The organism is Gemmatimonas sp. UBA7669, from assembly GCF_002483225.1.
Taxonomy (GTDB): Bacteria; Gemmatimonadota; Gemmatimonadetes; order Gemmatimonadales; family Gemmatimonadaceae; genus Gemmatimonas.
This window is the reverse complement of record NZ_DLHL01000016.1, coordinates 1-57,671: the sequence shown is the minus strand read 5'-3', so window position 1 is coordinate 57,671 and position 57,671 is coordinate 1. Positions and strand designations below refer to the sequence as shown.

At 65.9% G+C, this 57,671-nt stretch carries 49 protein-coding genes (1 of these 49 running past the window's edge); 32 read left to right on the top strand and 17 right to left on the bottom strand.

The features are described from left to right. Positions 1 to 1,209: the 3' portion of a hypothetical protein gene (locus tag B2747_RS05880; RefSeq protein ID WP_291157823.1), read on the top strand. It extends 153 nt beyond the left edge of the window; 1,209 of the gene's 1,362 nt are visible here — the last part of the coding sequence; the start codon falls outside the window, past its left edge; the stop codon is at positions 1,207 to 1,209. Between the two features lie 88 nt (positions 1,210 to 1,297). Further along, a complete protein-coding gene (locus tag B2747_RS05875) occupies positions 1,298 to 1,786 on the top strand; it encodes a ferritin (RefSeq protein ID WP_291157821.1) in 489 nt (162 codons plus the stop codon). An 8-nt stretch (positions 1,787 to 1,794) separates the two neighbouring features. Here the strand turns inward: B2747_RS05875 and B2747_RS05870 are convergent, their stop codons facing one another. Then, positions 1,795 to 3,546 carry a hybrid sensor histidine kinase/response regulator gene (locus B2747_RS05870; RefSeq protein ID WP_291157818.1) on the bottom strand — a complete coding sequence of 584 codons (1,752 nt, stop codon included), beginning with the start codon at positions 3,544 to 3,546 and terminating at the stop codon, positions 1,795 to 1,797. A gap of 252 nt (positions 3,547 to 3,798) precedes the next feature. On the opposite strand from B2747_RS05870, the gene B2747_RS05865 reads away from it, so the two are divergent. Both B2747_RS05865 and B2747_RS05860 read left to right on the top strand, forming a co-directional pair. Further along, on the top strand, positions 3,799 to 4,536 hold the full coding sequence (locus B2747_RS05865; RefSeq protein WP_291157814.1) for a DUF305 domain-containing protein: 738 nt from the start codon (positions 3,799 to 3,801) through the stop codon (positions 4,534 to 4,536). Between the two features lie 85 nt (positions 4,537 to 4,621). Continuing rightward, positions 4,622 to 6,589 carry an LVIVD repeat-containing protein gene (locus B2747_RS05860; RefSeq protein WP_291157812.1) on the top strand — a complete coding sequence of 656 codons (1,968 nt, stop codon included), beginning with the start codon at positions 4,622 to 4,624 and terminating at the stop codon, positions 6,587 to 6,589. 77 nt (positions 6,590 to 6,666) lie between these two features. Here B2747_RS05860 and B2747_RS05855 read toward each other — a convergent pair whose 3' ends face one another. Beyond that, positions 6,667 to 9,294: a BTAD domain-containing putative transcriptional regulator gene (locus B2747_RS05855; RefSeq protein ID WP_291157809.1), complete on the bottom strand. Its 2,628-nt coding sequence runs from the start codon at positions 9,292 to 9,294 to the stop codon at positions 6,667 to 6,669. A gap of 154 nt (positions 9,295 to 9,448) precedes the next feature. Between B2747_RS05855 and B2747_RS05850 the strand changes: the two genes are divergently transcribed. Then, positions 9,449 to 9,976 carry a hypothetical protein gene (locus B2747_RS05850; RefSeq protein ID WP_291157806.1) on the top strand — a complete coding sequence of 176 codons (528 nt, stop codon included), beginning with the start codon at positions 9,449 to 9,451 and terminating at the stop codon, positions 9,974 to 9,976. A gap of 63 nt (positions 9,977 to 10,039) precedes the next feature. On the opposite strand, the gene B2747_RS05845 is transcribed toward B2747_RS05850, so the two are convergent. Further along, positions 10,040 to 10,978 (bottom strand): M23 family metallopeptidase, encoded by a 939-nt coding sequence (locus B2747_RS05845; protein ID WP_291157803.1) that lies wholly within the window; start codon positions 10,976 to 10,978, stop codon positions 10,040 to 10,042. Between the two features lie 286 nt (positions 10,979 to 11,264). Here B2747_RS05845 and B2747_RS20135 point away from each other — a divergent pair, with 286 nt between their 5' ends. After that, complete coding sequence (locus B2747_RS20135) at positions 11,265 to 11,471, top strand: DUF1289 domain-containing protein (RefSeq protein WP_343125869.1); 207 nt, start codon at positions 11,265 to 11,267, stop codon at positions 11,469 to 11,471. Between the two features lie 26 nt (positions 11,472 to 11,497). On the opposite strand, the gene B2747_RS05840 is transcribed toward B2747_RS20135, so the two are convergent. Beyond that, entirely contained in the window at positions 11,498 to 12,139 is a 642-nt protein-coding gene (locus B2747_RS05840) for a TetR/AcrR family transcriptional regulator (protein WP_291157800.1), read from the bottom strand. Between the two features lie 300 nt (positions 12,140 to 12,439). On the opposite strand from B2747_RS05840, the gene B2747_RS05835 reads away from it, so the two are divergent. Then, positions 12,440 to 12,664 (top strand): hypothetical protein, encoded by a 225-nt coding sequence (locus B2747_RS05835; RefSeq protein ID WP_291157797.1) that lies wholly within the window; start codon positions 12,440 to 12,442, stop codon positions 12,662 to 12,664. Positions 12,665 to 12,782: 118 nt separating this feature from the next. Next, on the top strand, positions 12,783 to 15,059 hold the full coding sequence (locus B2747_RS05830) for a PAS domain-containing hybrid sensor histidine kinase/response regulator (RefSeq protein ID WP_291157794.1): 2,277 nt from the start codon (positions 12,783 to 12,785) through the stop codon (positions 15,057 to 15,059). A 37-nt stretch (positions 15,060 to 15,096) separates the two neighbouring features. Here B2747_RS05830 and B2747_RS05825 read toward each other — a convergent pair whose 3' ends face one another. Together B2747_RS05825 and B2747_RS05820 are read right to left on the bottom strand one after the other, a co-directional pair. Further along, entirely contained in the window at positions 15,097 to 15,498 is a 402-nt protein-coding gene (locus tag B2747_RS05825) for a VOC family protein (RefSeq protein WP_291157791.1), read from the bottom strand. Between the two features lie 80 nt (positions 15,499 to 15,578). Next, positions 15,579 to 16,583, bottom strand: coding sequence for a sigma-70 family RNA polymerase sigma factor (locus B2747_RS05820; RefSeq protein ID WP_291157788.1), 1,005 nt, complete (start codon positions 16,581 to 16,583; stop codon positions 15,579 to 15,581). A 91-nt stretch (positions 16,584 to 16,674) separates the two neighbouring features. Here B2747_RS05820 and B2747_RS05815 point away from each other — a divergent pair, with 91 nt between their 5' ends. The 3 genes from B2747_RS05815 to B2747_RS05805 all read left to right on the top strand — a co-directional run bounded on the left by B2747_RS05815 (position 16,675) and on the right by B2747_RS05805 (position 20,028). Continuing rightward, positions 16,675 to 17,958 (top strand): metal-dependent hydrolase, encoded by a 1,284-nt coding sequence (locus B2747_RS05815; protein WP_291157785.1) that lies wholly within the window; start codon positions 16,675 to 16,677, stop codon positions 17,956 to 17,958. A 30-nt stretch (positions 17,959 to 17,988) separates the two neighbouring features. Next, the gene (locus B2747_RS05810; protein WP_291157782.1) at positions 17,989 to 19,230 is read left to right on the top strand and encodes an MFS transporter; all 1,242 of its coding nucleotides are present in this window, start codon (positions 17,989 to 17,991) and stop codon (positions 19,228 to 19,230) included. Positions 19,231 to 19,728: 498 nt separating this feature from the next. Further along, positions 19,729 to 20,028, top strand: a complete 300-nt coding sequence (locus B2747_RS05805; protein ID WP_291157779.1) for a putative quinol monooxygenase — start codon at positions 19,729 to 19,731, stop codon at positions 20,026 to 20,028. Between the two features lie 16 nt (positions 20,029 to 20,044). On the opposite strand, the gene B2747_RS05800 is transcribed toward B2747_RS05805, so the two are convergent. After that, a complete protein-coding gene (locus B2747_RS05800) occupies positions 20,045 to 21,661 on the bottom strand; it encodes a serine hydrolase domain-containing protein (RefSeq protein WP_291157776.1) in 1,617 nt (538 codons plus the stop codon). Between the two features lie 109 nt (positions 21,662 to 21,770). Here B2747_RS05800 and B2747_RS05795 point away from each other — a divergent pair, with 109 nt between their 5' ends. Beyond that, the gene (locus tag B2747_RS05795; RefSeq protein WP_291157774.1) at positions 21,771 to 22,649 is read left to right on the top strand and encodes a bifunctional transcriptional activator/DNA repair enzyme AdaA; all 879 of its coding nucleotides are present in this window, start codon (positions 21,771 to 21,773) and stop codon (positions 22,647 to 22,649) included. Between the two features lie 59 nt (positions 22,650 to 22,708). Here B2747_RS05795 and B2747_RS05790 read toward each other — a convergent pair whose 3' ends face one another. Further along, the gene (locus B2747_RS05790; protein WP_291157772.1) at positions 22,709 to 24,076 is read right to left on the bottom strand and encodes a c-type cytochrome; all 1,368 of its coding nucleotides are present in this window, start codon (positions 24,074 to 24,076) and stop codon (positions 22,709 to 22,711) included. A gap of 146 nt (positions 24,077 to 24,222) precedes the next feature. Between B2747_RS05790 and B2747_RS05785 the strand changes: the two genes are divergently transcribed. The 7 genes from B2747_RS05785 to B2747_RS05755 all read left to right on the top strand — a co-directional run bounded on the left by B2747_RS05785 (position 24,223) and on the right by B2747_RS05755 (position 31,007). Further along, complete coding sequence (locus B2747_RS05785) at positions 24,223 to 24,804, top strand: histidine phosphatase family protein (RefSeq protein WP_291157769.1); 582 nt, start codon at positions 24,223 to 24,225, stop codon at positions 24,802 to 24,804. A gap of 164 nt (positions 24,805 to 24,968) precedes the next feature. Continuing rightward, the gene (locus B2747_RS05780; protein ID WP_291157766.1) at positions 24,969 to 28,232 is read left to right on the top strand and encodes a serine/threonine-protein kinase; all 3,264 of its coding nucleotides are present in this window, start codon (positions 24,969 to 24,971) and stop codon (positions 28,230 to 28,232) included. Between the two features lie 60 nt (positions 28,233 to 28,292). Further along, on the top strand, positions 28,293 to 28,829 hold the full coding sequence (mog, locus tag B2747_RS05775) for a molybdopterin adenylyltransferase (protein WP_291157763.1): 537 nt from the start codon (positions 28,293 to 28,295) through the stop codon (positions 28,827 to 28,829). A gap of 85 nt (positions 28,830 to 28,914) precedes the next feature. Further along, entirely contained in the window at positions 28,915 to 29,115 is a 201-nt protein-coding gene (locus tag B2747_RS05770) for a Trm112 family protein (protein ID WP_291157760.1), read from the top strand. Beyond that, entirely contained in the window at positions 29,112 to 30,275 is a 1,164-nt protein-coding gene (locus B2747_RS05765; protein ID WP_291157758.1) for a cystathionine gamma-lyase, read from the top strand. The genes B2747_RS05770 and B2747_RS05765 overlap by 4 nt, the downstream gene beginning before the upstream one ends. Further along, complete coding sequence (locus B2747_RS05760; protein WP_291157755.1) at positions 30,272 to 30,640, top strand: hypothetical protein; 369 nt, start codon at positions 30,272 to 30,274, stop codon at positions 30,638 to 30,640. Before B2747_RS05765 ends, B2747_RS05760 begins: the two co-directional genes overlap by 4 nt. Positions 30,641 to 30,671: 31 nt before the next feature. After that, positions 30,672 to 31,007, top strand: coding sequence for a multidrug efflux SMR transporter (locus tag B2747_RS05755; protein ID WP_343125870.1), 336 nt, complete (start codon positions 30,672 to 30,674; stop codon positions 31,005 to 31,007). Here B2747_RS05755 and B2747_RS05750 read toward each other — a convergent pair. The 3 genes from B2747_RS05750 to B2747_RS05740 are packed head-to-tail and all read right to left on the bottom strand — an operon-like array spanning position 30,985 to position 35,373. Then, entirely contained in the window at positions 30,985 to 32,529 is a 1,545-nt protein-coding gene (locus B2747_RS05750) for a glycoside hydrolase family 1 protein (protein ID WP_291157749.1), read from the bottom strand. The two genes, B2747_RS05755 and B2747_RS05750, sit on opposite strands and share 23 nt — an antisense overlap. Further along, positions 32,522 to 34,183, bottom strand: coding sequence for a sodium:solute symporter family protein (locus B2747_RS05745; RefSeq protein ID WP_291157746.1), 1,662 nt, complete (start codon positions 34,181 to 34,183; stop codon positions 32,522 to 32,524). Before B2747_RS05745 ends, B2747_RS05750 begins: the two co-directional genes overlap by 8 nt. After that, complete coding sequence (locus B2747_RS05740) at positions 34,180 to 35,373, bottom strand: amidohydrolase (RefSeq protein WP_291157744.1); 1,194 nt, start codon at positions 35,371 to 35,373, stop codon at positions 34,180 to 34,182. Before B2747_RS05740 ends, B2747_RS05745 begins: the two co-directional genes overlap by 4 nt. A gap of 144 nt (positions 35,374 to 35,517) precedes the next feature. Between B2747_RS05740 and B2747_RS05735 the strand changes: the two genes are divergently transcribed. Further along, entirely contained in the window at positions 35,518 to 36,123 is a 606-nt protein-coding gene (locus B2747_RS05735) for a hypothetical protein (RefSeq protein ID WP_291157741.1), read from the top strand. A gap of 11 nt (positions 36,124 to 36,134) precedes the next feature. Here B2747_RS05735 and B2747_RS05730 read toward each other — a convergent pair whose 3' ends face one another. Beyond that, entirely contained in the window at positions 36,135 to 36,533 is a 399-nt protein-coding gene (locus tag B2747_RS05730; protein WP_291157738.1) for a luciferase family protein, read from the bottom strand. A gap of 254 nt (positions 36,534 to 36,787) precedes the next feature. On the opposite strand from B2747_RS05730, the gene B2747_RS05725 reads away from it, so the two are divergent. From B2747_RS05725 to B2747_RS05705, 5 genes are all read left to right on the top strand, one after another. After that, complete coding sequence (locus B2747_RS05725; RefSeq protein WP_291157736.1) at positions 36,788 to 37,399, top strand: sigma-70 family RNA polymerase sigma factor; 612 nt, start codon at positions 36,788 to 36,790, stop codon at positions 37,397 to 37,399. Beyond that, positions 37,396 to 38,271 carry an anti-sigma factor gene (locus B2747_RS05720; protein WP_291157735.1) on the top strand — a complete coding sequence of 292 codons (876 nt, stop codon included), beginning with the start codon at positions 37,396 to 37,398 and terminating at the stop codon, positions 38,269 to 38,271. The genes B2747_RS05725 and B2747_RS05720 overlap by 4 nt, the downstream gene beginning before the upstream one ends. Positions 38,272 to 38,452: 181 nt before the next feature. Further along, positions 38,453 to 39,019: a fasciclin domain-containing protein gene (locus B2747_RS05715; RefSeq protein WP_291157732.1), complete on the top strand. Its 567-nt coding sequence runs from the start codon at positions 38,453 to 38,455 to the stop codon at positions 39,017 to 39,019. A gap of 27 nt (positions 39,020 to 39,046) precedes the next feature. Beyond that, on the top strand, positions 39,047 to 40,132 hold the full coding sequence (locus B2747_RS05710; RefSeq protein ID WP_291157729.1) for a sensor histidine kinase: 1,086 nt from the start codon (positions 39,047 to 39,049) through the stop codon (positions 40,130 to 40,132). After that, positions 40,129 to 40,896, top strand: coding sequence for a LytR/AlgR family response regulator transcription factor (locus tag B2747_RS05705; RefSeq protein ID WP_291157726.1), 768 nt, complete (start codon positions 40,129 to 40,131; stop codon positions 40,894 to 40,896). Before B2747_RS05710 ends, B2747_RS05705 begins: the two co-directional genes overlap by 4 nt. Before the next feature lie 142 nt (positions 40,897 to 41,038). Here B2747_RS05705 and B2747_RS05700 read toward each other — a convergent pair whose 3' ends face one another. Both B2747_RS05700 and B2747_RS05695 read right to left on the bottom strand, forming a co-directional pair. Then, positions 41,039 to 43,261 (bottom strand): glutamine synthetase III, encoded by a 2,223-nt coding sequence (locus B2747_RS05700; RefSeq protein WP_291157725.1) that lies wholly within the window; start codon positions 43,259 to 43,261, stop codon positions 41,039 to 41,041. Between the two features lie 221 nt (positions 43,262 to 43,482). Beyond that, a complete protein-coding gene (locus B2747_RS05695) occupies positions 43,483 to 44,079 on the bottom strand; it encodes a TetR/AcrR family transcriptional regulator (protein WP_291157722.1) in 597 nt (198 codons plus the stop codon). Between the two features lie 66 nt (positions 44,080 to 44,145). Here B2747_RS05695 and B2747_RS05690 point away from each other — a divergent pair, with 66 nt between their 5' ends. From B2747_RS05690 to B2747_RS05680, 3 genes are all read left to right on the top strand, one after another. Continuing rightward, a complete protein-coding gene (locus B2747_RS05690; protein WP_291157719.1) occupies positions 44,146 to 44,922 on the top strand; it encodes a hypothetical protein in 777 nt (258 codons plus the stop codon). 17 nt (positions 44,923 to 44,939) lie between these two features. After that, positions 44,940 to 45,545 (top strand): hypothetical protein, encoded by a 606-nt coding sequence (locus tag B2747_RS05685; protein WP_291157717.1) that lies wholly within the window; start codon positions 44,940 to 44,942, stop codon positions 45,543 to 45,545. 167 nt (positions 45,546 to 45,712) lie between these two features. Then, the gene (locus B2747_RS05680; RefSeq protein WP_291157714.1) at positions 45,713 to 46,243 is read left to right on the top strand and encodes a hypothetical protein; all 531 of its coding nucleotides are present in this window, start codon (positions 45,713 to 45,715) and stop codon (positions 46,241 to 46,243) included. Between the two features lie 111 nt (positions 46,244 to 46,354). Here the strand turns inward: B2747_RS05680 and B2747_RS05675 are convergent, their stop codons facing one another. Both B2747_RS05675 and B2747_RS05670 read right to left on the bottom strand, forming a co-directional pair. Then, on the bottom strand, positions 46,355 to 50,023 hold the full coding sequence (locus B2747_RS05675; RefSeq protein WP_291157711.1) for a hypothetical protein: 3,669 nt from the start codon (positions 50,021 to 50,023) through the stop codon (positions 46,355 to 46,357). Next, positions 50,020 to 50,934: an ABC transporter ATP-binding protein gene (locus B2747_RS05670; protein ID WP_291157708.1), complete on the bottom strand. Its 915-nt coding sequence runs from the start codon at positions 50,932 to 50,934 to the stop codon at positions 50,020 to 50,022. The genes B2747_RS05675 and B2747_RS05670 overlap by 4 nt, the downstream gene beginning before the upstream one ends. A 114-nt stretch (positions 50,935 to 51,048) precedes the next feature. On the opposite strand from B2747_RS05670, the gene B2747_RS05665 reads away from it, so the two are divergent. Together B2747_RS05665 and B2747_RS05660 are read left to right on the top strand one after the other, a co-directional pair. Then, positions 51,049 to 51,945, top strand: coding sequence for a LysR family transcriptional regulator (locus B2747_RS05665; protein ID WP_291157705.1), 897 nt, complete (start codon positions 51,049 to 51,051; stop codon positions 51,943 to 51,945). A gap of 97 nt (positions 51,946 to 52,042) precedes the next feature. Next, positions 52,043 to 54,340: a TonB-dependent receptor family protein gene (locus B2747_RS05660; RefSeq protein ID WP_291157703.1), complete on the top strand. Its 2,298-nt coding sequence runs from the start codon at positions 52,043 to 52,045 to the stop codon at positions 54,338 to 54,340. Between the two features lie 175 nt (positions 54,341 to 54,515). Here the strand turns inward: B2747_RS05660 and B2747_RS05655 are convergent, their stop codons facing one another. Beyond that, positions 54,516 to 55,751, bottom strand: coding sequence for an EAL and HDOD domain-containing protein (locus B2747_RS05655; RefSeq protein WP_291157701.1), 1,236 nt, complete (start codon positions 55,749 to 55,751; stop codon positions 54,516 to 54,518). A 152-nt stretch (positions 55,752 to 55,903) separates the two neighbouring features. Here B2747_RS05655 and B2747_RS05650 point away from each other — a divergent pair, with 152 nt between their 5' ends. Together B2747_RS05650 and B2747_RS20225 are read left to right on the top strand one after the other, a co-directional pair. Then, positions 55,904 to 56,437, top strand: a complete 534-nt coding sequence (locus B2747_RS05650) for a hypothetical protein (RefSeq protein WP_291157698.1) — start codon at positions 55,904 to 55,906, stop codon at positions 56,435 to 56,437. 294 nt (positions 56,438 to 56,731) lie between these two features. Beyond that, positions 56,732 to 57,622, top strand: a complete 891-nt coding sequence (locus B2747_RS20225) for a S1 family peptidase (RefSeq protein ID WP_414652181.1) — start codon at positions 56,732 to 56,734, stop codon at positions 57,620 to 57,622. Positions 57,623 to 57,671: the final 49 nt, after the last annotated feature.

Below are 57,671 nucleotides of genomic sequence, written 5' to 3'. Positions count from 1 at the left end.
ACGGAGAACGACGGCCCGGGTTCGCTTCGCGCGGCCATCGGGCGCGCCAATGCGTCGGCCGATGTGCGCGTCATTCAGTTCGTCGAAGGTCTGGGCACCATTCGCATCACGAGCCCGCTGGTGTACACCGGCACGCAGCCGCTGGCCATTCATGGTGTGGATGCCGTGCTCGATGCGGCCGGCAGCGGTGATGATGGACTGCGCGCCACGGCGACGTCGAGCCTGACCATCACGCAGCTCACGGTGCAGAACGCGGCGCAGGAAGGTATTGAGTTGGCGGTGCCGGCTACGGCCAGCGGCGTGGTGCAGCTCGTCCTCGATGGTGTGACCGTGCGTGGCAACAAGGGCCACGGCGTGCTGGTCAACGATCAATTGGTGCCGGATGTGGTGGATGACATGCCCGATCCGCGCGGGTCGGATGCGAGTGTGGTGGTGCGGGTGCGACGCACGCGCTTTCTCGACAACGGCTACAGTGTGTCCGACCGCGACGGCCTGCGTGTGAACGAAGGCGGCAACGGCTATCTGCAGTTCATCGCCGATGACATGGCGGCCAATGACAACGCGGCCGACGGCATCGAGCTGGATGAGCGCGGCCCGGGCAGTGTCCTGCTGCAGGTGACCAACTCGCAGATTCTCCGCAACGGCAAGTTCGATCCCGAGGATCTCGACGACGGCTTCGACATCGATGAGCTCAACGAAGGGGATATCGTGGGCCAGCTGCGTGGCGTGGTCGCCAGTGACAACTATGAAGAAGGCCTCGACTTCAACGAGAACGACGCGGGCGACCTTCGCGTGGATCTCTTCGGCGTGGTGGCCAACAACAACCGTGAGGAAGGCATCGACTACGAAGAGGACGATGACTTTGCCGGCGGCGGTGATCTGATCGCGGTGATAGTGGATGTCACGGCCAACGGCAATGGCGTGGATGGCGGCGACGGCGGGCTCAAGATCCGCGAGAAGGGTGTGGGCTCCCTGTCGGTGGACCTCACGCGGGTGCGGGCCGACAACAACAAGGTGAGTGGCGTGGACATTCGTGAGACGGAGGCCGGCAACCTGGTGGCGCGGCTCGAGACCTTCTTCGTGCCGGGCAATGCCGGCCGCGGTGTGCGCGTCCGTCAGGAGAGCACGGGCTTCGGTCAGGTGAGCTCGGTCAACATCTTCGGCACGGGCAATACCGGCAATCTCTTCGACACCACCGGCGTGAACTGACCACGCGGCGGGTTGAATCCTGAGGGGGACCACGTAGACTGCATGATTCGGCAGTTCACGTGTCCCCCTCGCTTCGTTCGGAGTGTCCATGCTGATCAGTGCCACGCTGGCCCAGGCTCTCAATGCCCAGGTGGGCAACGAATTCGGTGCCAGTCTCCAGTATTACGCCATCGGCGCGCACTTCCATCGCCAACATCTCGCGCAGCTGGCCAAGCTGTTCTTCAAGCAGGCCGACGAGGAGCGCGAACACGCGCAGAAGATCCTGCACTACATCGTGGAAACGGGTGGTGAACTGCGCTTGCCCGCCGTGAAGGAACCGGTGCACACGTTTGCCACGGCCGAAGATGCGCTGCAGGCCGCGCTCAATTGGGAAGTGGAAGTCACTGGACAGATCAAACGCCTCATGGATCTGGCGGCGAGCGAAAGCGACTACCTCGCCCAGAACTTCCTGCAGTGGTTCGTGGACGAGCAGCTCGAGGAAGTCACCAAGATGCAGCGTCTGCTCGGTGTGGTGCGCATGGCCGGTGAACGCAACCTGCTGTCCGTTGAGGCCTACCTCGTGCACGGCGGCGACTGATCGTCGCTTCAGGGTTCGCCCTGCCGAAGATGTTGGCGCACCACCCGATCCAGTTCGGCGCTGGTGAAGGGCTTGGGCAGGAGCGCACTGACGCCGGCATGCTGGCGCAGATCTTCCACATGCGTGTCCATGTGGCCCGTCATGACAATGACGGGCACACCGGGCGCCATCCGGTCCACGGTCGCCGCCACCTGCCAGCCGTTGAGGTCCGGCATGGCGAGGTCGGTCAGCACCAGCGCCGGCCGCGCGGCAACGAGTGCCGGCTCCACGTCGGTCGGTGAACCGAACGCCCGCACGTCGAATCCTGAACGTTCGAGCAGGCGCGCGGTGCCGCGCAACACCGCCGGTTCATCGTCCACCACAAAGACGAGGCGGGGCACGGCCTGATGGTCGCGGCCCATGCCGGTCGCCTCGAGGAAGCTGGATACGACGCCATGGGCTGCGCGTTCATCTGGTGCAGGCAGCGCCGGAAGCAGCACCTCCATGCGTGTGCCGCGGCCCGGCGTGCTGTGGGCGCGCACCACACCACCCAGCGCGGTGATGGTCGCGTGCACCGTGGAAAGTCCCAGCCCCGAGCCACGCTGCGGGCCCTTGGTGGTGTAGAACGGCTCAAAAATGCGCGCCAAGGTGGCGCGGTCCATGCCCACACCCGTGTCGATGACGGTCAATCGCGCAATGCGCGGCATGCCGTCGAGCGGGGTGCCGGCCAGGCGATCCGGTGCGGCTTCATCCACGCGGAGCTGCACCACCCCACCGTTCGGCATGGCCTGTGCCGCGTTGTTCACGAGATTGAGCAGCACCTGCTGGAGCTCGCTCGCTTCGGCCGCCACGTGCACCGGTGCATCAATCTGCACATCGAGTGAGACGTTCGCGGGCAGCAGCGCCGGCAGCAGACGCTCCGATTCGGCGACCAGCGCGCCCATCTCCAGCACGTCGCGCACACCCTGGGGCGGCTTGGCAAACGACAGAATGCGTCGCACGAGCATGCGCGCGCGTTCACTCGTGTGCAGAATGTCCTCCAGCAGGGGACGCGGATCGCCGCCCTCCGCGACCAATCGCTGCGCGTGTTCCGTGTCGGCCACGATGGGCTGCAGCAGATTGTTGAAGTCGTGCGCGATGCCACCGGTAATGGTGCCAAGGGCCGCCAGGCGCTGCCGACGATCCGACTCAAGTTCGGCGGCGCGTCGTGCCACGACTTCGTTGCCCAGGCCTTCGAACAGGTAGCCCACCGACAGCGCCAGCAGCAGGTCGATGGTGAAGACACTGCTCGCACTGACCGCCCACATGAGACCGGGCGACGGCAGGTCTGCAGTCCACGGCAGGCGACCGGTGGGAATCATGAGCCCGATGCCGACGAGTACTATGGCCGTAATGGCGAGGGCGCGAATGCTGGTGTTCACCCCGAACAACACCGACGCAATGACGGGGAAGGCCAGCAGCCAGGGAAAGCCGGCCGCCATGAAGCCGAAGTTCCAGAGGAAGTACACGCCGAGCAGCAGCGGCAGCACGGTCACCACACCGGCGCGCACCGCATAGGGCAGTGAGCGACGCAACGTGATGATGAGCAGACCCGTGTAGATGGTGGTGTCGAACACCACCACGCCGCGCTGGCCAGACGCCCAGGCAATGGAACCGCCCACCGCGTAGGCCAGGCCCCCAAACACACAACAGCCAAGCAGCACGGCCGCCAGAATGCGCCGTCGCCACGCCTCAATTGGGGCGCCGCCCGGCTGCCCGATCCAATCGAGCAGGGTGCGCAAGCGTTGCCTGGTAGGGCCTACCGGTGTGTTCATGGGCACGAGCCGGGATGCGCGCCGCTGGCGCGAAGTCGGACAGCGGTCATATGGGACATGACGATCAACGATAGCACAAAGGCAGCGGGCTCGTGCTCGGGGCCTGTTTCCACCCGGTCCGGTGCGTTGCCGGAAAACGGGGATCGGCGCGGGCGGGTTGATTGCTCCAGCCCGTGGGGTTCAGTAGCGTTCAGGGATACCCTACTCTCATTCCCGCTCATGACACCGACTTTTCGTAGTGGTCGGCCGGCGCGTTTGCTGGTCGCGCTGCTCCCGCTGCTGGTGGCCGCCTGCGCGACCTCCGGTGGCGCCGGTACACGCGCGACAGCCAACGACCCCCGCTTCCAGATGGGCGATGCGGCTGCGGTGGCCCGCGCCCGGGCTGACAGCCTGCGCTATCCCTACACCAAGGCCGACATCGATTTCATGACCGGCATGATTCACCATCATGCGCAGGCCATCTACATCTCGCGCTGGGCCGAGAGCCATGGGGCGAGCGCGGAAGTGCAGCGTCTGACGGCGCGCATCATCAATGCGCAGGCTGACGAAATCACGCTCATGCAGACCTGGCTCAAGGATCGCCTGCAGCCAGTGCCGGTGGTGGACAGCACGGGGCAGGTCACGATGCCCGGCGGTGGCGGACATGATGCGCACGCGCATGCCGGTCACGACATGAGCGCCATGGGTGGTGCCATGATGCCAGGCATGCTCACTGACGCACAGCTCAAGCAGCTCGACGCGGCACGCGGTGACGAGTACGACCGACTCTTCCTCACGTTCATGATCCTGCATCACCGTGGTGCCGTCACGATGGTGAAGCAGCTCTTCACCTCCGACGGGGCAGGGCAGGACGAAACGGTGTTCAAGTTCGCCAACGACGTGGAAGTCGATCAGAGCACCGAGATCAAGCGCATGTTCACCATGATGCTCGCGCGCGGCTGGGTGCCGCCGCAGTAAGACGACGCGCGCGCGTCCCACCGCCTCATTCCGCGCGCCGTAGCTGTAGTTCGCTGGTTCCCACCCTCCAACCTTCACGGGTCGCATGTCCCAGTACACCACCCGCGCCGCCCTGGCGGCCGCGCTCTTCGCGCTCAGCGCCTGCGCCTCGGGCAAGAAGCCTGATCAGGCGCCATCGCCGGCCTCCGATCCCCGCAACAGCCTCAAGGCCGGGTTGTTCGACGCGGCGGAGTATTCGTCGAATCTCAAGGTGCTGGCCAAGGCCGTGTCGCCCAAGGGCTTCCTCGGCATCACCAACTCCGATCTGGCCTTCACGGGCAAGTACGTCATTCAAGGCAACTACAACGGCCCGGTGGTGTGGGACATCAGCAATCCGGCCAAGCCGGAGCTGGTGGTGGCCTACGAGTGCCCCGCGTCGCAGAACGACGTGTCGGTGTACAAGAACCTCATGTTCATGTCGGCCGAGGCGCAGAACGGCCGCATCGACTGCAAGCCGGGCGGTGTGCGGGAAGCGGTGAGCAAGGACCGCATGCGTGGCGTGCGTGTCTTCGACATCAGCAATATCAAGGAACCGAAGCTGGTGGCGAACGTGCAGACCTGCCGCGGGTCGCACACGCACACGGTGCTCGAAGATCCGAAGGACCGCGAGAACGTTTACATCTACGTGTCGGGTTCGGCGGGCATCCGCCCGAACACCGAACTCGCTGGCTGCGCCGGCGATGTGGCGGCCGACGATCCCAACTCGTCGCGCCTGCGCATCGAGATCATCAAGGTGCCCCTCGCCGATCCGAGCAAGGCCGCGGTGGTGGGACGGGCCAACATCTTTGCCGGTCTCAAGGAGCCGCCGCGTCACGGCCTCTCGGATGCCGACAAGGCCGCGCAGGCCCAGCAGCTCGAAACCGCGCGTCGCAACGGCGGCTTCATTGCCCGCAACCCGCAGAGCGGCGCCGACATGCTGGTGCCCTTCCAGATCGTGCGTCCGCTCATGGACAGCGTGGTGCGCGCGCGTGGCGCCAGCACGCCGAATGCGGCCGACAGCGCGGCCGTGCGTGCGTTGCTGCAGCCGGCGGTGAATCGCATGTTCGCCAACGCGCCGGCCGGCGGCAACGCGTCCACGGGCAGCGTGAGTGAGCGCTCGCAGTGCCACGACATCACGGTGTATCCGGCGCTGGGTCTGGCCGGTGGTGCGTGCGAAGGCCATGGTCTCTTGCTCGACATCAGCAACCCGGTGAACCCGGTGCGCCTCGATGCCGTGGCCGACTCCAACTTCGCCTACTGGCACTCGGCCACGTTCAACAACGATGGCACGCAGATGCTGTTCAGCGACGAATGGGGTGGTGGCTCGGCGCCCAAGTGCCGCGCCGGCGACAAGATGGAGTGGGGTGCGAACGCCATCTTCGACATCGTCGACAAGAAGCTCAAGTTCCGCAGCTACTACAAGATTCCCACGTACCAGACGTCCAACGAGAATTGCGTGGCGCACAACGGCTCGCTGATTCCGATTCCGGGTCGTGACGTGATGGTGCAGGCCTGGTATCAGGGCGGCATCTCGGTGTTTGATTGGACGGATCCGGCCAAGCCGTTCGAGATCGCGAGCTTTGACCGTGGTCCGGTGGACAGCACGCGCATGGTGTCAGGCGGTTCGTGGTCGGTGTACTGGTACAATGGCAAGATCGTGAGCTCGGAGATCGCGCGCGGTCTCGACGTGGCGGAACTCGTGCCCAGCCAGTACGTGACGCAGAACGAAATCGACGCCGCCAACACGGTGAAGTGGGACCAGCTCAACGCGCAGGGGCAGCCCAAGATCGTGTGGCCGCCCAGCTTCCCGCTGGCCAAGGCCTACACCGATCAGCTCGAGCGCAAGGGTTGCGCGGCGGCTGCGGTGGGCACGCTGCGTTCGCAGATTGCGGCGGCTGAGAAGGCCAACGGCGCGGCGCGCAACACGGCGCTGCAGGCGGCAGTGAGCGCGGCGGAAGGCGCGCGCGGCTGCGACAGCAAGAAAGTGGATCTGCTCAAGAAGGCGCTGCAGGATCTGCAGGGCGCGATGATGTAAGCTGGGCGTCACCGCCGATGCGGTGTTGCCGGTACACCTCGCCCCCCGTTGCTTTGGCAGCGGGGGGCGAGATGTGTTTACCGGTCGGAGATCGGCGTGAAAAGCGCCCGCCATTCCGGTCGGTTTCTAATCGGCGCAAAACGCGGCTCACCATGCAGCTGACGAATGACCAAGCCGCCGTCATTTGCGAATCGGGCCAGTGACGCAAGTGCCGAGTCGGGAAGTCCAGCGGCCATGGCAAGGTGCGCGGTGTAGAGGTGACGTGGTCTTGGGCGAGGGGAGCCATGAACAAGCGCCGTGAACTGACGGTAGCGCACACTGTCGCCGGCCTTCATGGCCGCGATGGCGGCAATCGCCGCCTGCGCGGGAACCAGTGCATCGGGCGAGACTGCAAGTTGTTGAGTGTACAGCCGCACCGCGTCGGCGAAACGGCCGCCGTCGGCATACACTTCGGCCAGTCGACGGGGCCCCAGAGCGCCGCGGGCAGCTGCGGCTTCAGCGATGCTTACCGAACTCTCAAGCAGTGAGTCGGCCACTCTGTGCTCACCGGTCAGGGCCAACGCCCGCGCGAGGTTGTGATGGACATCCAGGCGAGCGAGCGCAGTGTCGCGTGCGCCAAGTTGTACGCAGGTGTGTGCGTCGCGCAGAGCGCGGGAACGACGTCCCGCGATCACATGAACGCGCAGGACGTTGCCACACATGAAGGGATCGGGGAGTACGCGCATTGAGGCGGAGGCAAAGCGCAGGGCGTTGTCGAGGTCTCCGGCGACCTCAAAGACCGTTGCTCCCAGCTCGAAGAATGATGCCCAGTGGTTGCCGCGTGGCGAGTCGGTGTCGACACGCCGCATGATTGCTGCGGCCTCATCGACGCGTCGCGACTCGAGTGCCATGAGAACAAGCGTGTGCAAAGCATGATTGGAGTTCGGCGCAAGACTTACCATCTCTTGAGCGGCCTGAAACGCCTCATTCAAACGTCGATCGTCGTAGGCAATCCGAAAGTCGAAACGCGCCCGGTCAATCGGCGCCATGTCGAGACGCCTGGTTGCGAGTGACGACTTGATCGAGACCCGCGTGCTGTCCGCTACATCGCCCTCGAGCGCCCACAACGCAGCGTGCGCGAACGTCGTGTCTGCTCGGTACGCCGTCAGGAAGCGCGTCGTTGCTCCGCGAAAGTCATTCAGGCTGGCCAGTCCAATGCCCGACATGTATTCACGGTATGCCGTCAGATTGGGTGGATCGGCCAGCGGCCCGGTCGAGTTGAGGTACAGCGGATCCTGCAACATGGCCAGCGAACCGGCGATGCGATTGGCCACCTCATGCGCGAGCGAATCAATGCTGCTGCTCGGCTGCCGCGAGGGCGGCAGCACTGCGATGATCGTCCCATCGTATCCGTCGAGCACCGCGGCCTTTGCCGTGACACTGTCGCCCGAACGGGATAGGGACCCATTGACCACAAAGCGCGCGCCTAGTGCCTTTGCGGCCGGGATCAAACCCAGTTCACGTTGATCAGCAGACAGTAGCAGGCGAGCATCGAGGATGTCACCGGCGCCGCTGCGCGCGAGCGTTCGCGCCACCTCGCCTTGAAACTGCATTGCCAGGCTTGCTGGTGTCCCTCCTGCGCCACCCTCGGTGAAGTCGCTGACGAGCACGCGGGTGGCGGTGGTCTGCGGGAGAGCCACTACTCCACGGCGCTGCACAACGAACGCGCCACAGATCGCCAATATTGGTATGCCAAACCAGAGAACGCCCCGTCGCCGTAGCACAGCCCTTTTTACGGGTGATGCGTGGGCAGTAATCGGCACGTCGGCTTCCGGCTCAGGATCGGAAGCGGAAACGACTGTCGTCGCCGTGGGCCTCTCAGAGGGGATGGTCCGCGGCTGTGACGACCGAATCTCCTCGAATACCTGTACTACCATCGGATCGGGTGGGAGCTCAAGCTCCCGCTGCATCCGCTCCTGATAGTGTCGGAACCGGACGATGGCACCTGGCACGTCGTTCACCGCGGCATGGGCCCGGAGCACCTCGACCATGAGGTCGGTTGCGGTGGGGTCCAAGGCCACCGCGTGTTGCCAAAACCAGAGCGCGGCGGCGGTTTGGCCCTGCTGAGCTGCGGACATTGCCGAACGGCGAACCGCGCTTCTGGCCTGATGGAGCAAACCGGTCCGCGTGTCATCTACCCATCGCTCCAGCTCAGGCATTTCGAGGAAGTACACGCCATCCAGAAACGGTCCGACGTACAGTTGCAGAGCCCGGTCTATCGCTCCCTGCTCCAGTTCGCGTTGAAACTCCCAAACATCGACGGCGATCCGATCAGGATTGAGCCGGAGTTCCTGGGTGCCCAGCACGAGGTCCGCGAGTCCAAGTTCTCGGCGTAGAGCAAACAACCGCTGCCTCAGGGCATTCTTGCCTTTCGCTTCTGGTGCATCAGGCCAGAAGTAGCCCAGCAATTTCTCGCGCGTGATGCCCGCGTGAGGGGCCATGGCAATTACCGCCAACAGCGCCAACGCCTTGCGTTGCTGGACAGGTTGCATGGCCCCAGTCGTGTCTTCGAGGCTCAATCCACCGAGCAGGTTCAATCTCAACATGTCGCGAGTGTAGGACTGAAATCGGGTGACTTCAAGAGTGCAATCGTGCGGTTGGCCAACAATGCGCTCCACATAACGCGAATCGGAATGCTGGCGTAACGGGAGTCTCGCATGCTGCACTCCCTCGCCGGCGGTTGCGAATCGTCCAACCACCAGTACCTGAACCTCATTTCATGAGAAAGCCATGCACATCCTTCTTCGCCGTGCCGCTGCCGCACCCTTACTGGCTCTCCTGCTTGGCGCCTGTGCCGAACCGCTGACGCTGGCTCCAGACGTGCAGGATGCACAGTTCGCACGGGGAGCGCCGAAGCCGGCGCCCACCCCCTATTCGTGGACCATCTCCGCCACCTCAAGCGGTTTCAGCAGTGACGGCAAGGGCAGCTACATTGCCGGTACCTGCGGTGTCAGCGGTCAGGTCTATTTCGGTGAGAGCGACGATGCCGTGCTCTCCATCGACGCCAATGCAAAGAAGTGTGCTCGTACCGCCGGTATTGTGTATCCGAGTGGGTTTCGCCAAGTGGGGATGTTCGTGAATCTGACGCAGGCGGCAGCCATCACGGACGGCGCGTCAGCCAAGCGGCGACTCATTCTCAATCCCGGCCAGTACAACCGAAACGACGCGTGCGGTCGCATCATTTTCGGCGGCGGCGGAGTGAACAACGTTGGCGCCGGATCTGACTCGGTCAATGTTGCACGTGTCGGCAATAGCTGGACCATCACTGGAACGGGGCTTCATGGATGGTGCGAGAAGCTCAACGTGCTGGTGGTCAACGATGTGAACTTTACGATCAACAACGAGTAGGCCATCGCAAGGGTCTGTTACACCTCGCCCCCCGTTGCTTTGGCAGCGGGGGGCGAGGGTGTTTCAGCGAGCGCCGCGCCCTATCAATGACTTCGGATCTACCGTGATCTGTCCAAAGCGTGCGATGAAATGCAGGTGCGGGCCGGTCACGCGGCCGGTCGCGCCGACATCTCCAAGGCGTTGCCCCCGCGCGACCGTGTCGCCTTCGGCCACGCGGGCGCGGCTGAGGTGCAGGTAGGCCGTTACCAGCCCCTCGCCGTGATCGACGTAGACCACGTTGCCGCCCAGGTAGAAGCGGTCGACGAGGCGCACGACCCCACGGTTGGCGGCGTACACCGGCGCGCCCGTGGCGCCGGCGTAGTCGGTGCCCATGTGGCGACTGGTGACGGTGCCATTGAACTGTCGGCCGCTGCCAAAGCCACTGGTAACGCGTGAAGGGCGCGGTGCGCGAAACGGCCTGTCAAACAGACGCGGGGTATCGTGGGCCGCACGCGATACCGCCGCAGCACGCGCCGCCTCTGCAGCCTGTCGCGCCGCAAGCGCCGAGTCGGGCTGTGCACCAAAACGCGGCGCCACCCGCAGTCGCTCCAGGCGATAGGTGCCGGCGCTCGTGCGAAGGCGCAGGCTATCCTGGAACAACGCTCCGCCGGCGGCTCGGCAGGTGAGTGAGAGCGTGATGCCCTGCGACGAGTCAATCGGGACCGCGGCGAGTGCGACGACCGAGTCGCCAACAGGCCGCAGGTGCAGGCGCTCACCGGCCAGTGTGGCTTGAGTGGCGGTGTCCGGCAGGGCGTTCCGTGGCCAGGCGAGCCGAACGAGCGTGCCGGCCACCGCCGTCTCCGGCGTGAGCTGCAGGGAGGCGAAGTGACAGGCCGTGGCCGGACGCGGCTGCGCCGGGACCGATGCGGGCTGGCCCAGGCCGATGAGCACGGCACCTCCCGGCAGCAGCTGCCGCCACGGGCCAGACAAGGGACCCCACGGGATGCGCATTGAGCTGAGCATGTCCCAGGATACCCCGGTGTCGCGCGAAGGGGGACAGGCGGGGGCAATGCAATACGGGCCGAGTCGGCGGATGCCAACTCGGCCCGTTGAGCAAGGAAATCGTGTGAGCAAGGTTGGGACTGCAATCAGTCGGGCAGGCCGCGTCCGCGCCCCCGCGCCGAATCCGGCGGGTGGCATGGCTGGCCACATTGTGATGCGCGTTACCACTTCACCTGAAGAACGCATCATCCTACCGGAAAGTCACACATTAGTTCCCGTGTGACCAAACACTGACTATTTGTACGACATGTCCGTCGGCCCAACCTCCGCCTCAGTGACCGAGTTCCCGGTCGAATCGCCGTGCATCAAGGTCTGCCGGTTGGATGGCGCCCAGCGTTGCTTCGGCTGCGGGCGCAGCCTCGACGAGATTGCGGGTTGGAGTCGCATGTCGGCGGATCAGCGCCGCGCCGTGAATGAGAGGCTGGGATTTCGCGGACACGGGGTGAATCGCTAGACCCCACGAGAGCCCGGGTGAGCCCGCTACAGCCCGCGGAGTAGCGCGACCAGGCCACGCTCGAAGCCATCCGGACCCGCGTACGGCGTCCCCAGACCGCAGCGCCCGAGCATGACGTGTCCGTGCAGAAAGGCCAGCACCGCGTGCGTCGCCAGTAGAGGGTGTGACGCGGCCACGGCGTCAGGTCCGCCGTCACGGCCACCGTCACGGCCGCCGTCACGGCCGCCGTCAGGGCCGATCAATTGACTGACTGCACTGGCAATCAGGGCGCGAAGCGCCTGCATACCGGGTCCCGAGTTCGGCTCTGCCGCCAGAGCGTCGTAGCGTCCCGGAAACTGCTCGGCCCACAAGACAAAGGCCCAGGCCAGTGCCGCGAGGCGGGCTGGGGGTGAGCCGTTGGGTAGGCGATCCAGGGAAAGCTGCAACTGTTCGCCAAGCTGCGTGGCAGCCAGTTCTGCCAGCCGAAATTTGAGCTGGTCGAACGTAGCCATGTGGCGGTACAGCGATGCCGCCTTCACTCCCAGCCGATCGGCCAACGCTCTCGCGGATAATCCGGCAAACCCTTTCTCATCAATAATTTGCAGCGAGAAATCCAGGATTGCCGCCGGTTCGATTCGCCGAGGATAGGCCATAACTAACAATGTACGCTTTGCAAGAAATTTCAGCAAACCCCGTCCTGGGATAAGCAAAACTAACTTGCCTAGTTTTGACTGACTCACCCAGAAACGAAATGTGCCCTCCGCTTCTCCCGCTTCCAAAGTGCGGATCTATTGGCTGGCGTGACCATGCAGCGACGTGACACATGGGAGGCCTAGCCGGGTAGACCACGCGAGCCTCGAAACCCCATCTGCTGGTGGCCGTAGGGCTCTGCACACTCAACGACGCCGTTGCGCTCCTTCGATATGACACGCCTCGATCTGCCATCCAACACCGACCTCCGCCAGGGAATGCGGCCGCTGATGCGGCCCATGCCTGACGCCGGGCGCGTGGCGCTGGCCAAGGGGCTGAAGCTGCTCGAGCGTTCCCGGTCCAATGGTCGCCGGCGTCGCCGACAGCTCATTATCCGGCGCACCAAGCAGGCACTGGCCGTGCTGGCGCTGACGGCGGCCGCCTCGTTGCTCACCGCCAAGGGGCTGCATGAGGTCCGCAATCCGGCCCTCCGGGTGATGTATGGACTGGCCCATCCTCGCTGACACAAACGGCTGAATCGGACCAGGCGGGCAATTGACCGGCTCGTTGATCGATGGAATTGTAGGGTGGCCCCGCAAACACCGCGGGCCACCCTTTTTCGTCTCCCACGCCGGATGACCCATGGAGCCTGAGGGCTCGGCAGTCCTCGACTGGTACTCCACCCTGCAACACGTCGATGTCGGCGTGGTCGTGCAGGACCCCACACACCGCATCGTCTTTGCCAACGCCAAGGCCACCAGCATGCTTGGCGTGTCACCCTCCGAATTTCAGGCCCGGCGTACCAACGATGAGTTGTGGGATGTCATCGACGTGAACGGCGCACCCGTTGCGCCCGATGAGCATCCGGGACCGACGGCCTTGCGCATCGGCAAGGCGGTGCGCGATCGGATTCTGGGTGTGCGGCGGGGCGACGGCACGGAGCGCGTGTGGATCCAGGTGTCCGCCATTCCCGAGTGCGATGCCGCCGGCGCAATGCAGCGCGTGCACATCACGTTCAGCGATGTCAGCGCAACCCAGCAGGCCTTTCTTTCGCAGGAAGCCGAGTATCAGGCCGTCATCCGCTCCATGTCCGAGGGCGTGGTGGTGCACGAAATGGATGGGCGGATCCGGTCCGCCAATCCGTCCGCCGAACGCGTGCTGGGGCTCACGCTCGACGAAATGACCGGCCGCACACCCATGTCGCCTGGGTGGCAGCTGACCGACGAAGATGGGGTGCCCGTCGCCCCGGACTCCGTGCCCAGGGAGGTGACCGCGCGCACCGGCCTGCCCACACAGCGCGTGCTGGGTGTGCGCCGCGGCAATGGGGAGCGGGCCTGGCTCGAGGTGCGTGCCGATCCGCTGCGTCAGCCCGGCTCGGATGCCCTGCACGGCGTCGTGGCCACGTTTGCCGACATCACCGCTGAACGCGACGCCATCGTGGCGTTGCAGCAGTCGCGTCAGCAGGTGCAGCGTGTGCTCGATGCCGTGCCAGGTGTGGTGTATCAATATCTGGCCGACGGTTCACCCGCGGGCCGCATGACCTTCGTGGCGGGCCAGGCTCAGGAACTGTTTGGCATCGCCGCATCGGAGCTGGTGGGCTCACTCCAGCGCATGCCAGCCATCTTTGCGGACGACGGGTTTCCGCGCCTGCAGCGGGCCATCCGCCACGCCGTCGAGACACGCAGCGCGGTGGACATCGAGTGCCGCGCGGATCATCCCGAACGGGGTGAGCAGTGGATTCGCATTTACGGTTTGCCCACGGAAACGGCCGAGGGACTGCTGTTCACGGGCGTGATGCTCGACGTCACGGCACAACATCGACTGGCCGACGCGCTGCGCCGCACACAGCGCCGCGAAGCCATGGCCGACATGGCCGGCGGTATCGCGCACAACTTCAACAACATGCTCGCCGTCATCCTGCCCAACATTCAGTTGGCCCGTGAGGACGTGCAGGGCGACGCGGCGGCGCATCTGGACGACGCAGAACGCGCCGCCCTCAATGCGGCCGATCTCGTGCGGCGCATGCTGGCCCTCGGCCGCGCCGAGCAAACCGAAACGAACAGTACCGTTGATCTCGTGGCCATCGCGCGCGAAGCGCTGCACATCTGCCGGCAGACTTTTGATCGCGGCATCGCGCTCGACGATGACATTGCGGTGGATCACGCGCCGGTTCTGGGCTCCGTGAGCACCGTGCAGCAGCTCGTGCTCAACCTGCTGCTCAATGCCCGCGACGCGGTGCAGGGTGTGCGATCACCGGCACTGCACCTGTCGCTCGTTGCGGTGGGCGATAAAGAGGTGCAACTCAGCATCCGCGACAACGGCGTTGGCATGACTGACGAGGTGCAACGCCGCATCGGTGAGCCGTTCTTCACCACCAAGGCGCCGGGGCGCGGAACAGGGCTTGGCTTGGCGTCGGTGCTACACGCCATCGGCGAAGCAGGCGGGACCTGGCGTGTGGAATCCGTGCCTGGAGAGGGCACCACATTTCATATCGTGCTGCCGCGTCAGGCGGCCATGTCGCACACGCCCGCGCCGAAGGTCGGCATCACGCCGCGATCACTCGACGGCACGGCGCTGGTGGTGGACGATGAGCCCATGGTGCGCACGGCGCTGGCGCGTCAACTCTCGCATTGCGGGATGCGTGCCGTACTGGCCAGCGGGGGCGCCGATGCCCTCGCGCAGCTGCGCGCGGGCATCGACAACCTGCGTGTCATCATGCTGGACCTGTCCATGCCCGGGATGTCGGGCACGGAGGCCTTGCCGCAACTCCGCGCGATCGCGCCGCACGTGCCGGTCGTGGTGATGTCCGGTCATGTGCCGGCAGACGCCACGCTCGACGGAGCCGCCGCCGTGCTGCAGAAACCCATGGGGAAGCAGGAGCTGCACGACACCTTGCTGGCGGTGCTCAACACAGCCTGACGAGACTCTGGTCCGCCAGCCTGTGTCGAGCCGGCGGTCAGCTCATGGGCTGCACATGCGACGGATCCATATAAAACGGCTCCCACTGATGGCCGTCGGGATCGAGAAAGCTGTGCTGATACATGAACCCGTGATCCTGCGGGGGCATGGCTGATTGTCCGCCGTTGGCCAACGCGGTCTTCACCATGGCGTCGACTGCGTCGCGGCTCTCGAGCTCGATGGCAATGAGCGACTCGAGGTGTGTGCGTGTGTCGACTGGCGTGCGCGTGGTGAAGGTGCGGAAGAACTCCGCCTTCAGCAGCATGACGCAGGCCAACTCATTGACCACCATGCAGGCCGCATTGTGGTCCGTGAACTGCGGGTTGAAGCTGAAGCCGAGCGCGGAGAAGAACTGCTTGGCGCGCTCGACGTCGGCCACGGCCATGTTGGGAAAGATCATGCGGGGCACAGGGCACACTCCGTTGGTGGTGGACAGACTCGGGATGTTGCTGGAGCTTGGACACCCGGGCCCCGCGGAATTCATCGCTCGACGATCTGGCCCTCGTTGGCCTCGAGCCGGAGTGGTACCCGGAAGCGCGGGAACAGCGTTTCGGTGTCGAGGAAGTAGGTGAGGCCGCTGATGCGGTCACCGTCCAAATCCAGCACGACCAGCGCCCACGGGTCTGCCCCGCCGTGCTTGTACTGCGCAAAGGCCACCTGGCCACAGGCCGCGACCGGACGAAGCACCGAGCCGCGGCAGCCAATGCCGCGGCCGAGCATCCACTCGCCCACGTTCTGGGGCCCCTGAAGCCAGAGATCAATGGGCGGCATGCAGAGCGTCACGTCATCACGCAGCAATTGAATGAATCGCGTGATGTCGTAGGCCTCGAAGGCCTCCACGAACTGCTGCACGAGCTGGTGCTGGTCTGCCGACAGTGTGGTCACGACACTGCGGCCATGCTCAGCCGACGCGAGCGCCGCAATGCGATCGAGCGTGGCGTCCTCACGGCGTTCCGCCAGCGTGGCCCGCGCACGCTGCACGGCGCTGTTGACCGCGGCGACGGTCATGTCGAGACACTCCGCCACCTCGGCGGCCGACCAGTTCAGTACCTGCATGAGCAGCAGCGCCGCCCGCTGACGTGGCGGCAGGTATTGCAGCGCCGCCACGAACGCGAGACGGATGCCTTCGCGCTGCACCGCCTGCTCGTGCGGATCGTCGTCGGCGGCGATGGCGGCCAGATCCGGGACGGGCTCGAGCCAGTGCGTGCGTTCACGTGTACGCAATTCGTCGGCAGTGGTACCGGCCGGGCCCATGTCGATGGGCCGATAGCGCGGTGAGCGCCCACTCAGCGCGTCCAGGCACACGTTGGTGGCAATGCGGTGCAGCCAGGTGGAGACGGCCGCCCGTCCATCGAACGCCTCGCGTGCCTTCCAGGCCCGGAGCAGGGTCTCCTGCACCGCGTCTTCGGCGTCGGTAAGCGAGCCGAGCATGCGGTAGCAGTGTGCCGTGAGTCGCGGGCGATGCGGTTCGAGATCAGGAGCCATTGGCAGCAGACTGACGGCAGACGGTGGGCGGGCCAGACCAAACCCGGTCGGCGACTTGACACTTTCGTGCGAATCGGCGAGTAAAGCTGTCGTGGATAACGTAACGCATGCGCTGGCCGGAATGCTGCTGGCCGACGCCACTACGACGTGGGTGTCATCACGTCATCCCGGCCGAGTGCCGCACAAATTTGCTGCCGTGGCGTCGGTGCTCGGCATTGTGGCTGCCGAGTTGCCGGACAGCGACCTTGTATACTCCGGCTCCGTGCTTGGCATGGGCAAGCTGGGCTATCTGCTGCATCACCGTGGACACACGCACACCATCGTGTGGGCAGTAGTGGGTGCGCTGCTGTTGTGGCTGGTGGCGCAGTGGTGGCTGAAACGTGGTGCCAGTGAGGACGAACGAACCTGGCTCACGCGAGACGGCTCGCGGCCCTTGCTGCTGTTGGCGTTGCTCGGCACGCTGTCGCATATCCTGCTCGACTGGACCAACAGTTACGGTGTGCATCCGTTCTGGCCATTCGACAATCGCTGGTACTACGGCGACGCGGTGTTCATTGTGGAGCCCTGGCTCTGGGTCGTTGCCATTCCGGCCGTGATGTTCGCGCGGCGCAGTCGCTGGGCCCCGGTGCTGCTCGGGGTGTTGCTCGTTGTCATTCTCGCGGCAAGCTGGGGGCTGGGTCAGGTGGTGCGGCCGGTTGCGGTGTTGCTCACCGTGTTTGCTGTGCTCTGGCTGGTGGCGCAACGGTTCTGGACTCCCACGCGACGCGTGGCCAGCGGACTGGTGGCCTGGGTGCTGGTCACCCTGACGTTTACGCTGGCGTCCAGCAAAGCTGAAGCGCTGGTGCGTGCCAGCGCGTCGGCGGAGGGTGCGGACCTGGTGCGGGACGTGATTCTCAATCCTGCGCCCGGTGATCCGACCTGCTGGGCTGGCATGGCGGTCACGAATGACGGGCAGTTTCACCGCCTGACCACCGTGCTCGTGGCCCCGTGGGCGTGGTCGGGGCGCACGCCGGCGTCATGCGCGGCCAACTATCCTGTCTCGAGTCGCTTGGGTGGTGACGTACTCAAGGCACTGCCCGAGGCCACGACGGTGATCCCGTTTGCCAGCACCACAGCCGTGCAGTGGCGCACGAGCTGGCTCAAGCCCATGAGCGATATGCTGGGACTGGCCGCCGAGCGCTGCGAGTTTGCCGCCGCGCTGCGTTTCATGCGGGCGCCCGCGTGGCAGGAGCGTGGCGACGGTACGGTAGTTCTCAGTGATGTGCGTTTCGGTGTGGGTGGCGGGTTCGCGGAACTGGTCATACCGTTCTCCCCCGACCAACGCTGTTCCTTGACTGACGCCTGGATTCCGGAGTGGCGGGCGCCGGTGTTGTAGCTGCGGGTTCACTCTGCCATCCGGCCTGCAATGTCCTGGAAGCGCACCACCGCCATTTTCCTCACCAGCCAGGCGCTGTCGTTGTTCGGCACCGCGCTGGTGCAATACGCGCTCATGTGGCACGTCACCCTGACGACCAAGTCGGGCGTGCTCATGACCGTGTACATTCTGTGCGGCTTTGTACCGGCGTTTCTGGTGTCGCCGTTCGCCGGTGTGTGGGCCGATCGCCTGGACCGCAAGCGCCTGCTGATGATCTCCGACGGCAGCATTGCGCTCGTGACCTTGCTGCTGGCCTTGGTGCTGCAGACCGGCGGACAGTCGCTCACGCTCATCATGATCACGGCCGCCGTGCGCGCGGTGGGTCAGGCCATTCAGATGCCGGCCGTCGGGGCTTTTCTGCCGCAGTTTGTGCCGGCCGATCAACTGACGCGGGTGAATGGCATTTCCAGCACCATTCAGTCGGCCACGTTCTTCGGCGCGCCGGTGCTGGCGGGCTTCCTCATGTCGGTGTGGCCGCTGCAGTGGGTATTTCTGCTGGACGTGTGCACGGCCGTGGTGGCGATTGCGCTGCTGGCGTTCCTGGTTCACGTGCCGCCACACGAGCGGGCCGCCGGGCCGGTCACCGTTTCGTACTTCGACGATCTGCGCGCGGGGTTCTCGTACATCCGTGGGCATGCGTTCTTTGTCGCCTACTTTCTGTTCGTCGGCGTACTGCTGGTGCTCATTGCGCCGGCGGCCTTTCTCACGCCGCTGCAGGTCACGCGGAGCTTTGGTTCGGAAGTGTGGCGACTTACGGCCATCGAGATGGTGTTCTCGGTGGGCATGATGATCGGCGGCGCGGTCATTTCGTCGTGGGGCGGCTTCAGCAATCGCGTGCACACCATGTTTCTGGCGACGGCCATCATGGGCACCTGCACGCTGCTCCTGGGTTTCATGCCCAACTTCTGGGTCTATCTGGTGCCCATGGGCGTGTTCGGGGTGGCGCTGCCCTTCTACAACACTGCCGCCATGGTGCTGGTGCAGGAGCAATCGGAGCCCGAAATGCTGGGGCGCGTGATGGGCGTGTTCAGCATGCTGCAAACCTCCATGATGCCCCTCGGCATGCTGCTGTTCGGTCCCCTGGCCGAAGTGGTGCGCATCGAGTGGCTGCTGGTGGGCACCGGGGCGGCCATTCTTGCGCAGTTGGCTTGGGTGTCACGCGATCGCACGCTGGTGCAGGGCGGGCTGCCGCGGCCGGACCGTCAACAGCTCACGCAAATGAACGGCACGTGATCGCAAAGCACTGCAGTTGCTGTCTACCTGCCTTGTCGCGGATGACGCGGATTGGGCGGAAGCCACACGGATAAGGAAGGGGGCTCTTACGAGCTTGTAGTGGGCTCCGTCAAGCGGCGCGTGTTCGCGTTGTTCCTCGCGAGCGCTGATTTACCCCGGTGTCCACTAAACCGGGGCATCGTCACTGTTCTTGATGGATCCTCATTTCTGATCCGTGTGGTTTCCGCCCAATCCGCGTCATCCGCGACAAGGCAGTTTGACCCAGACGGCTTCTCTCTGCGCCCTCCTTTCGTCCTCTTCTGTGCATGAGCAGCTAGCCAACTCTCGGATGCAACGAGTGCCGGTGCCGCGGCCGGACCGTCAACAGCTCACGCAGAGGAAACGAGGGCGCAGAGTTCGCAGAGCACTACAGTTCTTGTCTACCTCTTTGTCGCGGATTGGGTGGAACCCACTACAATCCTGGAAGATCCGAAACCAGAACCGATGGAGATGCAAACCATGTACGGACTGATGGGCAAGATGATCGCCAAGCCGGGACAGCGTGACGCGCTGATTGCGTTGATGCTGGAGGCGTCATCGGACATGCCGGGTTGCCGCAGTTATGTCGTGGGGCGTGACGTGGAGAACGCCGACGCCATTTGGGTAACCGAGGTCTGGACCAGCAAGGCCTCTCACGCGGCCTCGCTGCAGATCCCCGAGGTGCGCGCCGTCATCCAGCGCGCCATGCCCCTCATTGCCGGGTTTGGCGAGCGGTTCGAGATGGAGCCGGTCGGTGGTCTGGGCCTACGAGACGACTGAACAGGCTGGTGTACGCTCACTGACGGCAGCTTGGAGCAAAGCGTACGCTGCCGTCTCGCGGCATGCTGGTGACGGTGAGTTGTTGCACGCGCGCCGGCACCGTGGGCGCGAGCGTGATGCCCACGCGCAGCGCCCCGTTGGCGCAACGCAGCTTCCACACACCACGCAGAGCATTCTCCGCCAGGATCTCGCCCTCGGGCTCGCACTGGCCTCCGGCCGCGTCCACCAGTTTCGCAATCTGTGCGGCACGACGTGGGGCGCTTTCGTCGCGATAGAGATTCATGGCCGCGATGCTGTCGGCCAGCGCCGTGTCCCAGCGCTGCACAAGTCGCGTCACCTGCTGCTGCATGGCGGTCAGCACGGGCGCGGGCTGCACCACGCGCGGTTCGAGCGCTCCGGCACGCTGCAACACCTCGAGCGCCTGATCGATGGGCCCACCCCAGCCGGTGTAGGTGAGATTGCCCAGCGCAATGATGCCCACGCCGTGTTCCGGCAGCCAGCGCATTTGTGAGCCGTAGCCGGGCAGACCACCCGAGTGTGCCACGATGTGGTTGAAGAGGCAGTTCTGCGAAACGCGCAGGCCATAGGCATAGCCGCCACTGTTGAGTGACAGGCTGCCGTTGCTGAGCGAGGCCGAGGCCGGCGCGTTACGCCACACCTGCTGCATCTCGCGCAACGAGGAACGCTTGAGTACCGGTGACTCCTCGTCGTCGCGCGGCGGCCATGCACTCAGCATGAGCGCCACCCAGCGCGAGAGGTCGGCACTGGACGTGAGCATGCCACCCATGGCGCCGAAGGATCCGTCGGGCAGCGCTGGTTCCTCCAGCCATTGGCCGTCCTGCAGTCGATATCCATGTGCGCGCCGTGATTCTGGCACCTCGGCCGACTCCATGGTGGTGGACGTCATGCCCAGCGGCTGCAGGATGTGCTCGCGCAGATAGCGCGCGTAGGGTTTGCCGCTCACGTTCACCACAATGCGGCCGAGGATGGCAAAGCCGAAATTGCTGTACTCATAGGCCACGCCAGGCACATTCGAGAACGGAATGCCCGCGCGCATCATGCGCGACAGATCCGCTTCACTGGCCGACAACTGCTGGTCGCCCCAGGGATTGTCCTCGGGAAAGCCCGCAGCGTGGGTGAGCAGATGCCGCACGGTAATGCGCGGCGCATCGCTGGTGGGATACTTGAGCAACTTCAGCTCGGGCACATAGCGCTCGGCCGGCTCGTCGAGCGCCAGCTTGCCTGCATCACGCAACTGCAGAATGGCGAGCGCCGTAAAGCTCTTGGTCATGCTCGCAATGCGAAACACCGTGCTCGTGTCCACGGTAGCGTTGCGCGGCACATCGCGCAGACCGTGCGCGGCCACATGCAGCAGTTGTCCGTCTACCACCACACCATAGGCGATACCGGGCACGCGGCTCTGCGCCATGAAGCGACGCATGACGCTGTCCACGGCCGGCATGGCACGGCGCAGCGTGGCGAGCCGGTTGGGGTCGCGAAAGGCGGCGGGTGGGGCGACGCTGGACTGAGCCGATACGTCTGGCGCTGCGGCCACGGCTGTCAGACTCAGGTACAGGGCGGTGGCACGGAGCTGTGCGGGGAGGCTGAGGCGGGTGCGGCGGGGAGTGGACATACCAAGGATCTGCGGGCTGCCGCGCAATCCCGCAAGAATCGGAGTGCTGCCAGCTCGGGCATACAATTGGTTTGTGTGCAGGTTCCCTGCACATTTCCCGAGGACATCCATGCCCAACCGCCCCGTTTTGCCCGCCCCGAGCACTGAGCCAACTCCCGAGTTGGTCGCGCGCATGGAACGCCTGGCCGCGTTCATTGCCGCGCACGCAGATGAGCCCTTGCCCCTGTCGCGGCTGGCCCGCGAGGCGGCGATGAGTCCGTCACACCTGCAGCGGGAGTTTGTGCGCGTGATGGGGGTGAGTCCCAAGGCCTATCAGTCGGCGCAGCGTCTCACGCACTTCAAGACGAAGCTGCGGGAGGGACATTCGGTGCTCGATGCCACCTTCGAGTCCGGCTATGGCAGCACCAGCCGCGTCTACGAGCAAGTGACCGGCGGGCTGGGCATGACACCGCAGGCGTATCGCGCCGGTGGTGCGGGTGAAGTCATCACCTATGCCGTGCGTGACACGGCCTTCGGTGCGCTGCTCATGGCCGCCACGGCGCGCGGTGTGTGTCAGGTGGAGTTCGGCGATGACGGCGCGGAGCTCGTGGCGCGCCTGAGCGCGCAGTTCCCGCGCGCGGAGCTGGTGCCCGCGTCAGAGGCCGCGCGCGAACCGCTCGACGCCTGGATGGACGCGCTGCAGGCACACGTGCTGGACCGCGCCCCAAGTCCGGCGCTGCCGCTCGATCTGCGCGGCACGGCGTTTCAGATCAAGGTGTGGCGCTTTCTGCTGAGCGTGAAGCCGGGGCGCGTGGTGAGCTACGGTGAGATCGCCGAGGAAATCGGGCATCCGGACGCGGTACGCGCGGTGGGCAGTGCCTGTGGCGCCAACCGGATTGCGGTGCTGGTGCCGTGTCACCGCGCGCTGCGGGCGGATGGAGGGTTGGGGGGCTATCGATGGGGGTTGGAGAGAAAGCGTGTGCTACTGGAGAACGAACGAACTGCGTAAGGTGGACGGCGTAAGGAGAGGGGCGGGAAGGGACTGCACGCGAGACGGCGGGAGCGGAACTACCGGGAGCGGCGGGAGGGCACGGTATACAGGAACGCCGTGTACTGCATCTCCTCCCAGGTCTGGTCGCCCCAGCGCACATCCTTCGTGGCGTCGGGGTTGTGCTTGTTGGACGCGGAGTTGTCGTACCACGCCGTGCTCACGAGTTTCGCGCCGGGCGGAATGGTGAGTGGCTTGTTGAAGAAATAGTACGTCTGCCAGTTGAAGTCGTAGCGCGGAATGTCGAGCACGGGCTGGGTGCTGCCATCGGGTAAGCGCAGCTCGTACTTCCAGCGCGTGCCGCGCAGATGTGTGTGCGGCAGCAGCCCGTAAATCTGCACGGTGTCCGTGGGCTCGAGTTCCGTGCGCACCGGCACATCCTTCGCCCCGGCGGGCAGGGTGAACTGGCCGTTGATGAAGGCGCTCATGCGCATCTCTTCGCGCGGCGGCGCCTTGGCAAAGCGGAAGCCGATCTTCGTGCGATCACTCATCTCGTGCCCGTGCGCCGTGTAGTGCATCTGGAACGTGATCACGGTTCCGGCACGCAGGCGAATGGCCGTGCCTTCCGGCATGTACATCGCGTTCGTGCCGGGCGCGGTCCCACCAATGAGCTGACCGAGCTGACGTGGCGGCGGATGCTTGTCGCCGGGCTGACGCGGCGGATCCGGTGGTGTTTCGTATTCGGCCTTGTTCTCGAACAGTGGACGCGGCCTCGAAGCAGGCGCAGCGGCGGGGCGCGAGGGCGCCGCACCCGCCGTGTTCACCACAGGTGCCGAGGGCGCGGGCACCTTGGCGTACACGAGCACATGGTGCACGACTTCCCGCGCTCCCGGCATGAACTCGATGGCCGTCACCCACTTGTCTTCCGTGAAGCCCGTGGGAATCTCGAAGTACTGATAGTCCACCGTGCCGCTGGCCGGTACCGTGAACGATTCGGGCATCTCCACCACGGCATCCGGCGTACCCAGCTCCCAACCAGTGGCAAAGCTGGGCCGCGGCGGCAACTGCTTGAGATTGCCGGGGCGCGCGCCGCCCTTGGCCCAACGCGCAATGACGGACTTCTCGAGCTCCGTCAAGCGACGATCGTTGCTGAACACCTCGCGCGGCCCGTCAGCGTGCCAGGGCGGCATGTAGCCATCGGCCACCGCGCTGGCCACGTCGTCCACATTGGCACGCGCGCTGTCGTAGTCGAGCAGCGAGAAGGGGCCAAGTCCCCCGGGACGATGACAGGACACACAGTTGCGGTACAGAATGGGTGCCACGTCTTTCGCAAACGTGGGCACCGCATCCTGCGCCACCAGGGGTGGCGTGGCGCGCGAGACTTGTGTGGCAAACACGGCAGTGGCCACGGCCACCACAGCGACGGACACGGACGAGGGGGACCGCATGCGGGCTCCGGGAGGGGATGTCGCCGAACATACGGCGCAAGTTCCACGTCCGCACGCTCAACCGTTTGGCGGGTACATTCCATCTCCGAACTGAACGGCGCTTCATACGTCACCAGCGCCTGACCCCACCCATCCTTGAGGATGCCATGGCCCTCGTTCCTGCACGTTGCCTGAAGATGTTCGCTGGCCTGGCCGCGTTGTTCACGGCCACTGTCACGCTTGCGCCCAATGCGGCCGAGGCGCAGCCCTCGTTGGTGATTGTGGTACGTCATGGCGAGAAGCAGCCCACACCCGCCAACGATCCTTCGCTGAGCGAGGCGGGCGTGGCCCGCGCCCACGCGCTCGACAGCGCGCTCGCACATTTGTCGCCTAGCACCATCGTGGTGTCGGCCACCAAGCGCACGCCGGAGACGGCCGCGGTGGTGGCCAAGCGAGTGGGTGTGACGCCCACGGTCATCCCGCTGCAGGGGCCGCACGTGAAGAACGTGGCCGATGCGGTCATGAAGGCGAGTGGCGTGGTGCTCGTGGTTGGGCACTCCAATACCGTGCCGGCCATCGTCAATGCCCTCGGCGGTCCCAAGCTGCCCGACATCTGTGACGCGAGCTACGCGACGATGTTCACCGTCGTACCGGCCCGTGACGGCAAGCCCGCGCAGGTGCTGCGTTCGAGTTATGGCAAGGCCGACGCCGTGGGCGCCGACCAGTGCCCGGGCATGACCGCGCGCTGAGTGGCTTGACACAGCCATCGGTCCCGGGCCGGCCGTCAGTCACGGCGGCCGCCCGGCCGTTGGTCCGCGTGCAGCGGCAGTCGGTCACGAAGCACTGGTAGGGCCGGCGCGGCGGCCGAGAATTGGGCGACCTTGGAGTCTCCCCGTTCTCTCGCCGTTTGCGCATGACCACGTCAGGCCCCGCCGAAGCCCACGAGCAGCACGAGCCTGACGAGGCGTCATCGGATATCGCGCGCGTACGCGCGGCCCTCGCTGGTCGCTACAGTGTGCGCGACGTGCTTGGTGAAGGCGGCATGGGCACGGTGTATCTCGGCCACGACGATACCCTGCAGCGTGATGTCGCCATCAAGGTCATTCGCGCCGATCATCTGGGCGGACGCGCCGCGCGCGAGCGATTCCTGCAGGAAGCGCGGGTGGTGGCCGCCCTGCGTCATCCCAACATCGTGTCGGTGTTTGCGGCCGGAGAAGCCGAGGGCATTCTCTGGTTTGCCATGGAGTATGTGGATGGGGAATCGCTGCGCGAGCTGATCACCCGCACGGGACCGGTTCCGGTGGAGCGGGCCCTCGAAATGGTGAGTGATCTGGCCAGCGCGCTTGAAGCCGCGCACCGCCGCGACGTCGTGCACCGCGATGTGAAGCCCGAGAATATTCTGGTGGAACGCGAAACGGGACGCGTATTGCTCGCCGATTTTGGTGTGGCGCGTGCGCTCGCGCAGCCCAGTCATCACACCGGCACCGGCTTCATTGTGGGCTCGCCACGATACATGAGTCCCGAGCAGATCGACGGGGTGGGGACACTCGACGGGCGCAGTGATCTCTATTCGCTGGCGCTCGTGGGTTACGAACTGGTGACCGGCAGACCCGTAGTGAAGGCCGCGCATCCGGCGGCCATGCTGGTGGAACAGCTCACCACTGCCGCACCTCCCCTGCGTGATGCCCTGACTGCTGAGGCGTCGACGCCCGATGCCGACGCGGGTGAGGCCGCGCTTGCCGAGGCCTATGCGGACGCCATCGATGGCGCACTGGCCAAGGACGTAAGTGCCCGATGGCCGGACGCCCGCAGCATGCGCAAGGTGCTGCGGCGCGCCGTGGATTCGCGTGAGTCCGACAGTGTGGGCGGCAGTGAAAGCGGCAGTGATCCGGTGAGTCAGCGACTCCGTGCCATGCGACGTGATGGCGACCGCCGCGATAGTACGCAGCGCGATGGCACGCATCGGCGCAGCACACGCAATCGGCAAGTCCTGGCGGCGCTCGCCGTGGTTCTGGTTTGCGCCACCGGCGCGGCGATGTGGTGGCGCACAGCGTCCGCGTCCGCGCCGGCGCGTGGTCTGCTGGTGCTGCCCTTCGACGTGCCCGCCGGACAAGCGGATCTCGCCTGGCTGCGGGAAGGCGCGGTCAACATGCTGACCCTCTCGCTCAGTCAGTGGCGTGATCTCGAAGTCACCGACTATGAACGCACGCTCGACGTGCTGGCTGAGCGACAACTGAGTGACGTGCGGGTAAGTCTGTCGCAGGCACAGGATCTGGCGGCCACGGTGCATGCCGGCGCGTTTGTGCTGGGTCAGATCTCACCCATTGGTGACTCGCTGGTCGTCGTGGCGCGGCACTATGTCGGTCGCCAGAGTACGCCGCGCACCGCCCAGGTCACGCTGGCGCGTGGTGACGATCCGCGCCGCGCCTTCGATCAACTCGCCACCTCACTGCTCGAACTGCCCAGCGGGGCCACGCCCGTTTCGCTCACGGCAGCGACCACCACCAATCTGGCGGCCTATCGTCGCTACCTCGAGGGATTGCGGGCGCTCAATCGCTGGGAGCTGCTGCGAGCCGACTCGGCGTTCAGCGACGCGGTGGTACTGGACAGCACCTTCGCACTCGCGTGGTACAAGCGTGGCATCACGCGCGGCTGGAACGGTCTCACCGATTCCTCACCGTCCAGCGCTGAGATCGCGGTGCGCTACGCCGCGCGGCTCCCTCCTCGCGACCGTCACCTGGTCGAGGCGCATCGCTGGTTGTGGTCTGCACTCACCGGCCGCGAGCAGGCGCAGAAGGACAGCGATTTTCGCGCGGCCATCGCCGCCTACAGCCAGGCCGTGGCCCTCGATTCCACCTCGGCCGATGCGTGGTACGGTCTCGCCGATGGGCAATGGCACTACGGCACACAGAACGCGTCGGGCTTCGCCTCGCTCATGACGAGCGCCAAGATGGGCTTCGAACGCGCGCTGCAGCTCGATCCATCGTTTCATCTCGCCTATTCCCATCTGGTCGAACTGCACCGACAGTTCGCGCAGCGTGCGACACGGTGGTACATGGTGGATGGACGAGTGCTCGCGGACAGCCAGCTCCCCGACACGGCGCGGCGCAGCGCGGCGCAACAGGCCAGTGCCCGGCAGCAGCTCAGCGTGGCCACACAATGGCGCAATGTCGACCCGCATGCGCTGCACGCATGGGCCGCGGTGGGCGAGGCGCTTGCCATGGTCGGACGACCGGACTCGGCGGCCCTCGTCATGCGCGAGGCCGCGCGGCAACTGGGCGTGACCCCGTCGGAGGGCATCGCCCTGCGCGCCAGCTTCTTCGACTTCCTGTCCGTGTCGCCATCGCGGAGCAGTGACAGTGCCCGCGCGCACCTGCAGGCCGCTCTGTCGCAAGGCCTGTCGTGGTCACCTGGCGCCCGTGGCAACAGGCACTGGGTCATGGGCATCGCGGCGTCGTCCGCGGCGGGGCTGGGCGATAGCGAGCTGCTGGCGCGTGTCATGGCCGCGTGGCGTGGTGACCTCAAAAAGCCAGTCACACTCATGGACACGCTGCTGCCCTGGTGGCACACCCTGCTCCGCGCGGGCATGGGCGAGCCGCTCGACGCGGCACAGCGGCGGTCGCTGGCGCAGGTCACGAAACAGATCGCGTCATACCGGCAAATCGAGAATCAACTGTATCAGGGACCGGCGCTGGCGGCTTATATGCTCACCCAGGACACGGTGCACGCCGCGCTGCTGCTCAAGAGCCAGCCCGATACCACGGCCTACCCCGAGGTTCGGGCGGCCATGGCGCTGCAACGTGGAGACACGGTCGCCGCGCGCAGAATCCGGCAAAGCTTCAGCGACGTGTCGCGGGTGCGTTACAGCAACTTTGGCCTGGCAGGCCTCCGCACCCTGCAGCGAGTCGAGGTCCTGTTGGCGCTCGGTGAACCCGGCGAGGCGTTGGCGCACTGGCAGGCGATGGACCCCCGGGCGTTCAACATGGGGACCGTGGAGCCCGGTCTGGCCATGTACGTGCGCTCGCTGCCGCGTCGCGCCGAACTGGAGGAGCGACTGGGGCAGCGCGAGGCCGCCGCCGCCAGTCGGCGATTGCTGCTGCAATACTGGTCGGCCGACGATCCGCTGACTGCCGCGACCCGTCGCGCCACGCGCATGGCCCTCGACGCGGCACGCTGAGCTACGCGGGCCACGCTGAGCAACGGGTGACGGCGCCGCCGATGGCGCTAGATTGCAGGCATGGAGTCCAGCCTGCTGCCCATCGGCATTGTGACCGTCTCGGACCGCGCCACTTCGGGTGTGTACGAAGACCTGTCAGGTCCCGCCATTCGCGAGGTGTTCACGCAATGGCTGGCGACGCCGTGGCGCGCCGAGTATCGCCTGGTGCCCGATGAGCAGCCGCGCATTGAAGCGGCGCTGGTGGAACTGGCTGATGTGCAGCGCTGCCCCATCATCGTGACCACCGGGGGCACCGGCCCCGCGCCGCGCGACGTAACGCCCGAGGCCACGATGGCGGTGTGCGATCGGGTGCTGCCAGGCTTTGGCGAGCAGATGCGCGCGGTGTCGCTGCGTTCGGTGCCCACGGCCATCCTGTCCCGCCAGTTGGCCGGCACACGCGGCTCGTCGCTCATCATCAACCTGCCGGGCAAGCCCGGGGCCATTGCCGAGTGCCTGGGTGCCATCTGGTCGGCCATGCCCTACTGTGTGGAGTTGCTCGGTGGTCCGAGGCTGGCCTTTACCGAGTCGGCGCCGCGCTATCACCGTCCTTCGCCGTAGCGCGGTCAGCGCAACACCGTCCTCGCACCGTGGTCACCACCGTGACACGCCGCCGCCCTGATCTTTCCATTCACCCGCTCGTCTCATGAGTCTTGCTCCCGAGCTGCTCGCGATTCTGGTCTGCCCGCAGTGCAAGGGCAGTCTGTCGCACTTCACGAGCCCCGACGAAGTCCTGGTGTGCCGCAACTGTCGCGTGATGTATCGCGTTGACGACGGCATTCCCGTCATGCTCATCGACGAGGCGCAGCCACTCGACGAGACGCGCTATCCGGAGCCCACGCCGTGACGTCGCGCGCGTGGCAGGACGCCACGCGGGTCGTGCGCGCGGGTTTGCCGAAGGCCACCGCGGGCGCGCCGTACATGCCCGGCCCCGTGTTCGCCGCGCCGTTTCACGCGCCTGGCGATCCTTCGCAGTCGGCGTTCACGTACGGACGCTTCGACAACCCCACGTGGTCGGCCTACGAGCAGGCGCTCGCTGAGCTCGAGGGCGGCCCCTGTGTGCTGTTCCCGAGCGGCATGGCCGCCAGCAGCGCCGTATTGGCCACCCTGCTGACGCCAGGCAGTCTGCTCATCATGCCCGAGGAGTCGTACTACACCACGCGGGTGCTGGCCACGCAGGAATTCGCCGGCGGGTGGGTGGCCGCGCAGGGCGTGCAGGTGGTGCAGGCTCCCACCAGCGGCACGGCGCTTGTGGATGCCGTGCGCGCGCACAGCGGTCGTGTGAAACTGGTGTGGCTGGAGACACCAACCAACCCCGGGCTCGACGTGTGCGATATTGCGGCGCTGGCCGATGCGGCGCACGCGGCGGGTGCCCTTCTGGTGGTGGACAACACCACGGCCACCCCGCTGCTGCAGCAGCCGCTGGCGCTCGGTGCCGACGTGTGCGTGGTCAGCGACACGAAGGCCATGACCGGTCATGCCGACATCGTGCTGGGGCATGTGGCGGTGCGCGATGTGTCGCTGGTGGAATCCATTCGCACCTGGCGCACGCGACTGGGCGTCATTCCCGGACCCATGGAAGCCTGGCTCGCCCACCGTTCGCTGGGCACGCTGCATGTGCGACTCATGCGGCAGTGCGCCACGGCGCAGCGTGTAGCGGAGCTGTTGGCCTCGCAGCCTGGTGTCACGGGCGTGCGTTATCCGGGATTGCCGAGCGATCCCTCGCACGCGGTGGCCAAGCGGCAGATGTCGGGCTTTGGCGGCGTGATCAGCTTCACGCTGCCGAGTGCGGCCGCGGTGGAACGTTTCTTTGCGGCGTCGACGCTGGTGTATGAAGCCACAAGTTTTGGCGGACTGCACACCAGTGCTGAACGACGCGCGCGGTGGGGCGGTGATGTGGTACCCGAGGGGTTTGTGCGCCTCAGCATAGGCCTCGAAGATGCGGACGACCTGCTGCAGGACATCGGCGCCGCGTTGACGTCGGCCCTGTCGACGGCCGCAGCATGAGCAACGCAACGAGCTCGGGCAGCACGCCCAACCCCGAAGCACCGCGCACCGCGGCCCTGCTGTCGCTGTTGATCACGGTGCTCGTGGGTGCGGGGGCGTGGTGGTGGTTCAGCCGTGCCGCCGATGCTGGCGTGGAACGCCTGGCGCGTATCGACAAACTGCGCACGCTGTGTACGGGCTACTACGCGCAGGCGCGTGATCGGCAGGACAGCATGCGCGTGGATCGTCTGCCCCTGCCGGACACCGTCGATGCCGGCTCCAAGACCGCCATCGATCGCTGCGGCGACCTGCGTGGACCGGAAACACCAACCAGTCTCCCCAACCCGCGCGAGATGGGCGAAGAGATTCCGCGGGGATTGCGCTGATGACTGCGTGGACGCTGTGGAGCCGTCGCGCATGAGTGTGGAAACGCGCGCGTGGCTCTGGCTGCTGGTAGCCGGTGTGCTCGAGGTGGTGTGGGCCATCGGCCTCAAGCAGAGCAACGGCTTTCGCAAGCCCGATGTGGCGGCATTTACGGTGGTGGCCATGATTGCCAGCTTCTACGGACTCGCGCAGGCGCTCAAGGTGTTGCCCGTGGGTACGGGCTATGCCGTATGGACCGGGATTGGCGCCGTGGGCACGGCCATCGTGGGGGTGCTGTACTTCGGTGAATCGCGTGATCTGGGCCGCGTGCTGAGCATCCTGCTCATCGTGTGCGGCATCGTGGGACTCAAGCTGGCGTCGCGGGCCTGATGGCGTCGGGGTTGCCGACGGCCACGGCAGGGAGTGTGTCGGCCTTACGCGTGTCGGGCGTACGGCGCTCGGCGCGCGTCCTGTGTGCGGAGCGAATGAACTCCCGGTACCACTCGGCACTGCGCTTGAGGGTGCGCTGCTGCGTCTTGTAGTTCACGTGCACGATGCCGAAGCGCGGACGATAGCCGCTGGCCCACTCGAAGTTGTCGTACAGGCTCCACGCGTGATAACTGCGGACGTTGGCGCCAGCCGACAGGGCATCGACCACGGCGGCCAGATGTGCACGATGATAGGCAATGCGTGACTCGTCGTGCACCACGCCGTCCTCGCCCGGTGCATCGGCAAAGGCACAGCCGCTTTCACATACATGCAGCGGCAGACCGGGGTACTGAATGGACAACCCCGTCAGTACGTCGTGCAGGGCCCGGGGCCAGATCTCCCAGCCCATCTCGGTGCGTTCACCTTCGCTGCGACCAAACGCTGAAAGCACCGGCGTGACCGAATCCTGCGTGACCGTGAAGTCCGCGTGTCCACCGGTGCCGCGGGTATCCGCCCGCAGGCCGAAGAACAGCAGCGGCAGGTTGTCGGGCAGGTGTTCACCGGCACTGATGATGAGCCGGTAGTAACAATTGATGCCGATGAAGTCGAGCGGGGTGTGCACCGCCTCCATGTCACCGGGCTGGATGTCGAGCGCTCGCGCGGGAATGTTGTCGAGGAACGCCTGCGGGTAGGCGCCGCGCATGAGCGGATCGACAAAAATGCGATTGAACAGCGCGTCGCCATAGCGCGCGGCTTCGATGTCCACCGGTGACGGCGTGGCCGGTTCGACCGGCGCCATGGCAAACACTGATCCTACGGCCACATCGGGGTTCACGGCCTTCACCGCCCGATAGCCCAGCGCGTGCGCGCGCACCACGGTGTGCACGGAACGCAGAAAGCTGCGCAGGTTGCGACGACCCGGCGCATAACGGCCAAGCAGATAGCCGCGCGAGGTGAAAATGTATGGCTCGTTGAACAGCGACCACTCGGACACGCGATCACTGAGCCGCGAGGTGACCAGGGCTGCGTACTCCGCAAAGCGCTCGGCGGTGTCACGTGCGGCCCAGCCCCCCGCATCTTCGAGTGCCTGTGGCAAATCCCAGTGATAAAGCGTGGGAAACGGACGCAGTCCGCGCTGCAGGAGACGATCGACGAGGCGGTCGTAGAAATCGAGTCCGGCCGCGTTTACCGGCCCACTGCCGGTAGGCTGGACGCGCGGCCACGCAATCGAGAAGCGATAGCTGTCGACGCCGAGCGATGAGATGAGTTCGACGTCCGACTCCCATCGGCGATAGTGATCGCAGGCCACGGCCGCCGTCTCGCCACGTTCGATGGCGTTTGGTCGCGCGGCGAACGTCTCCCAGATGGACGGGCCGCGTCCATCGGCCTCGAGAGAACCTTCAATCTGGTAGGCTGAAGTGGCCACCCCGAATCGGAAGTCGGTGGGGAAGCGCGCCGCGAGTCCTGCGTTCGAATCAGTCACCTTTCGTCATATGCCGAGATGGCGGTGAGGTTCCCATGGAGCGAGAGGCGAATGCTCCGATGGCCAGCACCGTCAGGTTGAGCGCGAGTGCGAAGAGGCCCGGATTGATATCGTACACGAAGGAAGGCACGCTTGGCCACCACTGTGCGACGCGCGTAGCCGTGTCGAGCGCAGGCCACAGCGACGCAGCCACGCAGAGTTCGCCAACCACAATGCCCGCGATGATGAACGAAACCCGAAGACGCCCCGGCGCCCAGAGCGCCACGGCCAGCGCCGGTGCCAGCTGCGCCACCATGGCGTAGGCCAGCAGCAGAATGGGCACGAGGGCGGCGTTGGACTGACGCGACCACCACCAGGCCACAAGCGCCACCGCCGGCACCAACCAGCGGGCCAATCGCAGATCGGCCGAAGCGCGGTCGCCATCCGCGCGCGACAGTGGCGCGTGCCGGAGTTGCGCCAGAATCGTGGCCATGGTCATGAGGATGATGGCCGCCGGCACAAGCGCCGTAAGCAGACCGGCCGTGCCCACCAGCAGCATCATGGGTGGTCCGAACAGGCTGCGTGTGCTGCGCAGCAGCGCCAAATCAATGTCGGCACCCGTGAGGCCTGGCACCACGTCACGGGCGGCAAAGCCCACGAAGAACACGAACAGCATGACCAGCTGATACAGCGGCATGGTGATGGCTGTGCGCTCGAAACCGCGCGGGTCACGTGCGGCGAACAGCGAGGCAAAGGTGTGCGGCCAGAGATAGAAACCCACCACCGACACTGTTACCGTGCTCACGAACCACGTGGGAGAGAATCCGCGGGCCGGCAGCACAAAGAATTCAGGGTCGCGCGCAATCTGTGCGTCAAACATGGGGCCAATGCCGCCATACACCGACTGCGGAATGAGCAGACCCAGTGCCACCACGGCCACGAGCACCAGCACATCCTTGGCCAGCGCGGCGTAGGCCGAGGTCTTCATGCCGCCCAGCACGACCCAGCCCACCACGATGATGGCGCCAATGCTGACGGCCAAGTCCTGCGAGATGGCGCCATAGGCACTTTCGTGCACGAGAATGCTGAGTCCGCGGAACTGCAGCACGAGATAGGGCAACAGCGACAACACACCCACGAGGGCCACAAAGCGGCCAAGCAGCGGACTGGCGAAGGCCCGTGCAAAGAACTCCGGCTGCGTGAGCACACGATCGCGGCGGCCACGTGTCCAGATGGCCGGCAACAGCCAGTACGACATCAGGTACGCGAGTGCACCATAGCCAAGGATGTAGAACGTGGGTGCCCCGCGTCCGTAGGCCCAGCCACTCGCGCCCAGCAAGGTGAAGGTGGTGTAGATCTCGCCCGCGAGCAGCACGAACACCAGCACGGAGCCGAAGCTGCGCCCGCCAAGTGCCCATCGCTCGAGTGGTGAGGGAGTGGCTGCAGCATGGCCGCTTTCTTGTGCAGGGTCCGCGGTTGGCGGCTCGCTGCTGCGCGGCATGACCGAGAGCACCGCCGACGTGGCAAGCAGCGCCACGAGCATCCAGGTCAGCAGCGCCGGAAGGCCAAGCAGGGTGCGGCCCGGGGTGTTGGCCAGCCATGGGGCTGCCGCCACGATGAGCACCGGCAGGGCGGCCAGCCATTGCCGCCCGCCGGGTGTTGTCCGGCGGTTCACGCGCTCATGGCCAGCGGACGTGTGGGTGGCGCACTCTGCGGTGCGCCCAGCAAGTCGAGTGTGGCGGCCTCGAGATAGCGCAGGCCGATGTCGAGCGACGCTTCGTCGAGGTCGAAACGCGGATGATGATGCGGATGCGTGATGCCGCGCGCGTCATTGCGTGCGCCCACAAAGGCAAAGACACCCGGTGCGCGCTGCTGATAGGCCGAGAAGTCTTCGCCGCCCATCGTGGGGCGCAGTGGCACCAGGGTGTCGGCGCCAAAGGTGCGCTCCACGACCTGGGCCAGCCGTTCCGTGAGCGCGACATCGTTGACCACGGGGCGATAGCCGGGCTCGTAGCTCCACTGGTACGTGGCGCCAAAGGCCTCGGTGATACCCCGCACGATGCGCTCCATCTGCTGTGGCACGGTACGCCGCAGCTCGGCATCGAACGTCCGAATGGTGCCTGCCAGATAGGCGCTGTTGGGAATGACGTTGAACGTGGTGCCGGCCACGAACTGCGTGATGGACACCACCACCGGATCGAGCGGATCGACGCCGCGTGACACCACCTGCTGCAGTGCCGTCACCACCTGCGCACCAATGGCAATCGGGTCGATGGTCTGATGCGGCGCGGCCGCGTGACCGCCCGCGCCGACAATGGTGCACGAAAAGGTGTCGGGCGCGGCCATGGCCGGTCCGCCGATGAGACCGATCTTGCCCACCGGCACCGGCGACCAGAGATGCAGGCCAATGACATGGTCGACCCCATCCATGACGCCACGCTGCACGAGTTCTTCGGCACCGCCCGGCGACAGCTCTTCAGCGTGCTGGAAGATGAAGCGCACGCGGCCGGCAAGTTCGGTCTGTCGCGCCGCCAGTCGCGTGGCGAGGCCCAGCACAATGGCGGTGTGCCCGTCATGGCCGCAGGCGTGCATGGCGCCCGGCACCGTGGAGCGATACTCGACGTCGTTTTCCTCGTGAATGGGCAGGGCATCGATGTCGGCGCGCACGGCCACCGTGGGGCCCGGTTTCGCCCCGTCGAGCTGGGCCACGACACTGGTGGCCGTGGGGCGCGTGATGGCCAGACCCGGGATGCGCTCGAGGGTGTCGGCGATGAACTGGGCCGTGCCATGCTCCTGAAAGGCCACCTCGGGGTGGCGGTGCAGGTGGCGGCGCCAGGCGATGACGCGGGAGCTGATGTCGTCCATGGGGGGCGGTTCGGCGGGTTGACGCGGTGATGTAACCGGCGCCGTCATCAGAGCGTAGGTTTCTGTATGCCCATTGCGCAAGCTACCCAGTCTCCCGCCGCTCCGCCGGCCGCCGCGCCGGCGCCAGCGGCTCCTCAGGCTCCTGTGGCCCCTGGCGCCCCGGTTGGGTTGCGTGTGGGCGACGCCACCATTCCCATCGATGCGTCGCGGCTCACGTCGGCAGATCTCGAAGGACTGCGCGCCCGGGGCTCGGAACTTTCGACGCAGATCAACAGCGCCATTCGTCGACGCGATGACCTGTTGCGCAAGATGGACCGCGCGGATGCCTCGGCCCGCGAAGGCATGCAGCCGCAGCTCGCGGTGCTGAACTCTCGCATTGCGGAGCTGGAGCAGGCCATTGCGCTCAATGGTGAGCTGCGCGCGGCAGCGGCGCTCAACGGCACCACACAGGAAGCGGCGGTGCGATACGGGCCGTTCTCGTCCGGTCAGTTGACGGCCATTTCCATTGTGGGCACGGTGACGGTGCTGATGCCGCTGGCATTGGCCTTGTCGCGACTGCTGCTGGCCCGGGCGAGGAATCCCAAGCCGGCGCCGGTGGTGCTGGAGAGTGCCGCGCGACTGGAGCGGATGGAGCAGGCGATTGATGCGGTGGCGGAGGAAGTTGAGCGGATCAGCGAGGGGCAGCGCTATGTCACGCAGTTGATGGCGTCGCGGGAGCGAGTTGAGATTGGAAGAGGTGAGACCTCGTAAGGTGGTCGGGGTCAGGCCGGCAAGTCATCGATACTGCGATCGGCCAGCAGTGTGACGTTCGGCAGGATCTGACTCGTTGGCGCCTTCTTCACGACCACGCCCGTGAGGCGCTCGTAGTTCAACCTGAATAGCGCAATGGCGTTGGGCACATCGTGCTCACTGCGCAGGCGCACGCTGATCCATCCCGAATGCGGCAGGGTATGATGGGCCATGGCGCGGCCGGCGGCCACGAGATCGCGGCGCAAGCGCACGGGCACGAGCAGGTCGGCCACACCGCCCACATGCACATGACCGATCTCGCGTCCACCCACGCGGAACTCCACACCGCCGAAGCGATGCGGTGTGACTTCCACCCCGTCCCACTGCCGAACGACGCCGGCAATGACTGCGCCGAAATCGATGGTGCCCATGTTGGCTCCTCAAACCCGGGTGTGCTACGTCGCGTGCGACTTCGCAGCTCCACGAGCTTGCACCCGAACCGGCGGGTCGGCAAGTTCGGGCGTGGAGAACCGTTACATATCCTGCACATCATCCGTGCTGGCAATCCAATGTGACGGCAGCGGCGTATGTCTCAGGTATGACGCTGACGTTCACGCAACCGCATCCGTTGTTTCCCTCGACGTTCGGGAACCTGACTGCCAGCTCAGGGGATTCGCCATGGCACATGACTGCTGATCCCCACACTCCGGCCGATCTGCCCACACACCACGATGTCGAGCTGCTCGCCGCCATGGCGCGCGGTGATCGTGGCGCGGCAGGGCCCTTCTACGACCGACACGCCGCGCTGGTGTACGGCCTGGCGCTGCGCATCACCGGACAGCGTGCCGACGCCGACGATGTGGTGTGCGATGTCTTCGCGCAGGTCTGGCGTGACGCGGCACGCTTCGATGGCACACGCGGATCGGTGGTGGCCTGGCTGACCACCATCACCCGTACGCGCGCACTGGACCATCTGCGGTCCAGGAAGCGCCGTGACGTGGCCGAAGAGCGCGCGGCCTCGCACAGCGACGAACCCGTGGCCATGGGCTCCGCTCCGGCTGAACCCACGGCGCTGCTCGAAGCCAACGAGCGCGCCTCGGCGGTGCAGGCCGCGCTGGTGACCTTGCCGCCGCCACAACGCCAAGCCATTGAACTGGCCTTTTACCAGGGCCTCACGCATCACGAGGTGGCCGCGACGCTGCAGGAACCCCTCGGTACCATCAAGACCCGCATTCGACTCGGTCTGCTCAAGCTGCGCGAGCGACTTGCCGGCCACGCCCCAGAGGCCGTCTCATGACGCATCCATCTCTCGACGCACTGCGTGACCTGGCGCCGGGGTATCTCCTGCAGGCGCTCACCGATGTAGAGCGCGCGCAATTCGAACGCGCCCTGCGCGATCCCGCGCTCGCCCCTGAACTCGAAGCGGAGCTCGCCGCCCATCGCGAAACCTTTGCCATGCTGGCCGAGGGGCATGCCACCCCTGCGCCGCCAGCGCTGCGTGAGCGCGTGTTGGCGCGAATCGAGGCGGAGGGCAAGGTGGAGGCAAGGGCGGAGGCCAAGGCGTCGGCTGCGACCTCGCAGCGCGCCGCACCATCGGCCACTACGCCGGTCGCACCGGCGGTACGCGCACCCAACACCGGTCCACGCATTCGCTGGGTACCGGCGCTCCTTGCCACCGCACTGGCTGCCAGTGCGGTGTTTGCCGTGAACCTGCGTGAACAGGTGCAAGAGCTCGAGTTGCAGCTCAGCACACAGGCTCTGGCGCTCGACTCCACACGCCAGCGTCTCGCGCAGCGCGAGTCTACCCTGCAGACGCTGACCGACGGCGGCAACGATCTCGTGCTGGTGCGCCTCACACCCAACACACAGGCGGGTCCTGCGCTGCAGGTGTATTGGAATCCGCGCAGCGGCAAGGCGGTCATTCATGCCTCGGGGCTCGCGCCCATTGCTGAAGATCGCGCCTACTGCCTGTGGATGATTCGCGACGGCAAGCCGGTGCCGCTCACGCTGTTCCGGCCCGGCAGTGACGGGTCGCAGTTGCTGCATGACATCACCGTGGCCACGGGAACAGCGGGTGTTGCGGCCTTTGCCGTCACGGAGGAAGCCGCGACCGGCTCACCCGTGCCCACCATGACCCCCTTCCTCGTGGGTGAAGTGAAGACCGAGTAACTCTGAGCACGTGGGAGTGACGACATCGGGCCGCACGCCACTGTATCGTCTCGCGATGCATCCGGCGCTTGCGGCCCGGCGTACATGCAGCGACGCCGGACGCAACACCTCAGGCTTGACCTGACGCGCACCGGCGCAATGCACGAACCAACTCACTCACACGATCGCCGAGGGTCTCATCATGTCGCGCTCACTCACCACAATTGCCGCGTTCTCCTGCTCGCTGCTGCTCGCCGGTACCGCGTCGGCCCAGTCCAAGCAGTCCATGAACCCCATGGTCGGCGGTCAGGCCATGTATGCCTCCAAGGACATTGTTGACAATGCCGTACACTCGGCCGACCACACCACGCTCGTGGCGGCCGTCAAGGCCGCGGGTCTGGTGGAGACGCTCAAGGGCAAGGGACCGTTCACCGTGTTCGCGCCCACCAACGCGGCCTTCGCGCAGCTGCCCGCCGGCACGGTGGACAACCTGCTCAAGCCCGAGAACAAGGGCACGCTCACGAGTGTGCTGACCTATCACGTCGTGCCGGGTCGTCTCGACGCCGAGGCGCTCATGGCCGCGGTCAAGCAGGGCAACGGCACGGCCACGCTCAAGACGGCCAGCGGTGGCACGCTGTCGGTCATGATGAACGGCCCGCGCAACCTGGTGGTGAAGGATGCCAAGGGACAGGTGGCCAACATCAGCGTGTACGACGTGTACCAGTCGAACGGCGTGATCCTGGTCATCGACAAGGTGTTGCTGCCGTAAGCGCGCACGCGGTGCCACATTTGGGGCATGCGCCCCGCTGGCACCCCTGACGCTGTGCTTTCACACCCCCCGCGTACGACCGGAGCGCCGTCCCCCTGGCGCGCTGCGGTGGTGCACGGGGGGTTGTGGTTGCTCATCGGGGTGGCGGTCTGGGGCCAGGGGTCGGCGCAGGAACCGCAATCGTCCGAGCGCGTGCTCAATGCCGTGCGCTGGGTGCTGGTGGGCATGCTCTGTTCCGCGCCCATGGTCTGGGCATTGCGCCGTGTGGCGCCCTGGCGCGCACCCAGTGCGTTGCGCGCCGGCTGGTTGCCGCTCACGCTGCCCATTCAGGTTGTCGCCGTGGCGCTGGCAGCCACGCTGCCGTGGATGTTCGGCTATCTGTGGTGGACCAACGGCTCCCTCGCTGCGCTGGCCGCTGAGTCGGTGTCCATGGTGGGACGCATGTTTGTGGTGCATGTGTTCATCATGCTGCTCTGGGCCGCGGGCGTTACGCTGGTGCTTGCGGCGCGTGACGTGGAGCAGGCCCGCGCACTGCAGGCGGCGTCGCAGCACCGCCTGCTCGTGGCGCAGGTCAATCCGCACTTCCTCTTCAACGCACTCAACTCGGTGCGTGCGCTGGTAAGCGAAGACCCCGAACGCGCTCGTGACATGATCACGCAGCTCGCCGAGTATCTGCGTGGATCGCTGTCGCTCGAACCGGTGCACCGGGTGCGACTGGGTGACGAGCTGGCGCTGCACGAAGCCTACTTCGCGGTGGAGAAGCTGCGTTTCGAGGAACGACTGCACGTTTCTGTAGACGCCTCGCCACAGGCGCGTGAGGCTGCCGTGCCGCCGCTGCTGCTGGCCCCGCTGGTGGAGAACGCGGTCACGCATGGGCGCGGCACGCCGCTGGTGGTCACCTTGCGCGCCGCGGTGGACAACGAACAGCTCGTGCTCACGGTGGAGAACAGCGGAACCTGGGCTCCAGACGCGGCCACCAGCGGCATGGGACTGCGCAACGTCACCGAACGTCTCGCGCTGGCCTACGGCACGGCGGCTTCACTGCAAACTGAATCAGACCACGCGGCCGTGCGTGTGCGTCTCACGCTGCCCTACGCCCGGCTGGGCACATGAGCGCGGCACACTGGAAGGCCCTGCTGGTAGACGACGAGCGGCTCGCGCGCGTGGAGTTGCGGCGCATGCTGCAGGCGCATCCCGAGGTGCAGGTGGTGGGCGAAGCCAGCACGCTCGCTGAAGCGGCTGAGCTGGTGCAGCGCGAGACAATCGATGTGGTGTTCCTCGACTTGCAGCTGCACCAGGAGCAGGGGCTGACGCTCGCGCCGCTCTTGCCGCCGCAGGTGCGTGTGGTGTGTGTCACGGCGCATGACCGCTATGCGGTGGATGCGTTTGGGGTACGCGCGCTCGACTATCTGCTCAAGCCGGTGTCGGCTGCGCGCCTGGCGGACACGATCGCGCGACTGGGGCCGGCGCCGGTTGCCGGCGCAGCAGAAGGGCAGACACACGATGAGTCGGGCGAAGCCACGGGCCCCGGCCGACCCCTTGGCATTCACGATCGACTGTTTCTGCGACTCGATGGCAGCATGGGATTTCTGCCCGTGGCACAGATGCGCTGTGTGGAGGCCGATGGTGACTGCACGATCGTATCACTGACCGACGGACGCCGGGTGGTCGTGCGCAAGACGCTGGCCGAATGGATGGCGCGACTGCCGTCGCCGCCCTTTCAGCAGATTCATCGCTCCACGGTCGTCAACATGGAGATGGTGGAGCGCATTGCCGAGCACATGCCGCGCAGCTACCAGGTGTGGCTGAGAGGGCAGCGGGAGCCGGTGGTGATGAGTCGGAGATTTGCGCAGAAGCTCAAAGAGGAACTGCGGTAAGAAAAACTGCAGTCGGCCATCCACTGCTGTGGGCTTTGGGCTCTGAGCTGTGGGTGTGAGTGGTGCATGGTGCGGCACCACTCACACTCACAACCCACGGTAGACTGCGTAGAGGGCGAAGGCCCTTACGCGAGTCTTGGCCTTACACCGGGAACAGCATTTCGCGGTAGCGCGGCAGCGGCCAGTGTTCGTCGCCGATGCTCATCTCCAGCGCGTCCGAGGCCTCACGCACTTCGGCCATGATCTCGGCGCCCGTGCTCGTGATGTACTGCGCCTGGGCGGCCGCGTCGTCGTGCATGTGCTCGGCCTTGGCAATCACCTTGGCCAGCTCGGCACGCTTCTTCTGCAGCGTGGCCACGAGCTTGCTGGTCGCGTTGGCCGCGTCGACGATGGGCTGCATGTTGATGCCTGCCGCCGCACCCTGACCCGCCGTGCCGGCCAGCGAGCCGATGTAGCCGTAGGCCGCCGGCAGCACCTGCGTGTCCACCATCTGCTGCAGCGTGTGCAGCTCGATGAGCATGTCCTTGATGTAGCGCTCGAGGCGCACATGGTAGCGGCTCTCGAGCTCCACGTCGGTGAGAATGCCCGTGTCCTTGAAGAGGCTCTTGGCGCCCTTCGTGGTGAGCTGCTCCAGCGCTTCCGGCGTCCGGCGCAGGTTGAGCAGGCCGCGCTGCTTGGCCTCCACCACCCACTCGTCGGAGTAGTTGTTGCCCTCGAAGCGCACCGGCGTGCTCTCCTTGAAGGCCTTCTTGGCCACCTTGAGCACCGCGTCATCCACGCTCTTGGCGCTCGCGATTTCCTTCTTCAGTTCGGCCGTGATCTCGCCGATGGCCTCGGCCACTGCCGCCTGCAGCAGCATGACGGGGAAGGCGATGTTCTGCGACGAACCCACGGCGCGGAACTCGAACTTGGCGCCCGTGAACGCAAACGGCGACGTGCGGTTGCGGTCGGTGTTGTCCTGCTCGACCTCGGGCAGCTTGGCCACACCCAGCTTGAGCATGGCCTGCTCGGCGCTGGACGCCGACGTCTTGCCGGCGGCGATGTCTTCGACGACCTGCGTGAGACCCTTGCCAAGGAAGGCCGAGATGATGGCCGGCGGCGCTTCGTTGGCGCCGAGGCGATGTTCGTTGCCCGTGACCGCGATGCCCGCGCGCAGCAGACCGGCGTGCTTGTGCACACCCTTCAGCACGGCCGCCAGGAACAGCAGGAAGCGCAGGTTCTGATGCGGCGTCTTGCCGGGCTTGAGCAGGTTCGTGCCGTCGAGCGCGTTGTCGGCCACGATGGCCATGGACCAGTTGCAGTGCTTGCCCGAGCCGTTGATGCCGGCGAAGGGCTTCTCATGAATGAGCGCCTGCAGGCCATGGCGCAGCGCGACCTTGCGCAGGATGGCCATGACGAGGTGGTTGTGGTCCACCGCCACTTCGGAGTCTTCGAAGATGGGCGCCATTTCGAACTGCGACGGCGCCACTTCGTTGTGCCGCGTGCAGATGGGCACACCGAGCTTGTAGAGCTCCTGCTCGACTTCGGCAATGCAGGCCTGCACTCGCTCGGGGATGCCACCGAAGTAGTGGTCTTCGAGCTGCTGACCGCGTGGCGGCGGCGCGCCCACGAGGCTGCGTCCGGCCATGACGAGGTCGGGGCGCAGCGCGAAGTGGCCGCGATCGATGAGGAAGAACTCCTGCTCCACACCCAGCGTGGTGATGACGCGCAGCACGCCCGTGTCACCGATAAGCGAGAGCAGCTCGGTGGCGCGCGCCGACAGCACGTCGCAGCTGCGGAGCAGCGGCGTCATCTCGTCGAGTGCTTCACCGTTGTAGCCGATGAACACCGACGGAATGCAGAGATACTTGACGCCGCCCGTCTCGCTGATGAACACCGGCGAGGCCGGGTTCCATGCGGTGTAGCCACGCGCTTCCCAGGTGGCGCGCAGGCCGCCCGAGGGGAACGACGAGGCATCGGGCTCCGACTGAATGAGCTGCTCACCCGTGAACGTCTCGATGGGCAGGCCGGCTTCGTCGAAGTTGAGGAAGGCGTCGTGCTTTTCGGCCGTGAGGCCCGTCTGCGGCTGGAACCAGTGCGTGAAGTGCGTCACGCCACGCGAAATGGCCCACTCCTTGATGACCTGCGCAACGACCGGCGCGATGTCGGAGTCGAGCTTTTTGCCGAGGCGGATGGAGGCCGCGAGCTTCTTGTAGACGTCCTTCGGTAGCTTGGCGCGCATCTGGCGCAGGCCGAAGGTGTTCATGCCGAACCAGGCGCTGGTGGGGCTCTGGACGCCGTTCTCCTCAGGGCGTGAGGTGAGGCGCGGAGCCCGGTTCGTGATTTCCCGCATGACCGCCATGCGGGAGGAGTTGTTGGTGGCCATGGAGGGGGCGTGGTGTAGGTACTGGTCTGCCAAAGCGGACCCGGATTCGTGCGTCGATGACAAAAATATCGGAGCAAAAGTCGCGAAAACCAAGACCTTGTGCTCGAAACGATGGTGTTCGACTGCAAAAACTGCACAAAAGCGCGGCCGGCGTGCACAATGCAAACAATAAACCGAAAGTATGCCGAAAATTATCCCACAGTAGGAACAGGAAATGCCGGCTAACCCGGTCCTCCGCGCAGCATGCGACGCGCCATGCGGTGGAACTCCGCATCCATGACACGCGCGTCGGGCCGCTCGGGTCGGTCGGCCCACCAGCGCAACATCTCCATGAATGCCGCCGACAGCATGCGCGCGGCCAGCGCGGGTGGCATGGCCGCCTTTACACCAAAGACGTCAAACCGCCGCTGCATCTGCTCCGCGAGTACATCACCCATGTAGTCGAGCACCTGCTCCAGCTTCCCGCCCGCTGCCAACGCGTCGCGCACCCGACCTGCCGAGTCGATGTGCGTGAGCAGTTCGGCGGCGGCAATCAGCCGCGCCGGTTGTTCCTGCGCCAGGCCGTGTTCAAGCGAGGCCAGCATGCCTTCGAGGCTGGCCAGCAGCGCGTCGTCCTTGTTGCGATAGCGCGCGTAGAACGTGCCGCGTGAGACCCCGGCACGCGCCACGATCTGTTGCACGGTGACCTCGTCAAATGCGCCCTCGAACAGCAGGTCATGCATGGCCTGTCGCAGCGCACGCTCGGAGCGCTCGACGCGCGGGTCGGGTTCACCGTCCGAATCCGCTTGTTGAACAGTCGACGGGTTGATGTTCATCATCCTGCGCAGGTGACATAACGGGGGCGCATCATGCGGGCGAGTTCACTCCCCTTCAATCCACCTGCCATGTCGACATCCCGCAACTCCGCGTCCTCGCGTACGCCATTACGCACGCCCGCCTTCGCTCTCACACTCGCTGGTTCATTGGTGGTGCTGCTCGTCATGTGGCTGCACCCCACCGGAGCCGAGTCCATTGCCGACGCCAATGCGCACGGAGCGGGCGCGGGTGCCGTGTTGTGGCGAGGACGCCTTGTGCACGGCGCCGCCATTGGCGCGGTGCCCCTGTTGCTGGTGGGCATGGGGGCGCTGAGCTGGCGACTGCGTGCGCGCCCCTGGTTGAGTGGCGGAGCCTTTGCCTGCTTTGGGCTGGCTGCCGTGTGTGTCATGGCGGCGGCCATCATGAGCGGGCTGGTGGCGCCGGCCATATTGAGTGACCTGGCCGACGCCCGGGATGTGGTGCAGGACGCCGCGCGGCGCGACGTGGCCATGCAGCAACTGCACTATACGGGCCGACTCAATCAGGCCTTTGCCACCGTGTATGTGGCCCTGACGGCGGTAGCCATGACCCTGTGGGGTCTGGCCATGCGTGGGCAAGCGGGCTTTGCCGCCGTTGTTTGGTGGACAGCGCCACTGGCCGGTCTCGTGCCCTGGCTGCTGGTGATGGTGGGGCACCTGCATCTCGACGTCACCGGCTTTGGTGTGGTCGTTGCCTGTCACACGGCATGGATGACCGTGGCAGCGTGGAATCTCTCGCGCGGTGAAGACCATGGCGGAGATCGTGACGGAGACCGTGACGGAGACCGTGACGCAGACGGTCACGACACGGCGCGACCATCAGCCTGATGTGCTAAGTTGGGCGCATGAGTTCTCGTGCCCTGCCAACGCATCGCGCGCGCCTGGCGATGCTGACCGCGACCGTGCTGCTGGTCGCTGCGGCCTGCAGCGACAAGAAGGAAGCCGAAGCACCCAAGGCCGACGTGAGCAGTCTGCCGCCGGTGCCGCGGCCTGCCACGCCCTCCGATTCGGCCTGCCCGCGTGATGGCACCTGGCGGCCCTGTCATCTCGAGGATCGCATCAACAAGGCCGGCATGAGTGCCAAGGTGCTCGACACGCTGACCGTGCCATACTTCCCCGAGCGCGGCACGCGCTATCGCATTGGCCGCACGGCCACCATGGCCGCGTTCTACTTTGCCGACTCGATGGCGGGGGTGCAGGCGTCGCGCGGCCTCGATCGGTTTCGGCTGCTGCCCGAGGGCGACAGCATTGGTGCCTGGCCCGAACCACCACTCGATGTGGTACGCTCGGCCAACCTCGTGCTCGTGCTGTTTGGCGTCAACGCCACGCAATCGGAGCGGGTGCGGCTGGCCATCACCGCGGGCGCGCCGCAGTACTATCCGCCCGCCACCGACTCCGCGCCCGGCAGCATGCGCGCGCAGACGTTACCGCCGGCCCCGCCAGCGCGGTGAGTGCGGCCCGCACGTCGCCATTCGAACTTCAGCGTTTGCAGAACCTGTTGCGTGTGCGGGCGACGGCCTTCGCGGTCGCCTGCTTGGTTGCATGGAGTCCAAGAGGGCTGTCTGCGCAGGTGGCTTCCGCAGACAGCGTAGCGGTAGACAGCGTAGCGGTAGACAGCGTGACGGTCACTCACGAAGGCGGCATTGCCAAGCACTACGCGTTGCTGGCCGCCGGTGCACTGGGCGCCTCTACTTTCAATCAGGCCGCGGCCATGCCGGCCAAGTGGAAGCGCACCTGGGCCGGCTACGGCGCACGTGTGGCCGATCAGGTGGGCTTTGCGGCCAGCGAAGAACTGCTGCGTTTTGCTTTGCTGCGTGTGGTGCCTGCGCACGGACCCGCCATGCGCTGCAACGGCGCGCGCGCTGGCCGCCCATTCTGGCCGCGTGTGGGACGTGCGCTCAGTTGCGGCGTGGTGAACACGCTGGTCGTGCGTGAGACCAACGGTGCGCGTCGCCCCAATGTGCCCTTGCTCGGGGCCATTGTGGGAGCAAGCGCGCTGAGCCTGACGTGGAGGCCCGAGCGCGAGAACGCCGGCAAAGGCATGGCGTTTGTGTTCACGCGCATTGGGGTGGTGACGGGCGGCACGGCGATGAGTGGGGCGTACGGGGCGTACAACGAGTCGAGCCGCGTGACCGGTCGCGAAAACTGAAAACTCAACACTTCAACTCAAAGCTCAGAGCTTACCGACAGATCGGGCAGCTTTGAGCTTTGAGTTGAAGTATTGAGTTTGGGGTTTCGTACTCTTCCAGGCTCGGTTGCGTTACCGAGTTCGTCCGTTGTTACTGCGATCCCGCTCCAGGTACACCCGCTCCGCATCAATCTCCACACGCTCGACCGGCCACGTCACCGCCGTATCCAGCGTCACCACGCCGCGTACTGCCCGCGCGCGCAGCATCTGCCAGCCGCCATCGCGGCCGCGCAATCCCACCGGGACCGTCACGCCATCCAGCGGCTGCGTGCGCTCTACCGACTGACCGGCACTGTCCACCAGCGCCGTGCGCGTCACACTGAACTGCGCCGTCACACGGGTTCCACTGCCGCTCGGCACCAGCGCTGCCGTGTCCACCGCAAAGTCGTAAATGACTCGCTCGGCGAACCACTCGCGAACCGTCGCCCGGGCGGCGCTGTCGGGTGCGACGGCCATGAGCGCCTCCACAAACGCGGCGGCGGTGGCCGTGCCACGCGGGCCGGACTGCGTCTCAACCACATGGCGCGCCACCTGCAGCACCACGCTATCGCCGAGCAGGTGCCGCATGGCGTGCATGGCCAGTGCACCCTTGCCGTAGAACAGGCCGTCGTCGTCGATCATGGTGAGCAGGCTGCGTTCGCCCAGCCAACGCGAGCGGAAGTAGCGGTCCTCCTCATACCCCAGCATGTCGTGCACCGTGGCCTCACCCTGCGCGCGCTGCACCAGCAGTTGCTCGGCGTAGCGGGCCAGTGTTTCCACCAACAGCAGACGACCTTCCACGTCCAATGGATTGACCGCGTGCCCCCACCATTCGTGGGCCACCTCATGTCCGATGCGGCGCAGCAGCAAGTCCACCGCGCCTTCGCGTGCATCGCTCAGCATGCCGCGGGTTTCGGTGAGGTAAATGCTACCCGGCATGGCATAGGCACCAAATCGCCACTGCGAGGAGACTTCAATCACACGCAGCGCATCATGCGGGTAGGCGCCAAAGTCCTGCACGAGTTGCGCCAGCGACTTGGTGCTCACCGCCAGCAGCCGCGCGGCGGGCGCGGCGTGCCGCGGATTGTGCCACACCTCCACGGGCACCGCACCATGGGCCGTCTGCACGGTATCGCGCAGTGCGGCGTAACGCCCGCTGGTAATGACAAAGGCCGGTGTGCCGAGGCCCTGGCGCTGGTAGGTGAATGTGCGACGCCCCGGAGGCGCGGTGGGTGTGCGGTCGCCTGCAGCACGCGGCGCTACAAGCAAGCCGGGCCCCTGCGCCTCCTGATCATCGTCGGTGTGAATGGTGACCGTGGCCGAGTACCAGGCGGGCGATTGTCCATGCTGCGCAACCACCGCCGAGAGTGAGTCGATGTGTGATGCCGGCTGCAGCAGCAGCGTATCGCTGAGCACTGGCAGACCCTGCGCCACCCGTTCCACACTATCGCGCAGCACGCGGCCCCGCATGAAGCCAAAGCGCGGCAGGAACTCCGTCGAGTGCAGATAGGTGCCGTTGGCCGCAATGTCGATGGGGTTGCCGTTGGCGCGAATGCCACCGCCATCGAGCTGCACGTTGAGCGGCAGCATCACACTGCTGTCTGGCTGCAGCGGCTGTGCCAGCGCCAGTGTGTACACGTGCTGTGCGCTGTCGGCGGCAATCAGCGTGAACTGCGGCGGCAGATTGTCCCAGGTGACCCGCGCAACACTCGTGGGAAACGTGACGTACAGCGTGTCAATCGCCTGCGCCGTGGTGTTGGTGAGTCGCGCCGCGCCCGTGATGGTGGCCCGGGCGGCGCGGGGCTCGAGATCCACGATGAGCTCAACATGCGAAACCGACGGCTGTGCCACGCCCATCAAGTGCGCGTACCGGCGCTCGTAGTCCACGCGGCGGGCAAGCGCCTGGCGCGACGACGTGTAGGGCTGTTGCACGGTGGTCACCCACGCCATGCCCGCCACGGTTCCGGCAAACAGCAGTGCCACCAGAGCAAGTGCGCGCCGTCCGTTGTGCCCCAGTCCTTGCTGCAGCAACACTGGCGCGCGGCGCAGTCGCGCAACGAGTGGTAGCGCTTCACCACGTGGCCAGAGGCCGGCCGCGAGCATCAGCCACAGCATGCCGCCAAGTAGCCAGGTGGCTTGGAAGGCCAGCCAGCTCGTGAGACCGGGGCCGTAGCCGCTCAGGTCCGACCACTTGATGGCCGGTGCGGCACCAAAGCGCCAGAGCGGATGCTCGGCGCCAAGCGCAGCGCCCTGCGCGCTGAAAATGAGCAGCACCAGTCCGGCCAGCATGGCCAGCCAGCGCTGACCAATGAGCACCTGCAGCGCGGCGGCCATGGCCGTCGTGATGGCCAGTGGCAGCAGCGAGACCAGCATGTGCGCGATCAGCACATCCCACTCGATGGGCAGGCCGCCAACTACCACATGCAGTGCAACCGTGGTGCCGTACCCCGTCACGGTGAGCAACAGCGGCACCATGAAAAGGGCCAGCAGCTTGCCGGCGAGCAGCGCGGTGCTGGCAGCCGGCGTGGCGTCGCGGATGCCGGCAAAGTGCAGCACGCGCTCACGGCCAAACACTTCCACGGCGAAGTACAGCACACAGAGGGCACCCAGCAGTTCGAGCGCCTGCGGCACCGCATCGGCCAGTTGCGAGGTCGTGGCCAGCACGCGCGTGCCGTACTCACCGCTGCGCAATTGTCCGTCGGCTTCGATGGCAATGACCACCACCCACACCACCAGCAGCAACAGTAGCGGCCAGCTGCGCAGCAGCACACGCGACTCGAGTGCCGCCACACCGCGCGCCTTGTGCCACCACGACACGATTCCCTGTGTGTGGGGCACTACGGTGGGTACGGCGCGGTTTGCCTGCGCGACGGGATCTGCGTTGGAAGCGCTACGAGAGCTTCGCGTCCACCACGCAGTCAGTATGCTGCGCCGTCCCGTGCCGCGTGCGATCCGCTCATCCAGCCACAGCAGCGGCGCCGCACACAGTGCACCGAGGCCAAGCACCATGAGTCGGTTCTGCAGCATGCGTCCGCTCATCTGCAGCACATACCCGCTGCGCTCTGTCGGCGGCAGATAGCGTGTCTGCTCAAAGAACGCCGACAGCCCAAACGGGTCGAGCAATGCCACACGCGCCAGCAGTTCGGGCGTGGAAGGACGTGTGCCGGCCATGAGCGGACTGTCCACCATGAGCGCGGTGACCAGATATCCGGCATAGATGCACACCGCACCCACGAAGGTGGCCAGCGTGCTGCGCGTGGCGGCGGCCACGGCAAAGAGCAGCGCCGTGCACCAGAGCGCATTGGGCAGTACCAGCCACACAAAGGCCCGTGCATACGGCGCCACGTCGAAGGCCACCAACCGGTCGGTGCGCACCGATAACACAGCGGGGAACGCGGCCAGCAACGCTGTGCAGAAGAGCAGCACCGCAAGCAGCAGGCTCAGGACCACCACAAAGCGCACGGCCAGCAGCAGTCCGCGTGATACGGGCTGCACATCAATGAGCCCGCGCATGCCGTGCTCGTCGTCACGCAGGGCCGCGTGCACACACAGCAGCGGCAGCGCAAACACACTCATCAGCGACAGCAGCGCCAGGCTTTCGGTGACAATGAAGGCCCCGTTCACCGCATCGGCACGCGGGCCAAAGCCCGTGGCCACCAGCGCAAAGGGAATGAACGCCAGACAGAGCAGCGTGGCCAGAAAGGTGAGCCGCACGGCCTGATAGCGCAGTTCGAAACCCGCCAGTCCCGCAAGGCGTGTCATGTGGTGCTGGCCTCGGCCAGCGCATGAAAGTACACGTCTTCCAGTGTGGGCTCACTGGGCTCGGCAGACTCGTTGGCAATGCCGGATGACGCCTGCTCCGCCAGCAGGCGCACCCTTGCACGCCCGGCGTGCAGTGTGCGCGAGAGTTCACGCATTGACGGCGGCAGAACAAAGGTCTCGTGTCGCGGCAGCGTGCGCGCAAACACGCGGCCCTGCAGTTCGCGCACCAGTTCATCGGGCACACCTTCGCGCACCACCTGGCCCTGCACCACAATGGCCATGCGCGCGCAGAGCTGACGCACGTCTTCCACGATGTGTGTGGACAGTAGCACCACCACCTGCTCGCCCACTTCGCTGAGCAAGTTGTAGAAGCGTGTGCGCTCCATGGGGTCGAGACCCGCCGTGGGTTCGTCCACAATCAGCAATTGCGGCGCGCCCAGCAGGGCCTGCGCAATGCCGAAGCGCTGCCGCATGCCGCCCGAGTAGCCACTCACCGCACGCTTTCGGTGTTCCCACAGGTTGACCTGCTGCAGCAGCGCGTCCACCTGCGCGCGCCGCTCACCCTTGTGCACGAGCCCCTTGAGCAGCGCGAGATGGTCGAGCAGCACCTGCGCCGACACACCCGGATACACGCCAAAGTCCTGCGGCAGGTAGCCCAGACGGGCGCGATGCGCGGTGACATCGGCAAAGATGTCCTGCCCGTCGAAGGTGATCTGTCCCGCGTCCATGGGTTGCAGCGTGGCAATGGTGCGCATGAGCGAGGACTTGCCGGCACCGTTGGGGCCCAGCAGCCCGTAGAGGCCGGCGGGAATGTCCAGTGAGATGCCACGCAGTGCCCGCACGCCGTTGGGGTAAGTGCGTGATACCTGACGCAGGCGGAGCCGAGCGGGGGCCGAGTGGAGTGTGGTCATGGGTGGGGGAGGGGTCATGACCTCACCACGCCCGGCTTCGGCATGAAGTTTCGAAACAGCATTGGTGAATGCAGCGTACAGTCTGGACTTAATACTATAGTCCCGGAGAGGCCCGTGTTGGCACCTGCCGATCTCGAATTCTTTGCCGTGGTGGCGCGCACGCCCTCGCTGGCTGCCGCGGCGCGTGCGCTGGATGTCACGCCGTCCGCCGTCACCCAGCGGCTGCAGGATCTCGAGCGCCGGGTGGGCGTGCGATTGCTGGAGCGACGGGGGCGACGTCCCACGCTCACCGCCGAGGGTGAGCTGCTGATGAGTGAAGGCGAGAAGATCGGCGGGTTGCTCGCGGCCCTGCACGAACAACTGGCGTCACGTCGCGGTGAGGTGGCGGGTCCGCTGCGTGTGCTGGCGCCATTCGGCTTTGGTCGGCATCACATCGCGCCGCTGGTTGCACAGTTTCAGCGTGTGCATCCGCAGGTCACGGTGGAGCTCACGCTGAGTGACCGGTTGGCGCGTGTGCCCGACACCGCCTGGGACGTGGCCATTCACATTGGTGATGAACCCACGCATGGATTGCGCGCCGAGCGTCTTGCGCCCAACGGGCGGGTGTGCTGCGCGGCGCCGGATTTGCTGGCGCGTGTGGGCGTACCATTGCAGCCCGACGCCCTGCGCGACCTGCCCTGTCTGGCGCTGCGCGAGAACGACGAGGACGTGACGCTGTGGCGTTTTCGGGACGAGGCGGGCCGCACGCGGCAGGTGCGCGTGTCACCGCTGCTGGCAAGCAACGATGGCGACGTGGTACGCGACTGGGCGTTGGCCGGTCTTGGGGTGATGGTGCGCAGCCGCTGGTCGGTGGCGGATGACCTGCGCGAGGGGCGACTGGTGGCCGTGCTGCCGGCGTGGAGTTTGCCGGATGCCGATGTGGTGGCGTACACGGGCGGTCGCCGGGGGCGATCGGCACGCGCGACGGCGTTTGTGCGGTTCTTGAGAGAGGAGTTGCGGGGGGCTCGGTGAGGCGGCGAAGACCCCGGGATTCTACGGAGTTGACCGGCACAATGCCGATAGGTTTGCTTGGGATTGCGGTGTTTGAAACTCATTCTCAACCGGTACCATGCCTCTCCGCCCCTTTCTCACGCGTTGCGCTGCCCCAAGTCTGGCCTTCGCGTTGCTGTCCGTCCCGGCTTACCCTCGCCTTGCTGCGGCGCAGGGCGCACGGCCCCAGATCCCGAGCGACTCCACGTCGCGCCGCATTCGCGGCGATACCGTGCGCCTGCCTGGCGTTTCGGTGATGGGTAGCGTCGACCGGCTGGCCCGCTTCGCCGGATCGGCCGACCGGGTTGACGCAGCGCAGCTCAAGGCGAGCCGGGTGTTCACCACCAACGAGGCGCTGCGCAAGGTTCCAGGGCTCGTGGTGAGGGACGAGGAAGGTTTTGGTTTGCGCCCCAACATCGGTGTGCGCGGGCTCAATCCCACGCGGTCCACCAAGGTGCTGCTGCTCGAGGACGGCATTCCGTTCACCATCGCGCCTTACGGTGACAACGCTGCCTACTATCATCCGCCCATCGAGCGCATGGAGTCCATCGAGGTGCTCAAGGGCGCCGGGCAGATTCTCTATGGTCCGCACACCGTGGGCGGCGTGATCAACTATCTCACACCGTCCATTCCCCGCAGTCCCCAGGGCGGCGTCGCCTTGAGTGGCGGCACGCGCGCGTTCACCAGCCTGCACGCCAAGGCCGGGGGCACGTTTGGCGAGGCCGGTGGCACGGGGCTGCTGGCCGACTATATCCGCCGCAGCGGAGACGGGGCCCGGGCCAACACCTCGTCCGAAGTGGACGACGTGTCACTCAAGCTGCTCGTGCCACTCAGCCCGACACAGCAGCTCAGTCTTCGCGGTAATGCCTATCGCGAACGCTCCACGGTGACGTACTCCGGCCTCACGGAAGCGGAGTACGCGGCGGACCCGCGGCAGAACCCGTTCGTGAACGATGGCTTCGATATCACACGAATTGGCGGCGCGCTCGCGCACCGCGTGGGGCGCAACGACCGGCGCAGTCTCACCACCACCTTGTACGCGTATCGCATCAACCGTGACTGGTGGCGTCAGAGCTCCAACTCGGCCCAGCGTCCGAATGATCGCAGCGACCCGAATTGCGGCGGCATGGCCAATCTCAGCACCACCTGCGGCGCAGAAGGTCGTCTGCGCGAATACGTGGTGGTGGGTCTTGAGCCGCGCGCGCGCTGGCAGTGGCTGCACGCGCGCGCCGTGGTGGAGCTCGACGCGGGCGCCCGCGTGCATCACGAGTCGCAGGAGCGATTGCAGGTGAACACCTCCACGCCCCGCGGGCGCAGTGTGGGCGCGACTGGCAACGTGAACGCCGGACTGGTGGAGGACAATCGACGGACCACTGAAGCCTACGCCTCCTATGCACAGCTGCGTGTGGCAACCGGCGCGCTCACCCTGAGTGGTGGCCTGCGCGGCGAGGCGCTCCGCCTCACGCGGCTCAATCGTCGTCCATCGGCCAGCGCGCCAGATGGCGTACAGGGTGTGACAACACTGGAAGCCCTCATTCCCGGCGCCGGCGCCACCTTGCGATTGCGCGAGGGACTGACGGCGTTCGCGGGCATCCATCGCGGATTCGCCCCGCCGCGCCCGGAGGACATCATCAGCAACGCGACCGGCGGCGTGGTGGAACTGGGCGCGGAATTGAGCTGGAACAGCGAAGCGGGGCTGCGCTGGATTCCGGCTCGTCCTTACCGAATTGAAGCGACAGTGTTCAACCTCGACTTCAGCAACCAGATCGTGCCCGCCAGTGTGGCGGGCGGCACTGGTGCCACACTGACCAGCGCCGGTCGTACGCTGCATCGCGGCGCCGAGCTGTCGCTGCGTGCGGAGTCGCTGCGCGAGTTTGCGGGCATCACGCCGTTCACCGAGTTGGCCGGCGCGTGGACGCCCGTGGCGCGCTTCGAAGGTACGCGCTTCGCCTACATCGGGACTGGCGGCAGCGATGTCGTGGGCAAGGTGTACGGCGAGCAGAACGGCGGCGGTACGCGCAGCCGGGTGTCGGTCACGGGCAACCGGTTGCCGTATGCGCCCGAGTACACGCTCACCACCACGCTTGGTGCGCGCCATCGCTCCGGCGCCGACCTGCGGGTGGAGCTGGTGGCCATCAGCGAGCAGTTCGGCGACGCGGCCAATACGCGCGTGCTGGTGGCCGACGGGCAGCAGGGCACACTCGCAGGCAATGCGCTGTGGAACGTGACCGCCAATCTGCCGGTGCCGGCCACGTCACTCACCGCCTGGGTTTCGGTGAAGAACCTCACCGACCGCACGGTGGTGGTGGACCGCACACGTGGATTGCTGCCCGGACTGCCGCGTCTGGTGCAGGTGGGGCTGTCGCACGGTTGGTGAAGGCCGCGAGACGGGGGCGTGAGGGGCGTGAGCGCGAGGGTGATGTTTGGGCGTGCAGCAGCAAAGACCTACGACCCGGAACCTGAACTCAAAACTCGGAACTGATCAGTTTCGAGTTCTGGGTTCAGGTTCCGAGTTCTGAGTACGCAAATGTCCCTGTGTTGTGCTGCCTGGCTTACCGCCTTCCCGGCGCCGCCTGCTGGGTCTCCAGCGCCGCCCCCAGCGCCTCGGCCGTCCAGCTGATCGCATTCGTATAGAAGTCACCGAGCTTGCCCGCGTCCACGCCCATGCCCGTGGCAATCTCCGTGGCGTTCTCGAACAACCCCAGCTCGTACGACTCCGCGAAGTTGATGGCGTCGGCGTAGGGTCCGCTGCGGTCGAGCAGCGCCTGATTGGCGTCTTCGCTGAGCACCACGCGCTCGAGGATTTCGTGCAGCGGCATGCGGAACACCGCGTCGAGTAGCGAGAACAGTCCCACGAGGAACAGCGTGCCGGCGTCGCGTCCGCGGCCCGCGAGCTGCTCGCAGAGCCGTCCGCGTTCGACGGCCTGACGCACCAGCTCCTGGTCCACGCCGTTCTTGCTCTTGCGGGCGGCGGCCACGGCCACGGCCAGCCAGCGCAGGAAGGCATTGCGTCCAATGAGACGCAGTGCTTGTCCGATGCTCTCCACGCCGCGTCCGCCGAGTGCGGCGCTGTTGACGAGGCGGAGCAGTTGGAAGGTGAGCACGGGGTCGGTGGCGATGACGTCCTCGAGCTGACGGTCGCTCACGTCATTGTTGCGCGCGAGGCCCATGAGGCGCATGGCGGCCACGGTGCTCTGCGGCATGTCGGCCGCGGGCAGCGGTTCGGGGCGCGAGAAGAACGTGCCCTGGAAGCCGTCGAAGCCGCGTTCGAGGGTGGCCTCGTATTGATTGAGGTCTTCGACGTTGCCGGCAATGAGGCGCGGCGCGGGGGCACCGGTGGCCGATACCGCGGCCATGATGCGATCGCAGATGGCGTTGATGGTGGCCGGGTCGCCGCTGCGCGCGTCCACGCGCACCCAGCTCATGTGCGGCAGCAGCGCTTCAACGGCCGAAGGGGTGGCGCCCACACTGTCGAGAGCCACGTGACCACCGCCGGCGCGCAGGCGCGCGATGGCTTCCACCACCTCGGCGTCGGGCGTGAGCGAGGGCGGCAGCATGACGATGGCCGACCCCGGCTCGGCCACCAGGAACGCGTCGCCCACGAGCTGCTCGCGGCTGGCGGCCACGAAGGCCGGCAGGCGATTGCGGACGAGGTCGAAATTGCCCGACAGAAAGCTCTGCGCGAACGTATTGCGGCCGTCGTCGGTGTCGTTGAACCGGATTTCGTATCCGATGAGCGAACCGGTGCTGCCGAAGACGGGCTGACGAACGAGACAGAAGTCGGACATGGATCGGGCAGGAGCGGGATGCAAGGGGTGGCGCGGACGTCGCGCCTTCTGCGACTTTCAGACGATCCACGGCCCACTCTGGGCACGAGGCGCGGCCGGCGGCGGCGGCGCCCTGGTGCTTGGGGGCCCCGAACAAGCCCGAACCCCCTGTCATGAGCCTTTCGACCCTCGACGGAACCTTGCACCGCGGCTGCGGTGGCCGCTACGCCCTGCAGCAGGAAGCGGTGACCATGCGGCTGAGCGGGATGGCGGCCGAGGTGACGCGCGAGTTCTTCCGCTGTGAGAAGTGCGGGCACGAGCAGCGCACGATCGAGCAGCGCGATGCGGCGGAGAAGGCGGCCACGGAGCAGATCCGGGCGGCGCACGACCTGCTGGCGCCCAAGGCCATCCGGCAGCTGCGCGAGTCCCTGGGCCTGACGGTGGCGCAGTGGGCCGAGCTGATCTACGGCACGCCCAAGGGGATCGTGGAGGGCTGGGAGAAGGGCAAGTACCTGCAGAACCGCGAGGCGGACGCGATGATCCGGAGCCTGGCGGACCGGGCGACGCTGGAGAGCCGGGCGGCGAAGGCGGGGGTGACGTTGCCGGTGGTGGAGGGGGCTCAGCCCGCGGTGGCGGCGGGTGAGGTCGGGGCTGTTGAAGCGGCGGGGGCTGGGTCTGGGTCTGGGTCGGAGCCGGCGTCGGCGTAGGGGCGGTGGTTGGGGCCAGTTCGTGTGGGTCGTTCTCGCGGTCGGCCGGTGGTTGGTGGGGTGGTCTGGGTCGTCTCGGCGCGCCGTCACGTTATACAGCGATAACCGCGGTAGAACGCGGTCTGGCGGTTTCTGTGATTTGGGCCGTAGGTTCTCCATGGATGGCGTGATTGTGTGCGGCGGGCTCGCGAAAGAGGAGGATGGCTTGCTCCCGAATCGATCTCTCAAGAGGGCGCGGCGCGCCGGTCTTGCGAAGTCCAGTTTGCGTCAGATCAACTTTGTGGAGTCACTGGTATGATCCCAGACGGGTGGGTGTGGAACCAGGCAGAACTGGAGCTAAATCACGTCCTCAACGAGGGGCTTGTTTCCTTAGTTGCATTTGACCTGGACGGCTTTCCACGAGCAGTCGGAAGTGGTTTTTTTGTTAGCGCGCAGATCCAGTCGGCTGTGGTATGCACGGCTGCACATGTTCTACGCGAGGTCGAGCGATTGCAGCAACCTAGACGCGCAGTACATCCGACTACTCCGACGGAGTTTAGGACTCCACGCCAGCGAATCGAGCTAGCCAAGGAGAAGCTTCGGGTCCTATGTATACGATCATCTCAAGTAGAGATGGCACCCGTCTCTTGGTGCATTTTGGATGACCCTTCAGACCTCGCCTTCCTCGGAGTAGAACCTCAGGGCAGCGAGGATCGATTCAAGTTCGATCGAGAACTACGTTTTGTGAGCCGCCGCCTTTCTGTCGGTGATCAGGTCGCAGTCCTTGGATACAACGCAATGAGCACAGCGCCTGCTTCTGTAGCCAAAGGTGCTACCAAAGGATTTCAACTCGCGCGCGAACTAGTTCTGAGGCTAGGCTCCGTCACTGCACTTCATGAGGACGGTCACATTCTCTGTAGAGATGCGTGTTTCGAGACTTCAATACCGGTTTCGTCTGGAATGAGCGGTTCTCCCGTCGTTCTATACGCGAATGACGGTGAGCCAATTGAAGTGGTCGGTGTCGTTTGCTCAGGGCCAGAGCCTGAAGATGCAGGAACACTTGATCGGAGGATTTCAGGTTGTTCGATTGTCGCTTGCCTAAGACCAGAGATAACGTCAATGGACGGGAAGCAAGTTTCGGCGCAGTTCTTGTTGAAATCGGCCGAGCTGGTACAGCGAGCTGAGGATGAGTCAGATGATCCCTAGCGGACCGCTGCTGCCGAAAAGACGGTCTAACAGGGTGCTGAAAAAGTCG

Coding starts and splice junctions, on each gene's coding strand:
- B2747_RS05875 (WP_291157821.1), top strand. CDS start 1,298: ATGCTGATCAGTGCCACGCTGGCCCAGGCTCTCAATGCCCAGGTGGGC.
- B2747_RS05865 (WP_291157814.1), top strand. CDS start 3,799: ATGACACCGACTTTTCGTAGTGGTCGGCCGGCGCGTTTGCTGGTCGCG.
- B2747_RS05860 (WP_291157812.1), top strand. CDS start 4,622: ATGTCCCAGTACACCACCCGCGCCGCCCTGGCGGCCGCGCTCTTCGCG.
- B2747_RS05845 (WP_291157803.1), bottom strand. CDS start 10,978: ATGCTCAGCTCAATGCGCATCCCGTGGGGTCCCTTGTCTGGCCCGTGG.
- B2747_RS20135 (WP_343125869.1), top strand. CDS start 11,265: ATGTCCGTCGGCCCAACCTCCGCCTCAGTGACCGAGTTCCCGGTCGAA.
- B2747_RS05835 (WP_291157797.1), top strand. CDS start 12,440: ATGCCTGACGCCGGGCGCGTGGCGCTGGCCAAGGGGCTGAAGCTGCTC.
- B2747_RS05830 (WP_291157794.1), top strand. CDS start 12,783: ATGGAGCCTGAGGGCTCGGCAGTCCTCGACTGGTACTCCACCCTGCAA.
- B2747_RS05825 (WP_291157791.1), bottom strand. CDS start 15,498: ATGATCTTTCCCAACATGGCCGTGGCCGACGTCGAGCGCGCCAAGCAG.
- B2747_RS05820 (WP_291157788.1), bottom strand. CDS start 16,583: ATGGCTCCTGATCTCGAACCGCATCGCCCGCGACTCACGGCACACTGC.
- B2747_RS05810 (WP_291157782.1), top strand. CDS start 17,989: ATGTCCTGGAAGCGCACCACCGCCATTTTCCTCACCAGCCAGGCGCTG.
- B2747_RS05805 (WP_291157779.1), top strand. CDS start 19,729: ATGTACGGACTGATGGGCAAGATGATCGCCAAGCCGGGACAGCGTGAC.
- B2747_RS05800 (WP_291157776.1), bottom strand. CDS start 21,661: ATGTCCACTCCCCGCCGCACCCGCCTCAGCCTCCCCGCACAGCTCCGT.
- B2747_RS05795 (WP_291157774.1), top strand. CDS start 21,771: ATGCCCAACCGCCCCGTTTTGCCCGCCCCGAGCACTGAGCCAACTCCC.
- B2747_RS05790 (WP_291157772.1), bottom strand. CDS start 24,076: ATGCGGTCCCCCTCGTCCGTGTCCGTCGCTGTGGTGGCCGTGGCCACT.
- B2747_RS05785 (WP_291157769.1), top strand. CDS start 24,223: ATGGCCCTCGTTCCTGCACGTTGCCTGAAGATGTTCGCTGGCCTGGCC.
- B2747_RS05780 (WP_291157766.1), top strand. CDS start 24,969: ATGACCACGTCAGGCCCCGCCGAAGCCCACGAGCAGCACGAGCCTGAC.
- mog (WP_291157763.1), top strand. CDS start 28,293: ATGGAGTCCAGCCTGCTGCCCATCGGCATTGTGACCGTCTCGGACCGC.
- B2747_RS05770 (WP_291157760.1), top strand. CDS start 28,915: ATGAGTCTTGCTCCCGAGCTGCTCGCGATTCTGGTCTGCCCGCAGTGC.
- B2747_RS05760 (WP_291157755.1), top strand. CDS start 30,272: ATGAGCAACGCAACGAGCTCGGGCAGCACGCCCAACCCCGAAGCACCG.
- B2747_RS05755 (WP_343125870.1), top strand. CDS start 30,672: ATGAGTGTGGAAACGCGCGCGTGGCTCTGGCTGCTGGTAGCCGGTGTG.
- B2747_RS05740 (WP_291157744.1), bottom strand. CDS start 35,373: ATGGACGACATCAGCTCCCGCGTCATCGCCTGGCGCCGCCACCTGCAC.
- B2747_RS05730 (WP_291157738.1), bottom strand. CDS start 36,533: ATGGGCACCATCGATTTCGGCGCAGTCATTGCCGGCGTCGTTCGGCAG.
- B2747_RS05725 (WP_291157736.1), top strand. CDS start 36,788: ATGACTGCTGATCCCCACACTCCGGCCGATCTGCCCACACACCACGAT.
- B2747_RS05720 (WP_291157735.1), top strand. CDS start 37,396: ATGACGCATCCATCTCTCGACGCACTGCGTGACCTGGCGCCGGGGTAT.
- B2747_RS05715 (WP_291157732.1), top strand. CDS start 38,453: ATGTCGCGCTCACTCACCACAATTGCCGCGTTCTCCTGCTCGCTGCTG.
- B2747_RS05710 (WP_291157729.1), top strand. CDS start 39,047: ATGCGCCCCGCTGGCACCCCTGACGCTGTGCTTTCACACCCCCCGCGT.
- B2747_RS05705 (WP_291157726.1), top strand. CDS start 40,129: ATGAGCGCGGCACACTGGAAGGCCCTGCTGGTAGACGACGAGCGGCTC.
- B2747_RS05700 (WP_291157725.1), bottom strand. CDS start 43,261: ATGGCCACCAACAACTCCTCCCGCATGGCGGTCATGCGGGAAATCACG.
- B2747_RS05695 (WP_291157722.1), bottom strand. CDS start 44,079: ATGATGAACATCAACCCGTCGACTGTTCAACAAGCGGATTCGGACGGT.
- B2747_RS05690 (WP_291157719.1), top strand. CDS start 44,146: ATGTCGACATCCCGCAACTCCGCGTCCTCGCGTACGCCATTACGCACG.
- B2747_RS05685 (WP_291157717.1), top strand. CDS start 44,940: ATGAGTTCTCGTGCCCTGCCAACGCATCGCGCGCGCCTGGCGATGCTG.
- B2747_RS05675 (WP_291157711.1), bottom strand. CDS start 50,023: ATGACACGCCTTGCGGGACTGGCGGGTTTCGAACTGCGCTATCAGGCC.
- B2747_RS05670 (WP_291157708.1), bottom strand. CDS start 50,934: ATGACCACACTCCACTCGGCCCCCGCTCGGCTCCGCCTGCGTCAGGTA.
- B2747_RS05660 (WP_291157703.1), top strand. CDS start 52,043: ATGCCTCTCCGCCCCTTTCTCACGCGTTGCGCTGCCCCAAGTCTGGCC.
- B2747_RS05655 (WP_291157701.1), bottom strand. CDS start 55,751: ATGTCCGACTTCTGTCTCGTTCGTCAGCCCGTCTTCGGCAGCACCGGT.
- B2747_RS05650 (WP_291157698.1), top strand. CDS start 55,904: ATGAGCCTTTCGACCCTCGACGGAACCTTGCACCGCGGCTGCGGTGGC.
- B2747_RS20225 (WP_414652181.1), top strand. CDS start 56,732: ATGATCCCAGACGGGTGGGTGTGGAACCAGGCAGAACTGGAGCTAAAT.